45 protein-coding genes and 1 CRISPR repeat array (1 of these 46 cut by a window edge) are annotated in these 45628 nt (G+C 65.3%); of the genes, 30 read left to right on the top strand and 15 right to left on the bottom strand.

Annotated elements, in window-relative coordinates:
- Positions 1-58: 58 nt before the first annotated feature.
- The 8 genes from DRB17_RS14315 to DRB17_RS14285 all read right to left on the bottom strand — a co-directional run bounded on the left by DRB17_RS14315 (position 59) and on the right by DRB17_RS14285 (position 7578).
- A complete protein-coding gene (locus DRB17_RS14315) occupies positions 59-1525 on the bottom strand; it encodes a recombinase family protein (protein WP_161958834.1) in 1467 nt (488 codons plus the stop codon).
- Between the two features lie 152 nt (positions 1526-1677).
- Positions 1678-2217, bottom strand: a complete 540-nt coding sequence (locus DRB17_RS19990; RefSeq protein ID WP_147274917.1) for a hypothetical protein — start codon at positions 2215-2217, stop codon at positions 1678-1680.
- 112 nt (positions 2218-2329) lie between these two features.
- Entirely contained in the window at positions 2330-3412 is a 1083-nt protein-coding gene (locus DRB17_RS14310; RefSeq protein ID WP_114582897.1) for a site-specific integrase, read from the bottom strand.
- The gene (locus DRB17_RS14305; RefSeq protein ID WP_114582896.1) at positions 3405-5102 is read right to left on the bottom strand and encodes a tyrosine-type recombinase/integrase; all 1698 of its coding nucleotides are present in this window, start codon (positions 5100-5102) and stop codon (positions 3405-3407) included. The genes DRB17_RS14310 and DRB17_RS14305 overlap by 8 nt, the downstream gene beginning before the upstream one ends.
- Before the next feature lie 151 nt (positions 5103-5253).
- The gene (locus DRB17_RS14300) at positions 5254-5478 is read right to left on the bottom strand and encodes a helix-turn-helix domain-containing protein (protein ID WP_114582895.1); all 225 of its coding nucleotides are present in this window, start codon (positions 5476-5478) and stop codon (positions 5254-5256) included.
- Complete coding sequence (locus tag DRB17_RS14295; protein WP_114582894.1) at positions 5462-5647, bottom strand: hypothetical protein; 186 nt, start codon at positions 5645-5647, stop codon at positions 5462-5464. Before DRB17_RS14295 ends, DRB17_RS14300 begins: the two co-directional genes overlap by 17 nt.
- 126 nt (positions 5648-5773) lie before the next feature.
- Entirely contained in the window at positions 5774-7000 is a 1227-nt protein-coding gene (locus DRB17_RS14290) for a reverse transcriptase domain-containing protein (RefSeq protein WP_161958833.1), read from the bottom strand.
- A 272-nt stretch (positions 7001-7272) separates the two neighbouring features.
- Positions 7273-7578 (bottom strand): hypothetical protein, encoded by a 306-nt coding sequence (locus DRB17_RS14285; RefSeq protein ID WP_114582892.1) that lies wholly within the window; start codon positions 7576-7578, stop codon positions 7273-7275.
- A gap of 86 nt (positions 7579-7664) precedes the next feature.
- Positions 7665-10766: direct repeats of the CRISPR family, unit length 32 nt; unit sequence GTTCCAATCCACGCACCCGCGCGGGGTGCGAC.
- 301 nt (positions 10767-11067) lie between these two features.
- Between DRB17_RS14285 and cas3 the strand changes: the two genes are divergently transcribed.
- Genes cas3 through cas2 form a run of 7 tightly spaced genes read left to right on the top strand, consistent with a single transcriptional unit; the run spans position 11068 to position 18831 of the window.
- Positions 11068-13251: a CRISPR-associated helicase Cas3' gene (gene cas3 / locus DRB17_RS14280; protein ID WP_114582891.1), complete on the top strand. Its 2184-nt coding sequence runs from the start codon at positions 11068-11070 to the stop codon at positions 13249-13251.
- A gap of 22 nt (positions 13252-13273) precedes the next feature.
- Complete coding sequence (cas5c, locus tag DRB17_RS14275; RefSeq protein ID WP_114582890.1) at positions 13274-13942, top strand: type I-C CRISPR-associated protein Cas5c; 669 nt, start codon at positions 13274-13276, stop codon at positions 13940-13942.
- Between the two features lie 13 nt (positions 13943-13955).
- On the top strand, positions 13956-15926 hold the full coding sequence (gene cas8c / locus DRB17_RS14270) for a type I-C CRISPR-associated protein Cas8c/Csd1 (protein ID WP_114582889.1): 1971 nt from the start codon (positions 13956-13958) through the stop codon (positions 15924-15926).
- Positions 15926-16813, top strand: a complete 888-nt coding sequence (gene cas7c, locus DRB17_RS14265) for a type I-C CRISPR-associated protein Cas7/Csd2 (protein WP_114582888.1) — start codon at positions 15926-15928, stop codon at positions 16811-16813. The genes cas8c and cas7c overlap by 1 nt, the downstream gene beginning before the upstream one ends.
- 5 nt (positions 16814-16818) lie before the next feature.
- Positions 16819-17496 carry a CRISPR-associated protein Cas4 gene (cas4, locus tag DRB17_RS14260; RefSeq protein WP_114582887.1) on the top strand — a complete coding sequence of 226 codons (678 nt, stop codon included), beginning with the start codon at positions 16819-16821 and terminating at the stop codon, positions 17494-17496.
- A complete protein-coding gene (cas1c, locus tag DRB17_RS14255) occupies positions 17493-18524 on the top strand; it encodes a type I-C CRISPR-associated endonuclease Cas1c (protein ID WP_114582886.1) in 1032 nt (343 codons plus the stop codon). Before cas4 ends, cas1c begins: the two co-directional genes overlap by 4 nt.
- A 16-nt stretch (positions 18525-18540) precedes the next feature.
- Entirely contained in the window at positions 18541-18831 is a 291-nt protein-coding gene (gene cas2 / locus DRB17_RS14250; protein WP_114582885.1) for a CRISPR-associated endonuclease Cas2, read from the top strand.
- Positions 18832-19074: 243 nt separating this feature from the next.
- Here the strand turns inward: cas2 and DRB17_RS19985 are convergent, their stop codons facing one another.
- Positions 19075-19452, bottom strand: a complete 378-nt coding sequence (locus tag DRB17_RS19985) for a hypothetical protein (protein WP_147274916.1) — start codon at positions 19450-19452, stop codon at positions 19075-19077.
- 3 nt (positions 19453-19455) lie between these two features.
- On the opposite strand from DRB17_RS19985, the gene DRB17_RS20490 reads away from it, so the two are divergent.
- From DRB17_RS20490 to DRB17_RS14230, 5 genes are all read left to right on the top strand, one after another.
- Positions 19456-19683, top strand: a complete 228-nt coding sequence (locus DRB17_RS20490; RefSeq protein ID WP_193725741.1) for a hypothetical protein — start codon at positions 19456-19458, stop codon at positions 19681-19683.
- 90 nt (positions 19684-19773) lie between these two features.
- Complete coding sequence (locus tag DRB17_RS20485) at positions 19774-20349, top strand: site-specific integrase (RefSeq protein WP_193725740.1); 576 nt, start codon at positions 19774-19776, stop codon at positions 20347-20349.
- 309 nt (positions 20350-20658) lie between these two features.
- Complete coding sequence (locus DRB17_RS14240) at positions 20659-21387, top strand: pentapeptide repeat-containing protein (RefSeq protein ID WP_114582884.1); 729 nt, start codon at positions 20659-20661, stop codon at positions 21385-21387.
- Positions 21388-21944: 557 nt separating this feature from the next.
- Positions 21945-22292 carry a hypothetical protein gene (locus DRB17_RS14235; protein WP_114582883.1) on the top strand — a complete coding sequence of 116 codons (348 nt, stop codon included), beginning with the start codon at positions 21945-21947 and terminating at the stop codon, positions 22290-22292.
- Between the two features lie 945 nt (positions 22293-23237).
- Positions 23238-24341, top strand: coding sequence for a relaxase/mobilization nuclease domain-containing protein (locus DRB17_RS14230; protein ID WP_161958832.1), 1104 nt, complete (start codon positions 23238-23240; stop codon positions 24339-24341).
- Positions 24342-24819: 478 nt separating this feature from the next.
- On the opposite strand, the gene DRB17_RS20735 is transcribed toward DRB17_RS14230, so the two are convergent.
- Complete coding sequence (locus DRB17_RS20735; protein ID WP_114582905.1) at positions 24820-25020, bottom strand: hypothetical protein; 201 nt, start codon at positions 25018-25020, stop codon at positions 24820-24822.
- Positions 25021-25194: 174 nt separating this feature from the next.
- On the opposite strand from DRB17_RS20735, the gene cutA reads away from it, so the two are divergent.
- Together cutA and DRB17_RS14215 are read left to right on the top strand one after the other, a co-directional pair.
- Positions 25195-25539 carry a divalent-cation tolerance protein CutA gene (gene cutA / locus DRB17_RS14220; protein WP_114582882.1) on the top strand — a complete coding sequence of 115 codons (345 nt, stop codon included), beginning with the start codon at positions 25195-25197 and terminating at the stop codon, positions 25537-25539.
- Between the two features lie 117 nt (positions 25540-25656).
- Positions 25657-26865, top strand: coding sequence for an MFS transporter (locus DRB17_RS14215; protein ID WP_161958831.1), 1209 nt, complete (start codon positions 25657-25659; stop codon positions 26863-26865).
- Positions 26866-26868: 3 nt separating this feature from the next.
- Here DRB17_RS14215 and DRB17_RS14210 read toward each other — a convergent pair whose 3' ends face one another.
- The 3 genes from DRB17_RS14210 to DRB17_RS14200 are packed head-to-tail and all read right to left on the bottom strand — an operon-like array spanning position 26869 to position 29566.
- Positions 26869-28203 carry an O-acetylhomoserine aminocarboxypropyltransferase gene (locus tag DRB17_RS14210; protein WP_206607902.1) on the bottom strand — a complete coding sequence of 445 codons (1335 nt, stop codon included), beginning with the start codon at positions 28201-28203 and terminating at the stop codon, positions 26869-26871.
- A gap of 29 nt (positions 28204-28232) precedes the next feature.
- Entirely contained in the window at positions 28233-28763 is a 531-nt protein-coding gene (locus DRB17_RS14205) for a CoA-binding protein (protein ID WP_338322698.1), read from the bottom strand.
- Positions 28760-29566 carry an enoyl-CoA hydratase gene (locus tag DRB17_RS14200; RefSeq protein ID WP_114582902.1) on the bottom strand — a complete coding sequence of 269 codons (807 nt, stop codon included), beginning with the start codon at positions 29564-29566 and terminating at the stop codon, positions 28760-28762. Before DRB17_RS14200 ends, DRB17_RS14205 begins: the two co-directional genes overlap by 4 nt.
- Before the next feature lie 95 nt (positions 29567-29661).
- On the opposite strand from DRB17_RS14200, the gene DRB17_RS14195 reads away from it, so the two are divergent.
- From DRB17_RS14195 to DRB17_RS14170, 6 genes are all read left to right on the top strand, one after another.
- Positions 29662-30093, top strand: coding sequence for a PaaI family thioesterase (locus DRB17_RS14195; RefSeq protein ID WP_241503842.1), 432 nt, complete (start codon positions 29662-29664; stop codon positions 30091-30093).
- 185 nt (positions 30094-30278) lie between these two features.
- Complete coding sequence (rplM, locus tag DRB17_RS14190) at positions 30279-30743, top strand: 50S ribosomal protein L13 (protein ID WP_114582879.1); 465 nt, start codon at positions 30279-30281, stop codon at positions 30741-30743.
- A 4-nt stretch (positions 30744-30747) separates the two neighbouring features.
- Positions 30748-31239 (top strand): 30S ribosomal protein S9, encoded by a 492-nt coding sequence (gene rpsI, locus DRB17_RS14185; protein ID WP_114582878.1) that lies wholly within the window; start codon positions 30748-30750, stop codon positions 31237-31239.
- 159 nt (positions 31240-31398) lie between these two features.
- On the top strand, positions 31399-31962 hold the full coding sequence (locus DRB17_RS14180) for a gamma carbonic anhydrase family protein (protein WP_114582877.1): 564 nt from the start codon (positions 31399-31401) through the stop codon (positions 31960-31962).
- Positions 31962-32156 (top strand): hypothetical protein, encoded by a 195-nt coding sequence (locus DRB17_RS14175; RefSeq protein WP_114582876.1) that lies wholly within the window; start codon positions 31962-31964, stop codon positions 32154-32156. The genes DRB17_RS14180 and DRB17_RS14175 overlap by 1 nt, the downstream gene beginning before the upstream one ends.
- Before the next feature lie 331 nt (positions 32157-32487).
- Positions 32488-33258 carry a Crp/Fnr family transcriptional regulator gene (locus DRB17_RS14170; RefSeq protein ID WP_114582875.1) on the top strand — a complete coding sequence of 257 codons (771 nt, stop codon included), beginning with the start codon at positions 32488-32490 and terminating at the stop codon, positions 33256-33258.
- Between the two features lie 25 nt (positions 33259-33283).
- Here DRB17_RS14170 and DRB17_RS14165 read toward each other — a convergent pair whose 3' ends face one another.
- On the bottom strand, positions 33284-34207 hold the full coding sequence (locus DRB17_RS14165) for a LysR family transcriptional regulator (protein WP_206607901.1): 924 nt from the start codon (positions 34205-34207) through the stop codon (positions 33284-33286).
- Between the two features lie 129 nt (positions 34208-34336).
- Here DRB17_RS14165 and DRB17_RS14160 point away from each other — a divergent pair, with 129 nt between their 5' ends.
- The 9 genes from DRB17_RS14160 to DRB17_RS14120 all read left to right on the top strand — a co-directional run bounded on the left by DRB17_RS14160 (position 34337) and on the right by DRB17_RS14120 (position 43341).
- The gene (locus DRB17_RS14160; protein WP_114582873.1) at positions 34337-35041 is read left to right on the top strand and encodes an isochorismatase family protein; all 705 of its coding nucleotides are present in this window, start codon (positions 34337-34339) and stop codon (positions 35039-35041) included.
- An 81-nt stretch (positions 35042-35122) separates the two neighbouring features.
- Positions 35123-36175 carry a TRAP transporter substrate-binding protein gene (locus DRB17_RS14155; RefSeq protein ID WP_206607900.1) on the top strand — a complete coding sequence of 351 codons (1053 nt, stop codon included), beginning with the start codon at positions 35123-35125 and terminating at the stop codon, positions 36173-36175.
- A 76-nt stretch (positions 36176-36251) separates the two neighbouring features.
- Complete coding sequence (locus DRB17_RS14150) at positions 36252-36809, top strand: TRAP transporter small permease (protein ID WP_114582872.1); 558 nt, start codon at positions 36252-36254, stop codon at positions 36807-36809.
- Complete coding sequence (locus DRB17_RS14145) at positions 36806-38092, top strand: TRAP transporter large permease (protein WP_114582871.1); 1287 nt, start codon at positions 36806-36808, stop codon at positions 38090-38092. Before DRB17_RS14150 ends, DRB17_RS14145 begins: the two co-directional genes overlap by 4 nt.
- A 17-nt stretch (positions 38093-38109) precedes the next feature.
- Positions 38110-39087: a dipeptidase gene (locus tag DRB17_RS14140; protein WP_114582870.1), complete on the top strand. Its 978-nt coding sequence runs from the start codon at positions 38110-38112 to the stop codon at positions 39085-39087.
- A 51-nt stretch (positions 39088-39138) separates the two neighbouring features.
- Positions 39139-40179 carry a GlxA family transcriptional regulator gene (locus tag DRB17_RS14135; RefSeq protein WP_114582869.1) on the top strand — a complete coding sequence of 347 codons (1041 nt, stop codon included), beginning with the start codon at positions 39139-39141 and terminating at the stop codon, positions 40177-40179.
- A gap of 207 nt (positions 40180-40386) precedes the next feature.
- Positions 40387-41415, top strand: coding sequence for a TRAP transporter substrate-binding protein DctP (gene dctP / locus DRB17_RS14130; protein WP_114582868.1), 1029 nt, complete (start codon positions 40387-40389; stop codon positions 41413-41415).
- 106 nt (positions 41416-41521) lie between these two features.
- The gene (locus DRB17_RS14125) at positions 41522-42034 is read left to right on the top strand and encodes a TRAP transporter small permease subunit (protein ID WP_114582867.1); all 513 of its coding nucleotides are present in this window, start codon (positions 41522-41524) and stop codon (positions 42032-42034) included.
- A complete protein-coding gene (locus DRB17_RS14120; RefSeq protein WP_114582866.1) occupies positions 42031-43341 on the top strand; it encodes a TRAP transporter large permease in 1311 nt (436 codons plus the stop codon). The genes DRB17_RS14125 and DRB17_RS14120 overlap by 4 nt, the downstream gene beginning before the upstream one ends.
- 5 nt (positions 43342-43346) lie before the next feature.
- On the opposite strand, the gene DRB17_RS14115 is transcribed toward DRB17_RS14120, so the two are convergent.
- Positions 43347-44117, bottom strand: a complete 771-nt coding sequence (locus DRB17_RS14115) for an IclR family transcriptional regulator (RefSeq protein ID WP_114582865.1) — start codon at positions 44115-44117, stop codon at positions 43347-43349.
- Between the two features lie 155 nt (positions 44118-44272).
- Here DRB17_RS14115 and DRB17_RS14110 point away from each other — a divergent pair, with 155 nt between their 5' ends.
- A protein-coding gene (locus DRB17_RS14110; RefSeq protein WP_206607899.1) for a hydantoinase/oxoprolinase family protein crosses the window boundary here: on the top strand, positions 44273-45628 show its 5' portion. Its footprint extends 708 nt past the window's final position; only the first 1356 of its 2064 coding nucleotides appear in the window; it begins with the start codon at positions 44273-44275; the stop codon falls past the right edge of the window.

Here is a 45628-nt window from a genome sequence, read left to right as displayed (position 1 = left end):
CCTGCCGCATCCAGCCGCTCCCGCCTTGCTCACGTCAGTAACAACGTCGCTACCAACGTCAGCCTAAGCGGCGAACGTCAGATGCCAAGGCGGCCCTGACCGGCCGGTTACGATCCTCCAGCGCGGACTGCAGGTCCTCGGCCTTGCGCCGGTACGCCTGGGCGGCGTTGGGATGCAGCTCCACCGCCTCGGGCTCGGGCATCCTCTCCAGTTCGCCGTCGATCTGCGCCAGACGCGTCTCCAGCTCGTTCAGACGGCTGGCTAGGGTACGGGCCTCGGGGTTGGCCTCGATGGCCTGAAGGATGTTGTCGATCTTGCCCTGGATCTCGGCGCGCTCCGCCTCGAGGCGCTCGCGGTCCGCGTCGGCGGCGCATTGAGCGTGCTTAAGCTCATCCTGATAGGCCTGCATGAAGGTCTCGACCATGTCCGGGGCGAGGAGGCGGTCCTTGAGGCCGTCCAGCACCCGCCGCTCGATCTCCTGGCGGGTGATGGTGCGGTTGTTCTGGCAGGTGCCCTGGCTGCGGCGGGTGGCGCAGCCGTAGCGGTCGACGCCGATGATCGTGTAGCGCCCGCCGCAGTGGCCGCACACCAGCAGCCCCGACAGCAGGAAGCGGCGCCGGTGCGCGCGGTTCAGGGCATTGCCGCTGTCATCGCGCTGCACGGTGAAGTGCAGGGCGTTCTGGCGTTCCTTGACGCGGTTCCAGAGCGCGTCGTCGACGATCCGCAGCGCCGGCACCTGGACGACCTCGTGCTGGTCGGGCGGGTTCGGCCGGGCGACGCGCCGACCGGTGCGCGGGTTCTTGACGTAGGAGCAACGGTTCCAGACCACGCGACCGACGTAGAGGTCGTTGTTGAGGATGCCGGTGCCGCGGTCGACCTGGCCGCGGATCGTGGTGTCGCGCCAACGCCCGCCGCGCGGGCCCGGGACGCCCTCGGCGTTGAGGTCGTGGGCGATCCGGCGGGGGCTGTGGCCGGCGGCATAGGCCTCGAAGATCCGCCGGACGACCGCGGCCTCGGCCGGGTTGATCTGGCGGGCGCCGCCGTCGCCGTCGTCGCTCTCCACGATATCATAGCCGTAGGCGCGGCCGGCGGGGATCCGGCCGGCCTGTACGCGGCCGCGCTGGCCGCGCCGGGTCTTGTCGCGCAGGTCGGCCAGGTACATCTGCGCCATCGTCCCCAGCATGCCGATATGCATGGGCGTGATCTCACCGGCGTTGGCGGCGTGGACCTTGATGCCGAGGTAGCTGAGCTGGTCGTGCAGCGCCGCGACGTCGGCCAGGCGCCGGCCGAGGCGGTCCAGGGCCTCGCAGACCACGACGTCGAACTTCCCGGCCTCGGCGTCGGCAAGCAGTTGCTGGTAGCCGGGCCGCGAGGCCGACGCGCCGGAGATCGCGCGGTCCTCGTAGGTGCCGATCTCCTGCCAGCCCGTCCGCGCGATCACGCGGCGGCAGGTGTCGACCTGGTCGGCGATGGAGGCCTCGCGCTGGTTGTCGCTCGAATAGCGGGCGTAGATGGCGGCGCGCATGTCGAACCTCATGATCGTTCGATCAGCAATGTCTGGGATTGCCCGTAGCGATCTGCAAAGATGGACGCAAGGGTATTAGGTTGTTGAGGTAGACGAAATCCCAGAGCCCCCTAAAGCGGTATGCAGCCTGATTTAATGTCGTCGTGCGACATTTAAATATTAGAAATAATACGCTGCTTTTGGCCAAACCAAACCAAGCGAACTGGTAAGGAACATCCAGGATAGTCAATTAGGTCTGGCCAAGACGAATGCGGTCGTCGACGCCTTGGGTTATCGTAATCACACTTCCACCACCTGTTAAGGACAGTGGCGCTACGATATGGCAGCCCTTTTCTTTTTTTATTGTTCAATGGTAGTTCTAAAAACCGCGCGTGCAGCCACTCGGTCATGTCGAGAGTCTGGCGGGTTACTTTTAACTTCCGTCCAGATGGCTCGGCAGTGGCAATCTCCCCTAACCAGAACTCGACCTCCCGCTCCACGTCACTTAATTTGTGGTGGTTAATTGATAATCGTGTAAATAGGCGCTCGCTTAACCCGATATACTGTAATCGCCTCTTTCTCTCATGAGCGCGTTTTCCGATGCAAATGTAAAGACCGTCATCATAGTCATTACGCGCATTTTCTTTGGCATCTGAAATATTAATATACGGTCCATACCAATCCACAGCAATCATCAGATGTTTGTCCGGCACGCCTTTCTCCAACACTGGTTAGAAACATATGACGAAAGGGGTCAAGCATATATATGCCTATGCTATAGGCATTTATTAAGATAAATTAGTAGCGCAGTCAACCCGGGATTTTTCAGTACTCATCCTTTACTGCGCTTTTTTGCCGCCGTAGTTCATCGAACGTCCGCGCGAGACACTGCAACGCCTTGTGCCGCTGCGCCTGGTTGTAGTGGTCCTCGGTCATCTTGGGATCGCTGTGGTCGAGCATCGCCCCGGCCAGGGTGACGTGCTCGGGGAGGTCCACGGCCCAGGCTGTGGCCAGACAATCCCGGAAGCGATGCGGCGGGATGGCGACGCCCAGGGCTTCGCGGGTGCGGGTCTTCGCCATCACGTTGATCGCCATCGGGCTCAGCCGGTCGCCGAACTCGGTGAGCCACAGGGCGTCGGCTGGCTCGGGTTCGTGAGGCCCGTTCGCCAGCACCGCCCGATGATGGTCGAGATAACGGTCGATGCGCGGTGTCAGGTCGGCCGGGAGCCGGTGCTCGCTGGCCCGCTTTTGCTTTGTCTCCGCGCCCGAGAAGACGAGCCAGTAATGCCCGCCCGCGCACGTCACGTTGACGTTGATCCGCATGCCGGCGAGGTTCTTTCGCCGCGGCGCCCGGGCGGCCAGGATCGCGATGATGAGGCCGTCGCGGTAAAGCACCGCGCGCTTGCGCGCCAGCAGGCCGTCCGCGGTTTCGCCGTCCTGCATCAGGTCAACGCCGAGCTTGTACAGTTGGCCGGGCGAGGTGAGCGCCTCGGGCTTGCTCTTGGTGGCCTTCTCGGCCCGCCGCAGGCGCGCCTTCAGCTGGGCCAGCCACCCCCAGTCCCGCTCGGGTTCAAAGAGCTGCATCGCTGTGTACAGCCGCCGCACCCGGTTGGCGAGCGACGCCGGGGCCAGCATGGGCTGCAGGTCGGCAATGTAGGCGGCCACCGCGTCCTCGGTGACGCGCTCGCCCGGCCGGCTGTCGGGCGCGAGCCGGCCGCTGGTGGCGAGCCAGCCCAGCCACAGGCCGTAGTCGTTCTCGAAGTTGGCGACGGTCTGCGGCCGCCAGTTGGCGGCACCGCCGCCGGGCTCGAAGATGTCGCCGGGGGTACGGGCCACCGCCCACGCCTGCCGGTCCGCCGCCGGCCAGTGCTCGGGGCGCAGGCTTTTGCGGGCACCTAGCTTAGCCATGATCTGCCCCCTTGTCGCCGGCGGCGCCAACGAGGTCCTCGCGCAGCGCCAGGATCTGCTTGTCGTACATCTCCACCGCCTGATGGCTGTCGAACTCGGCGTAGGTGTCCACCGTGGTTTTGAGGCGCTTGTGGCCAAGCACATGGCGGACGACCTCGAACTGCCCGGGGTTGGCCCGCAGGTAGAGCTTGGCGGCGATGTGGCGGAACAGATGCGGATGCACCGCGAGGCCGGTTTCGCGGCGGATCACGTTCTTCAGGTAGGTGCCGAAGGCCGCGATATGCTGGTGCCCGCCCTTTTGTCCGGGAAACAGCCAGTCGCCGTTGTCGCGCACCAGGAGCGGGCGGTAGTGCGTGAGGTAGAGGTCCAGCAGCTGCGCGGTGCGCGTCGGCAGCTCGACCTGGAGGGTTTCGCCATTCTTCACCTCGAGGCCCGGGATGTGGATGAAGGTGCGGCCCTTGCCGTTCGCCTGGGTGCGGTGGATGTTCGCGTCGATGCGCAGCTGGACGAGGTTGCGGATGCGCAGCGGCAGCACCAGCAGGATCTCGATCGCCAGCGCCGAGCGCACCCTGTAGGCGTCGCGCACCGTGACGTGCTTGCGGTTGCGCTGCGCGACCAGGCGGTCGGGCAGGTGCAGGAGCTTGGCGACGTTTTCTGGATCGGCGAAGGGGCGCAGGCGCTCGCGGTTGCGCTCGGCCATGCCGTGCGGTCGGTACTCCACCGCCTTGTAGGCACCATGCACGGCGTCGAAGGTGGCCTGATCGATGTCGCCGCGCTGGACGAGGTAGCGGGCGACGCCGAGCACGGCGTTAGCGATCTGGGTCAGCTGGCTCGAGAACTGCTGGCCGTTGCGCTCATAGAAGAAGCGCAGGCCGGCCTTGACCCGGCCGGGCTGGACGAGATCCGGAAGATCCTGCAGCTCATTGCAGCTGGCGGCGCCGCGGAGGACGACTGCTGAAGCGAACTGCCGGAGCTGGAAACGCTGACCTTGTATGGAGGGCGGGGCGAGCGGCCTCAGACTGGCATCCACGAAGGGATCCGTCCCGCTGCGGGCCTTGAAGTAGGCGTCGACTGCCTGCCGGAGACCAGCGGGAAAGTCCTCCCAGCCGTAGGTGTAGCCGTCGTCCCGGCACGGGATCGTGATCTCTGTCTGGGGCCAGCCCGGCACCTCGCGGACCGCCTTGTTCCAGTTCACGCAGGCCCGCCGGTAGGTGCGCGCCGGGTTGCGGGCGATCGACCGGTTCTCCAGGACGTCAAGGAAGGCCTCGAAGTAGCTGTCGTCGATCTCCTGCGGCGCCCATTGGTTATCGCTGGCGAAATGGGCAAAGCGAGAAAGCCCGTGCCGCAGCCACTGTTCGTCGATACAGGCGAGGAGATCCTGCCACGCTGGTGCAAGCTCGCCCTTGTGGCGGCCGGGCTCGATGTAGCAGCCGGTCACGTGCAGGGACTTGCGCAATCGCGAGCGGGCATTTGCCCAGCTGTTGCGGGAAATGCCGGCGGCGGCCGGCGCCACGGCGTTCAAGCGGTTGTTCAGAATCGGCGGGCTGGCCGGGATGTCGGCTAGGTTGCGGGCGAGGGCCCGGCCGACGTGGCGGATCGCCCAGGCCATGTCCTGGCGCGCCCGCGGCGTCAGCTGGGTGTCGGTCTGGACCCTGTCCAGCACGTCGGCCAGGGTGTTCGGTGCGTCCATCAGGCGCCTCCTTTCGGTCTCGTGACGCTCATTTGCCTGCCAGCGCAGGACTCGTCATGACTCCGATTGCCATGGTGTCGAATTTGTCAAAACGGATACTAACAAAACAAACCCGATTACTATGATCTGTTCTCACGAATGTTCATATCGACTAGGACTCGTCGAGACAGGGAATGCCAGTGCCGGCCATGGAGCCGTGGGCCTTGAGAAAGCGGCGCACCTCCGCCGGCGCGATCCGCACCCGGTTGCCGAGCTTGTAGGCGGCGAGATCCTCGGAGCTGATCCACCGGCGGACCTGGCGCGGCGAGACAGCCAGCAGCTCCGCGACCTCGGCCACGGTGAGCAGGCGCTCGGGGGTGTTATTCGTCCGACGCATCGTCGTCGTCCACCGTGTCGGCTTGATGCTGGACAGCGTCACGCGCGGCCTGGCGTGCGAGCAGGCGCACGAGTGCGATCATGCTTTGTTCCGTCTCAGCGGAACGTGTCACGGACGATGAATGTGTTTGCTCATGCTGCTCGCCGGTGTCGCGTTCGGGCTGTGCCATCGCTCCTCCGCTCGCTACGGCTTGTGCCTCTCAAGCGGCCCGTAGCAGCGACAACGAGGTCGTCAATGCGGGTGGGATAGCTGGACAACCGAGACGTGGGCCGGTGCAGGGGCCGCGTTCGACGCCTCACCCGGCCAGCTGGAGGAGATCCACGTAGTGGGCACCCCCGTGTGTGGGGAGGTCCTTCGGCGGCGTGGCAAGGTGGAACGCAACCATGGCTGCGACATCGACGGCCTTGAGATGCGGGTTACAGATGTTGACGAGCGCGGTGATACCGTATTCGTCGAGATCCCATTCCCGGAAGGCCGACAGCCATCCCCGGAGAATGTCGCGGGCAACCGTGCGGCGGTCCTTGCCGCCGCCGGCATCACAAGCGATGAGCTTCTGATCGAGGTCTTCGAGTTTTGCATCGGTCGGGCGGGCACGAGCCCCGTGAACGTCCGACCAGATCCAGTACCCGAGGAACCGGAACCCGTCGTGGGCCTGCCTGACGTAGCCGTATTTCAGGTGCAGAGGGCCGGCCTGGTGCCCCTGGAGGGCACCACGCAGGGCATTGTAAGCCGATACCGCGTCCCCGTAGCTCTGGCAGAAGAGCGCAATGTCATCGACATAACCGAGCGCAGCGATGCACGCCGGCAGCTCACCGTATACCGGCGCGAGCATCGCCGCTGCGGCAACGGGGGACGCGGCCGAACCCTGCGGCAGCCGACCCGTGACCACCTCCTTCTTCTTCCCTGCCTTACCTTCATTGTCATGAGGAATGACAATGTGGTCCCCGGAGGGCGGCAGGAGGATATGCCTGAACTGATGAGGCAGGTTCAGGCGGTGAGCAACTTCGTGGGCGTCCAGGCTGCCGAAGCAGTTCTTCACGTCAGCCGAGACGACCCAGCTGTAACCAGCGTCGATGTAGTCCTTGGCCTTGCGGATGGCCTCGTTGCGGCCTTTGCCCGGCACCCCGTGCTGGCCGGGATGGAGATCGTGTTCCGCGTGGATAGCGTGTGCCAGGAGGCGCTGGAGCGCCGTGCGCCGGAGGTCGAAGCGGAAAATCGGCCGGTATGACTGGTCGGATTTCACCTTCCACGTGAGGCGCACCGTCTCCTGGGGTTCGATCCGGGGGTCCAGCGTACTTGCCAGCTTCTCGGCCTCGGCGCAGGTGAGCTTGATGTCCTTCTTGCGGGCGGCCTCGGCCACCGCGACGGCCCGGGCGGAGAAGCTGTTGAGGAACGCCTTGCGGGTCTCGCGTGTCCGCGCCACGTCGCCGCATGCAGCTGCCTGGCCCAGGCGACCATGGAGCTTGGCCGCCTTCTGGCGGTGCTTGGCGCTCACCTTCGCGTTGCCGAACTTCCCGGGCATAGCCTGACGCGTCCTTCCTGGTGCAGGTGTCGGAATCGTCCTCCTCGCGCCTTTAAGCGTGATGGCACGCTTGTCAAGCGCAGGCATGCCGAGGGAGGCGCAGTCTAGGCTTGTCTAATCTTTTGAATGCCAGAGGCGTGAAATCGATTGCACAGGAAGATGGTTATTCTGAAGCCAGAGAACAGACTGTTAGAAATCTGCTGTTATCTTCAGCGGCAGTCAGATGTGCAATCGATTGCACAGGCCTGTCCTTTACCCCCGGACGGGCAAGCTTATGTATCGAGGGATATCTCGCCCTGCTTCAGCTTTTGATATAGCTCGGCTTGGAGTTTGCGGGCTGCCGGGCGCTTGTCCTGCTTTTCGTTCGCGTCCACGTTCAGGCCGTAATGGCTGGTCAGGGCGTCCAGGACGACGGCACGCAGCGTGGTGTTCTTGTCCGCTGCCAGCTGCTTCAGATCTTGAACAACGTGGAGGGGAAGGCGGACCGATAACTGTTTCTCGTAAACTTGTGCACTTCCCGAGTACGGTGCGGACTTGGTTTTGTCGCTGGATGAGCCTTTTTTGAATTTCACCGCCATGAATGCCCCTTGATTGTCTACAGCAGTAATCTGGTACGGGGTAGCCTGTTCGAGCAAGGCGGGACAAAGCAAGAGGCAAGCTTAGCTTTGCAGGCGACGCACCTGCGCGGGGTGCGACGCCCGAGCCGCTTGTCACCCACCACGAGCGAGAGGTTCCAATCCACGCACCCGCGCGGGGTGCGACCCCTGCGCCTGCAAGGCTGGGAGCAGCCGCACCTGTTCCAATCCACGCACCCGCGCGGGGTGCGACCGGCTCGCCTTCAAGGCGGTGACCGCTTCTTACGTTCCAATCCACGCACCCGCGCGGGGTGCGACGGCTGCGCCGGCACCCAGTTCAGCACCCGGTTGTGGTTCCAATCCACGCACCCGCGCGGGGTGCGACGGCGTGGCTCCAGCATCTCTACACCTGCTTCACCGTTCCAATCCACGCACCCGCGCGGGGTGCGACACATAGCCCGGCATCAGCTCGACGAGGTCGTGCAGGTTCCAATCCACGCACCCGCGCGGGGTGCGACCGACCGCAAGGTGACGTTGCTTGTGGACGAATTGTTCCAATCCACGCACCCGCGCGGGGTGCGACACAGGACGTGGTGCGGCGGACAACAGGGCATCCGTTCCAATCCACGCACCCGCGCGGGGTGCGACGAGTTTCTTGGCTGGCGCACGGCGCAACTCATGGAGTTCCAATCCACGCACCCGCGCGGGGTGCGACCCCTCGATCATCTGCCGCAGGCCGCCCAAGCGCCAGTTCCAATCCGCGCACCCGCGCGGGGTGCGACATGGAAATTTGCGCCGTGTTCCGAGGCCGCCAAGAGTTCCAATCCACGCACCCGCGCGGGGTGCGACCAAGTCCTGGGGTGGTCAGACAATGGCGTCGACGTGTTCCAATCCACGCACCCGCGCGGGGTGCGACCCGACGACCTCGACTGGCACAGGATCGCTGCAGACGTTCCAATCCACGCACCCGCGCGGGGTGCGACTTAGGGCGATCCTGCCATACGCCGAGAGCCGCGCTGTTCCAATCCACGCACCCGCGCGGGGTGCGACCCCCGAACAGTACCGCACCCAAACCCTGTTGTGGATGTTCCAATCCACGCACCCGCGCGGGGTGCGACGTCGTTGACCCCTTCAAGGGAGTTCGCCTTGGCGATGTTCCAATCCACGCACCCGCGCGGGGTGCGACGCAGGGTGTCGTCGCCGCGCACCTCCTGAACATGTTCCAATCCACGCACCCGCGCGGGGTGCGACGCTGAAGCGCGCACGCAAGGCCGAGCAGGCGAAGGCGTTCCAATCCACGCACCCGCGCGGGGTGCGACCATGCGCCACGAGTACCGGACTCTGAGCGAAGCCGAGTTCCAATCCACGCACCCGCGCGGGGTGCGACACCGACGACATTGGTGTCGTCGACGTGTCTCAGGTCGTTCCAATCCACGCACCCGCGCGGGGTGCGACTTAGGGCGATCCTGCCATACGCCGAGAGCCGCGCTGTTCCAATCCACGCACCCGCGCGGGGTGCGACCAGTAGTGAGGCTCGACGCACGCCCCGGACCTATCGTTCCAATCCACGCACCCGCGCGGGGTGCGACAGATTGCCAATCCTGCTGGTAGCGGTGTGGTGATGTTCCAATCCACGCACCCGCGCGGGGTGCGACGCGTTCGATGGTGTCTTTGTCTAGCCCCTTCCACAGTTCCAATCCACGCACCCGCGCGGGGTGCGACGAGGTGGCTGGTGCGACCTATTCGAACGCCAACACGTTCCAATCCACGCACCCGCGCGGGGTGCGACGCGAACTGGTTCTACAAGCTGGCGCGCAAGGCGGAGTTCCAATCCACGCACCCGCGCGGGGTGCGACCCACATGCCCCGATGGGCTTCCCGCCTGACGCTCGTTCCAATCCACGCACCCGCGCGGGGTGCGACTCGCGACCGGATGTGGCCGTTCACCTCGCGATGGAGTTCCAATCCACGCACCCGCGCGGGGTGCGACCCCCGGACGATGACGCCGATGTCGGGGACGCGCGAGTTCCAATCCACGCACCCGCGCGGGGTGCGACGAGCGTAGCTTCGACAACAAGCGTCCACAGCGAGTGTTCCAATCCACGCACCCGCGCGGGGTGCGACGTTGGGCCGACGTGTTCGACGCCGAGGTGTCAGACGTTCCAATCCACGCACCCGCGCGGGGTGCGACGCCGACCAGACGAACGACCAAGCGAACGAGACAGTTCCAATCCACGCACCCGCGCGGGGTGCGACCGCGCCGCCGGCGCCAGCACCGGAGCCCGCGGACGTTCCAATCCACGCACCCGCGCGGGGTGCGACGCTTCACTTCCGAGACAACGCGCAGGTTCTGGAGTTCCAATCCACGCACCCGCGCGGGGTGCGACGCGTAGATCGCCGCGGTGGTCTTGCCGTAGCCGCTGTTCCAATCCACGCACCCGCGCGGGGTGCGACCCGTGGCGGACATGGCGGCTCCGGCAAGATCAAGTTCCAATCCACGCACCCGCGCGGGGTGCGACTTCGCGATTGACCGCGCGGCCGATGTCCAGACCGCGTTCCAATCCACGCACCCGCGCGGGGTGCGACACGTGGCTCAAGCGCCTGCGGCGCAAGCTGGGTAAGTTCCAATCCACGCACCCGCGCGGGGTGCGACCTACAACGTGGACAAGGACGAGCACCCCAACGAGCGGTTCCAATCCACGCACCCGCGCGGGGTGCGACTGTTGCGAGATCGCTTCGGACGGCTTCGAGCCGCCGTTCCAATCCACGCACCCGCGCGGGGTGCGACTGGCCTATGCCGGGATCGAGATCAAGGATCTGATCGACGTTCCAATCCACGCACCCGCGCGGGGTGCGACCACCGCCAGATCGCCCGACTCCCAACCTTGCCCAAGGTTCCAATCCACGCACCCGCGCGGGGTGCGACGGATCGCGCTTTCGACGTCGTCGGCGAGATCCTTGTTCCAATCCACGCACCCGCGCGGGGTGCGACGTGTTTAGATAGATAAGGTCACGGACCACGGCGGCGTTCCAATCCACGCACCCGCGCGGGGTGCGACATGCCGGTGCCGCAGCGGAGGCGCCCGCAACGTTGTTCCAATCCACGCACCCGCGCGGGGTGCGACGCGTCGCACCCGTCCCCGCGCTGCCGCCGTCCGGGGTTCCAATCCACGCACCCGCGCGGGGTGCGACTCCCTGAGCGTAACCGGTTGAGTGGGCGGGGAAAATGCGGGGTTTTGCGCGAACCTCCTGCCGGGGCGGTGTCGTGGGGGCTCGGGTGCTGTGGCGACAGCAGGGAAAATCCGTTATTTCAGTGGCTTAGCCTCCGCGCGAACCTGCCGGGGATTGCGTGCGTGCTTGGGGTCCGCGCGGCGGCTGCCGGCGTGGCAAGTTGCCGCGTCGAATGTGTGCGAGGGCGGTTGCGCGACTGGAAGTTGACCGGCAGAATAGCGACTGTTCGAGTCAGAAGCAAACCGGACGGGTCCATCCGCGCATGCCGCCTTATGCCCACTCGCTCGACGACCGGCCAGAGGCCGAGTGGGAGCCGCTGGCCGAGCATCTGGAGGCGGTGGGCGCGCTGGCGGCCGAGAAGGGCGCGGCCTGCGGGTTGGGCGAGTGGGCGCGGCTGGCCGGGCTGCTGCACGACCTGGGCAAGACCAGCGAGGCTTTCCAGGCCCGGCTGCGCGGCGACAGCTCGCGGGTGGACCATTCCACCGCCGGCGCGCGGGAGGCCGTGCGCCGCTGGGGGTTGGCGGGGCGCGTGCTGGCCTATGCCGTCGCGGGCCACCATGCCGGCCTGCCCGACAGTGCGGACCTGCACGAGCGCTGTGCCAGGGCCGACCTGCCGCTGTACGACGTGGATTTCCTGACGCTGCCGGACACGCCGCCGGATTTCCCCTTCGCCCCGGCGGACAAGGATCTGGGGCTCAGCCTGTTCATCCGCATGATCTTCTCCTGCCTGGTCGATGCCGACTACCTGGCGACCGAGCGGCTTTACGAGCCGGAGAAGGGCGCGCGGCGGGGGCGCGCGGTCACGCTGGATGCGCTGCGCGAACGGCTTGAGGCGTACCTGACGGAACTGGCTTCAAGCAGGAAGGAAAGCCGGCTGAACCCCGACCGGCGGGCGATCCAGGACGCCTGCCGCCGGGCGGGCGGACGCCGGCCGGGGCTGTTCTCGCTGACGGTGCCGACCGGCGGCGGTAAGACCCTGGCCTCGCTGTTGTTCGCGCTGCACCACGCCCGGGCGCACGGCCTGCGCCGGGTCATCTACGCCATCCCCTACACCAGCATCATTGAGCAGACGGCGGCGGAATTCCGCAAGGTTCTGGGCGACGACGCGGTGCTGGAGCACCACAGCAACCACCCCTATCCGGACAAGGAAGACGACGAGGGGCGGCGGGCACACGACAAGATGAAGCTGGACGCGCAGAACTGGGACGCGCCGGTGGTGGTGACCACCAACGTGCAGTTCTTCGAGTCGCTCTTCGCCGACCGGCCCTCGCGCTGCCGCAAGTTACAGGCCATCGCCGGGTCCGTGGTGGTGCTGGACGAGGCGCAGATGCTGCCGGTCGACTATCTGCGCCCCTGCATGGCGGTGCTGCGGGAGTTGACGGCGAACTACCGGGTCAGCGCTGTGCTCTGCACCGCGACGCAGCCGGCGCTGACGTATTCCAAGGACTGGATGCCGCATGGCTTCGAAGGGGTGACGGAGATCGCGCCGGACCCCGACGCCCTGCACGAGCGCTTTCGCCGCGTGGACGTGCGCGAGATCGGCAAGCTGGACGACGACGCCCTGGCCGACGAACTGGCGGCGCGGATGCAGGTGCTGTGCATCGTCGATACGCGCCGGCAGGCGGCGGCGCTGTTCCAGGCGTTGCGGGACCGGGCGCCGGACGACGGCACCTTCCACCTCAGCGCGCGGATGTGCCCGGTGCACCGCCGCGAGCGCCTGGCGCAAATCCGCCAGCGGCTGGATGACGGCGTGCCCTGCCGGGTGGTCAGCACGCAGCTTGTCGAGGCCGGGGTGGACGTAGACTTCCCCGAGGTGTTCCGCGCCCTGGCCGGGCTGGACTCCCTGGCGCAGGCCGCCGGCCGCTGCAACCGCGAGGCGCGGGAGGCGCGCGGCACGCTGCATGTCTTTACGTCCGGGCGGGAGAGCAACCTGCCGGACTGGCAGCGCCGCATCGCCTGCGCCCGCGCCATCCTGGACCGCGGCGACGACCCGATGTCGCCCGCCGCCCAGCGCACCTTCTTTCAGCGGCTCTACGCGCTGGAACGCGAGCGCCTGGATGCCAAGAGAATCCTGAACCTGCTGGGCGAGCATCCGCGCAAGGTCAGCGTCCGCTTCCGCGAGGCGGCGGAGAAGTTCAAGTTCATCGAGAACCCGATGGAGCCGGCGATCGTGCCCTATGACGAGACGGCGCGAGAGCGGATCGACGCGCTGAAGTGGAGCGAAACGCCGGGCGCGCTGGCCCGCGGCCTGGACCCCTACGTGGTCCAGCTTCACCCGCGCGAGATCAACGCCCTCGCCGCCGCCGGCGCGCTGGAGGTGCTGCACGCGGACGCGAAAGGAAACGCCGGCTATCGCGTGCTGGCGAACCGCGACCTCTACAAGGACGACCTCGGGCTGTGCCCGGAGGACCCGACGTATCTCAGTATCGACAGCATGATGAATTAAGCGACAGGCAGAGGGGGAAAACATGGCGCAAGGCGTGCGCCTCCGCATCTGGGGCGAGCAGGCGTGCTTTACCCGTCCCGAGATGGCGGCCGAACGTGTGAGTTACGACGTCATCACGCCCTCGGCGGCGCGGGGGATTCTGGAGGCGATTCACTGGAAGCCGGCCATTCGTTGGACGGTGGAGCGCATCCGGGTGCTGAAACCGATCCAGACCGAAAGCATCCGCCGCAACGAGGTCAGTATGAAGCCCAGCCCGCGCGACCTGGCCCGCCGGATCAACGCGGGGGAGACGCCGGCGCTGTTCGTCGACGAGCACCGGGCGCAGCGTGCGGCCATCGTCCTGCGCGACGTCGACTACGTGATCGAGGCGCGCTTCGAGATGACCGACAAGGCCGGGCCGGAGGACAACGCCGGCAAGCACGCCGAGATGTTCCGCCGCCGGGCGCGCAACGGTCAGTGCTTCAAGCAGCCGGTGATGGGCGTGCGCGAGTTCCCCGCGCACTTCGAACTGCTGGAGGACGACGCCGATCTGCCCAAGTTGGCCCCGGCGCTGGCGGGGGAGCATCGCCTGGGCTGGATGCTGCACGATCTGGATTTCGCGAACGGCGCCACGCCGCGCTTCTTCAACGCGGTGATGCACGACGGCGTGATCGAGGTGCCGGCCTTCCACGGCCCCGAAACGGTTGCGTGAGGGGGAACGACACATGATCTTGCAGGCCCTCACCGACTACTACGACCGCCGCCGGCGGCAGGAGGACGGCGACCGGCCACCGCCGTTCGGCTATGCCAGCGAGCGTGTCGGCTTCGTCCTGGTTTTGGACGAACAGGGGCAAGTTTTACAGCCGATCCCCCTGGGCGACACCGACGACAAGGGCCAGCGGCAGCCGCGAGTCCTGGAGGTGCCGCGGCCGCTGGGCGGGCGGACATCCGGCATCCGCGCCTACTTCCTTTGCGACAAGACGCAGTACGTCCTGGGGGCCGGCGGCGACAAGCCGGCGCGCGACCGCGAGGCGTTCGAGGCCAGCAAGGACAAGCACCTGCGCTATCTGGCCGACAGCGACGATCCGGGCGCGGTTGCGGTGCGCAGGTTTTTCGAGACCTGGGACCCCACGCAGGCCGAGACGCTGGAATATTGGCCGGAGATGGCCGGCGCGAATCTGGTGTTCAGGTTGGATGGCCAGCCCGGCTACATCCACGAGAGTCCGGCCCTGCAAGCGATCTGGCAGGACCGTTTCGCCGAGGAGAACGAGGCCGAAGAGCGGCAGTGCCTTGTCACCGGCGAGGACGGCCCGGCGGCGATGCTGCACCCGCCGGTCAAGGGCGTGCGCGGCGCGCAGAGCAGCGGCGCCTTCCTGGTGTCCTTCAATGCCGAGGCGTTCTGTTCCTATGGCCAGGGGGTCGCGGGCAAGGGCCTGAACGCCCCGGTCTCGCAGCGCGCGGCCTTCGCCTACACCACTGCGTTGAACGAGCTGTTGCGCTGGGACAGCCCGCGCAAGCTGCGACTTGGCGAGACCAGTGTGGTGTTCTGGGCGGTGAGGGACGCGTCCGAAGAGAACGATAAGTCCAAAGAGACTTACAAATTTGAGAAAGCGTTGCCCGCCATGCTTAGCGGGCGCAGGGATGATAGCCACTTGGACCCCGACACCGCCGGCCGGGTCGGAAGGATCATGGAAGCCATCCGCGAGGGCCGAAAGCCTGCCGACGTTCTGGAAGAACTTGACCCTTCGGTGACCTTCTACGTCCTGGGCCTCGCCGCACCCAGCCAGGCGCGGCTGACAGTGCGGTTCTGGATGGTCGCCACCCTCGACCACCTGCTCGCAGGCATCCAGCAGCACTATGAGGATATGAAACTCCAAACCCGCTATGCCAACGAGCGGGACATGCCGTCGTTGTGGCGGCTGTTGGCGGAGAGGACGCGCGATAGGGACTTAGACAACGAGTCCAATAGCTATCTTTCCCGATTGTATGAGAAGCTGCTTTTTGCCGTCCTCACCCAACAGCGTTATCCGCGTGCCTTGCTGACTGGCGTGCTAGGTCGTATCCGCGCGGAAATCGGCAAGGCCAGTCGTCTCGATTATGAGCCGGTGAGCCATCCACGCGTCGCGCTTATCAAGGCGATCCTTCGCCGTGACGCATGTCGCTCAAATCGCCCTATTCCCCCGGAGGTAAATTCGATGGCACTGAACGAAGATACCAAAGATGTACCCTACCGATTGGGCCGACTATTCGCTGTCTTGGAAAAGACGCAGCAGGATGCACACGGCATTGATCGTATAGGCGAAACAGATAATGCAATGACCGCCGACGGAAGCCGCCAGGGTTCCAAGGGGAAGCTCAAACGCACTATTCGTGATTCCTATTTTACGACAGCCTCTATGGCTCCCCAAGCTGTATTTACTCGACTCATTCAGAATAGCAAAAATCACATTTCAAAAATCCGTCAGTATAGAGAAGGTTATGCAGTTCATATAGATAAGAAAATTTCTGAAATAATAGATCCCATAGATATTGAGAAAAATCCGATACCCACTCACATGAACCTTGAAGAACAAGGGAAATTCGTTCTCGGCTACTATCACCAACGCAATGTGCTTTACCCTGGGCGCGACCGCAAAGAACCTGCGCCGGCGGATGGCCCCGACAACACCCCCGCCCTTGAGGAGGAAACCGCCTGATGTCCGAGCCGATCCAGAATCGCTATGAGTTCGTGTTCTACTTCGACGTCGAGAACGGCAACCCCAACGGCGACCCCGACGCCGGCAACATGCCGCGCATCGATTTCGAGACCAACCACGGCCTCGTCACCGACGTTTGCCTGAAACGGAAGGTCCGCAACTTCGTCGAGTTGGCCGGCGGCGGCGCGGGGCGCGAGATCTACGTGCGCGAGAAGGCGGTGCTGAACCAGCAGCACCAGAAGGCCTACGACGCGAACGGCCTGAAGCACGAGAAGAGCAAGCTGCCCAAGGACGGCGACAAGGCGAAAGCGGTCACCGACTGGATGTGCGAGAATTTCTACGACGTCCGCGCCTTCGGCGCCGTGATGACGACCGAAGTCAACGCCGGCCAGGTCCGTGGCCCCGTCCAGTTCGCCTTCGCCCGCAGCGTCGACCCCATCATGCCGCAGGAGATCAGCGTCACCCGCATGGCGGTCACCAACGAGAAGGACTTGGAGAAAGAGCGCACCATGGGCCGCAAGTCCATCGTGCCCTATGCGCTCTACCGGGCCGAGGGTTTCATCTCCGCGCCGCTGGCGGAAAAGACCGGCTTCTCCGAGGACGACCTGGAGCTGTTCTGGTCGGCGCTGGCGCAGATGTTCGACCACGACCGCTCCGCCGCCCGCGGCAAGATGGCCGCGCGCGACCTGATCGTCTTCAAGCACGACAGCAAGCTGGGTAAGGCACCGGCGCACAAGCTGCTGGACCGTGTGACGGCGGATCGACAAAAGGATGAGAATGGTAACGAGCCCAAGGACGCACCGCGCCACTTCGAGGACTACGTCATCGCCGTGAATAAAGAGGACCTGCCGGCGGGCGTCGAGGTCCTGCGGCCGTTCGAGGCGTAACCGTCATGGCCGGCGCGGCGGACGATTCGCTGCGGGACGAGGCAGAACTGATCCCGCTGTCGGCCTTGCAGCACTACGTCGTCTGCCCGCGCCAGGTCGCCCTGATCCACACCGAGCAGCAGTGGGAGGAGAGCGCGGAGACCGCCGACGGCCGCATCCAGCACGCCCGCGTGGACCAGCCCGCCAGCCGGCGCCGCGACGTCGTCCGCCGGGCGACCGGGCTGACTGTCCGCTCCTTCGCGCTGGGTGTGATCGGCCGCGCGGACGTGGTGGAGTTCCACCGCCGCAAGGGCGCGGCCGACACTGTCTTCCCGGTCGAGCACAAGCGGGGCCGGCCGAAGCGGCATGACGGCGACAGGGTCCAACTCTGCGCCCAGGCGCTGTGCCTGGAGGAGATGCTCGGCGTGACGGTGGCGGCCGGGGCGCTGTTCTACGGCCAGCAGCGGCGCCGCATCGACGTCGCCTTCGACGACGCCCTGCGCGAGCGCACCCGGCAGGTGGCCGCCGAGGTCCGCGAGCTGCTGGCCTCGGGCCGCACGCCGCAGCCGGTGCCGTGCCCCGCCTGTCCGAAATGCTCGCTGAAGCCGCGCTGTCGGCCGGACCAGCTTGGCGCGGGCGGCGGCCGGGTCGCCGCCTACCTGCGCCGCCGGCTGGCCGCGGACGCGGGGGAGAGCGAGGCTTGAAGCGGCATCTCAACACGCTGTTCGTCACCACGCCGGGCACCTATCTCGCCAAGGACGGCGAATGCGTACAGGTGCGGGTGGAGGGCGAGAACAAGACCCGTATCCCCATCCTGGCGCTGGACGGCGTCGTGTGTTTCGGCCAGGTGTCCTACAGCCCCTACCTGCTGGCGCACTGCGCCGAGAACGGCGTCACCGTCACCCATTTGAGCGAGAACGGCCGCTTCCTGGCGCGCATCCAAGGGCCGACCAGCGGCAACGTCCTGCTGCGCCGCATGCAGTACCGCTGGGCCGACGACCCCGGACAAAGCGCCGCGCTGGCGCGGGTGTTCGTGCTGGCCAAGCTGCACAACGCCCGCATCGTCTATCAGCGGGGTCAGCGCGAGGCCGGCGAGGGCGAACGCAAGACCGCGCTCGCCGCCGGGGCGGACCGGCTGGCGGGCCTGATCGGCCGGGTCGAGACGGCGGCGGACCTCGACGCCGTGCGCGGTGTCGAGGGCGAGGGCGCCATGACATACTGGCGCGACTTCCAGGCGCTGGTGACGCGCGGCGGCGACGGCTTCGTCTTCGACGGCCGCACCCGCAGGCCGCCCCTGGACCGGGTGAACTGCCTGCTGTCGTTCCTGTACACCGTGCTGGCGCACGACATCCGCTCGGCGTTGGAGACCGCCGGGCTCGACCCCTATGTCGGCTATCTGCACCGCGACCGGCCGGGCCGGGCCAGCCTGGCGCTGGACATGATGGAGGAGTTCCGGCCCTGGCTTGTCGACCGTCTTGTCCTGTCGCTGATCAACCGGGGACAGGTGACCGCCGGCGGTTTCACGCGGGAGGACACTGGCGGCTATCTGATGGACGACGACACCCGGCGTCAGGTCCTGACCGCCTGGCAGGAGCGCAAGCAGGACGTCGTCACCCATCCCTTCCTGAACGAGAAAATGCCGATAGGTCTGCTGTGGCACACCCAGGCCCTGCTGCTCGCGCGGCACCTGCGCGGCGACCTGGACGGCTATCCGCCGGTGCTGTGGCGGTAGGCGGCGGGGGACGGCGATGCTCGTGCTGGTCAGCTATGACGTCAATACCCAGGACGGCGCCGGGCGCAAGCGCCTGCGCCGGATCGCCCGGCTGTGCCAGAACCACGGCACGCGGGTGCAGTTCTCGGTGTTCGAGTGCGAGTTGACGCCGGCGCAGTGGACGGCGCTGCGCCAGAGCCTGATGGACACGATGAACGCCGAGAAGGACAGCCTGCGTTTCTATTTTCTGGGCGCGCGCGGCCGCGAGAAGATCGAACACCACGGCAGCCGCACACCGCTCGACCTGGACGGGCCGCTGATTCTCTAGGGATGCATCATATGCTATGGCCTGCGGCAACTCCGGGGATTCTCGATTCACAGGAATAACCAGTTCAATTCGCCCCAGCGAACACGCGTTTCCAAAGGTTTGCTAGGGCTTGTCTGCCATGCTGGATGAGTACAGGTATTAAGGACAGGCCTGATGGACGGATCACACTTCGACGGTCCAAATAAACCGTCGGTGGTTGCAGGCCCCCGCAACCAGCATTATCAAGGGCTTAGCCAAACACGGCTAAGCCCTTTTTGCGTTGTGGGCACATGCTGGGCACACTCGAAGCCGGCACATTGACGTATCTCGACCTATCTCGCCGGGCGCAACCGCCGCACCAGCACCAAGCAGGAAAGCCTCCAGCTCGCGAAGGAATTCGCCGAGGACTGGTATCTGACCCTGCGCGACAGGAACCGCCAGGGCGAACTGGTCAGCGAGACGACCTTCAAACAGGCGGCCGCCGCCTTCGAGCGCGAGTACGAGATTATCACTGAAGGCCAGCGCAGCCTGCGGTGGGTCGAGGGCCACAAGGCGCGGCTGCGCCTGCACCTGATCCCGTTCTTCGGCAATCTCGGCGTCTCGCAGATCACCGGCGGCACGGTGCAGGAATACCGGATGCACCGGATGAGCCCGGCCGAAGAGCCCAACCCGCATTCGAAGAGCAACCGCCCGCACACGGGCAAGCCGCCCTCACGCAGCACGCTCCATGACGAGATTGTCACGCTGCGGCAGGTGCTCAAAACGGCGATGCGCCATGGCTGGCTGTCGGCGCTGCCTGACCTGTCGCCGCCCTACAATACGGCGGCCAAGGTCTCGCACCGGGCCTGGTTCAGCCAGAAAGAGTACAAGTAGCTCTATACCGCCACCCGCAAGCGGGCGCGGAAGCCGAAACATCCGGCCTACAAGTGGCACGCCGAGCAGCTTCACGATTACGTGCTGTTCATGGCCAACACCGGCCTGCGGCCGGACGAGGCGAAGAACCTTGAGCACCGGGACGTGGAGATCGTCACCGACGACTGGAGCGGCGAGAATGTCCTGGAGATCGAGGTTCGCGGCAAGCGCGGCGTCGGCTACTGCATGAGCACGCCGGGCGCGGTGCGGCCCTACGAGCGGCTGCGCGATCGCCCGAAACCCCGCGAAGACGGCGCCGACGAGGATGCGCCGGCGGTCTATCCGGAGCCGACCGATCCCGTCTTCCCCGGCAACCACATCAAGATGTTCAACAACGTCCTGGCCGAAGAGAAGCTGAAGTTCGATCGGGATGGCAACCGGCGCACGGCCTACAGCCTGCGGCACACCTATATCTGTTTCCGGCTCATGGAAGGCGCGGACATTTACCAGATCGCCAAGAACTGCCGCACATCCGTCGAGATGATCGAAAAACACTACGCCGCGCACATCAAGACGGCGCTAGATACCGCCGCGATCAACGTGCGGCGCGAGCGCCCGCGGCCGGCGAAGGAGCAGGGCACGGGCGACGGTCACAGTTCACACGAGGGCGCGCCGCAGCGTTCATGAGCGCTATCACCGAGCCAGTGTTATGGACGGCACCGTCAAGCCACACCGCGCCCGCCAAGGCTGCGATCGATGTCAGGATTGCGATGCCCAGCGGACCTCTCTTCGCTTAGGCGAGTAGGCAGGGATGGGCCAAGAGCCGACAACCCGCGACCAAATTGACTGACAAACTGTGACAACTACTTGGAAATCTCTTCGAAGGGGTTCCAACGAACCCCATCTGCCCCGAATAGAGTCAACAGAGAAGTTCGGGACTCGGTGCCCGTCACGGGCTCCGCTTCGCCATTTTCTACGAAAGGTGAGCAAACACTAATGTTCCGCTCAATTGTCAAATCTAATGCACACCCGTTGCAGCCAGAGGCTGCAACTGGGTCAGCTGTGCGCGCTCGTTGTATCGACCCTTCCGGTATCGCTGTGCTGGGCGTAATTGTCGCGGTCGCTGTGATCTTCACCTGTTCGGCCTTAGTGAGGTCCGCTAGCGCCGATGCGCCATGCGAGATCAAGGCTTATGCGGCGTGTGCCGGAGCCGATCTTGCCGGCGCAGATCTGTCGCACGCCGACCTTTCGGCTGCAGATTTGCGAAGGGCCGATCTCACCGGAGCGAAGCTGACAGAAGCCGATCTGCAAGGGGCGGACCTGACCGCAGCGACCCTGAAAAAGGCCGACCTTAGCGACGCCGACCTCGCTGGCGCCCAGTTGGAACGAGCCGATCTGGCCTCAACCACATTATCGCGCGCAAATTTCCCGGACTCGGTACTGGACCGGGCCGATTTGCGCTATGCAGATGCCCGCAGCGCCACGTTCGAGGGGGCACGACTGCGTAAGGTCGATCTGCGTGGCGCCGATCTGCGCAACGCGACCTTCGTTGAGGCGGATCTCGTGGGTGCCAATTTCGAAGGCGCAAACATTCAAGGGGCAAACTTCGATGGTGGCGCGTGGCAACCGGGCGCGGATCTTTCAGGTGCCATCTGGACGACCGGCAGGGTGTGCGCGCAAGGCTCGGTCGGAGAATGCTTGAGGAAGTCGCCGAGCACTCAGTAGGAGTTCTCCCGCCGGCGCAATCGACCTGACGACGGCTGCCGTCCTACGCGGTGCACAACCTTAGGCCGCGGTGGAAAAGGCGGAAATGCAGGCGAGAGCCATTGGGCGATCCCTGAATGAGCACCAGCGTCAGGAGAATGACCACTGAGGTGCTGCTCGGGGCGGTGTCGCGCTTCACTGCCGATCAGCCCCGTACAGGCGGCTACCCAACCACTGCGATCGACAGCTGCTTCGGGTCACGAGCCGCCTATCCCCGTCGGAAGCGGCGGGGCCGGTGTTCGATTAGCAGGAGGCTACCAGACCGGGATGGGCCAACAGCCGCCATGTTGTCTCATATGCAACCGGGCAAACGCTCGATAATGACCTCCTAACTCTCAAACTCGATCCGGTTAAGGGGGGCAGGCCACGACTTATCAGATAGACTGGTCACAAAGGGCGGCTGCAGAACGCGGCGGCGTTGCAGCTTGCCCGAGTCGGGGCCATCTTCAGGCAACCGGGAAAGCTTCATATGGCAAGTCCCGGATAAGGCCTCAAAACTGAAAGTGGGAGATGTCGCAATGACGGTCCCTGAATGGGTAAAGCCCGCAATATGGGGCGCGATCGGCGGTGCGATCGCCACAATCGTGATCGGTTTCGCCTGGGGTGGCTGGGTAATGGGCGGTACGCTCGAAAGGATGGAGGCCGCAAGTGCGGAGGCAGCCATCGTCCAAGCACTTACGCCAAACTGCGTTGCCAAGGCAGAGCAGGAACCGGAACAGCGGGCGCTCTTGAAGGAGGAACACAGCTATAAGCGCGACGAGGTTGTCATCGAGGCTGGCTGGGTCGATAGCGTGAGCGAAAAATATCGCTCCGCCGTCGCAGAGGCATGCGCGTCGACAGTGGTGGAAGGCATGAAAGCAGATTAATATCGATCGGTGACTTGGTGAAACGTATTCTCGCTAATTCGGAATACACTTAAATACCCGTCTAAGTGGGTCCGCTTCGGGTCATACCCCGTCGACCCTCCAAGCTATAGGGTCGTCCGCTGTCCAGTGGACCCCGGTCGGGCGCTCATGGGTGCATGTCGCCGCGGCCTGTCGTTGGTAGCGACCTCACATGATCATCCTTGAAAATCATAAAAAACAATAATCCTACTCACAAAAAATGTTACCCCATAATACAGATATGTTATTCGGATAAATATAAATAACGTGTACTTAAGCATATCCTTAGATACTAATATATCTGCGAAGTATGCTAATGTGACAACTTAATCGTGTCTGTGCTATTCTGAAATAATAGTATACTTTTTGTCGGATGATGAAAGGCAAGGTGTGCGTGGATACTACCACGCGCACCTTGCAGGGGGATTTCCCATACCCCGTTGGCACCCCTAGGGAATCCCTAAGCCATAAACGGGTTTGTGGCCCGTTTTTGCCAAGAGATTGTTCAGCCGTCAGGGGCTCCCTTTCGCCCGCAGCGGCGGCGCCGCGTGGGCGAACAGGTCCGCGCCGCGTTGCGGCGTCGGACCCACGGGAACCCGCTTCCGGCTGAAGGCAACGTTTCGCCGTTGCATCGCGACCGGGGAGATGGCGGTTCTCCCCGGACCCATCGCGCAAAGGGCTAATTCGCAGCCCCTTGCAACCCGCGGCCGGGACTTTCGCGTCCCGGCCCACGACCGGTGTTTCGGCACCGGCGTCGACCCAAGGCGAGATTTCGCTCTTCCTTGGGGAACCCATCGGCCAGGGGACGCCCCTGGACCCCGCAGCGGCGGTGGCGACTGTCGCATGCGGCGTGAGGGGGGACCGGCATGACAACAACAAAAAGGATGACGGCCCATGCCGGACCGCAAAGACACAAGCCGGTCGCCGGTGTCCGCCGGGCAAAGGCGGACACGGCCGGCACCCATCTCATTCGGCCCGCCTCAGGGCCGGGAGGCGGAGTTCCGCGCCCGCGTCGCCGCGTCCGGTCAGGAACTCGCCACCCATCGGCTCAATGCGCACGAGAACGAGTGCATCGAGGTGGCGGGCGTCCGCGACCTGCACGGCGCCTTCCCCGAATGGGCGACCGTGGCCAAGGCCGTCACGCGCTGCCGCAAATATCTCTACAGCCTGTCCGTGAAGCCCGATCCCGCCCAGGAGCCGCTCACCCGGGCGCAATACGCGGACTATATTGCGCGGGTGGAGGACCGGCTTGGCCTGACCGGCCAGCCGCGCGCCGTCGTCATTCACGTCAAGCATGGCCGCGCGCATTGCCATGTGATTTGGTCGCGTAACGTTGTCCGGCAGCGCAAGGCCGTGTACCTCGCCTTCGACCGCGAGGCGCTCATGACGGTGACGCGGGAATTCGCCCGGGATCACGGCCTGTGTCTGCCCACCGGCTATGAACGCGCGCCGGGCGATCCCCCGGAGTCTGCTCAACTCTCGCTCTACGAAAAGGTCCAGCAGGACCGCACCGGCTTAAGCAAGGAAGAGCGCATCGACGAGATCACCGCCGCCTGGCAGTACAGCGACAGCCCGAAGACCTTCGTGCAGGCGCTCGCGGCGCTTGGCTACATCCTGGCCACCGGCAAGCGTCCCTATGTGCTGGTCGATCGCGACGGCGAAATGAACGCCTTGCCCAAACTGATTTCCGCGTCGCGGGACGGTGCACGCGTGCGCAGCAAGGACGTGTGCGCCTTTCAGGACGAGACGGCCGCATCCGGCAGAATCGGGGCGCCCATCGCCCGACAGGGCTGGCGGCCTTTTCTCGGCCGCGTCACCGGCACGGCCTATCTCATCCGCAAGCGCCATGAACGGCAGGACCGCCGCCGCGCACGGGGCCATGAGGACCAGAAGGCGGCGCTGTCCCGCCGGCACAACGGCGCCATCTGCTCCCCGTCCAGCAACCTCGCCACGAAACGAACGCGCTCATCCATCGGGCTACACTCCTTCCATGTCATCTCCGGATCCCCCCGAAAATGCCCAATTGTGTAACCCATGTGTCCGGTAGGAACTGTCACCTATGTCTCGGGAAGAGCATCTAGATTGTCATTCGGTCTAGGGCGGGCTGCTGTCGGTGGTGGCTCGATCGCAGATCGCATGACGGCTGATTTCGTCGGCCCCTGCGCGACCTCATAAACATACGTTGAGCAGCCTGTTCGCACCCCTCGACGGGACATTTTCCCGTATGACGGGAGAGAAATTACAACAAATGACGCGGGCAGTGAATATTCGTCAGCAAAACTTGATGCGAATCAATGCGCGCGACGCGGGTTGACCATATCCTCATTACAGTACGGAGCGGGACATTGGATGGTCGCGCTTCGTCGTGAGCCCAAGCGTTGGATGCAGTTCAGGTTAGGTCCCTGACCTGAAGGAGTTCAACGGGTTACGGGCTCGCTCCCCCTCAAGCCCTACCCTCGATCGCCCCGCCGACTTGTTCGGCGGGGCTTTTTTTTGCGCCGCCCCGGTCCTATCCACCGTCGCGCCCGAAAAGCGCGCGGCCAGTAGGGGTTAGTTTGCAAACGAGCCAATCGGGCTTGATCGGATTGTCGAACCATGGCGTGGCCCAGCCCTGGTCGATGCAGCTTCGGATCGTGCGCGCGCTGTAGCGCTGGCCGTTCTCGTCGAACAGCGGTAGCTTGCCGCCCGGCTGATCGAGGCCGCGCCGCAGGTAGGCCTTCTACGCCGGTGTCGGACGCCCGCCGGCACTGCGCATGGAATTGCTGTTGGCCGCCGCCGGATTGTTCTCCATCGCGCCGCCCCCGGCTGACCCTCTCGCGCCTACAGGCTACACTGCCGGGCCAACCGATGCCACCCGACCGGACGAAAGCGAGAAGGAGCCCCCATGAGCCACAGCCTGATCTACATCACCGCCGCCAACGCCGACGAGGCGAAGGATATCGGCCGCGCTCTGGTCGAGGCGCGCCTGGCGGCCTGCGCGAACGTCTTTCCGCAGATGATCCCGATCTTCTGGTGGGAAGGGAAGGTACAGGAGGATTCGGAAGCCGTTCTGATCGCCAAGACCCGCGACGATCTGGTGGATACTGTAATCGACTTCGTCAAGCGCCAGCATTCCTACGAATGCCCCGCCGTGCTGGCGATACCGGTGCGTGCCGGCAATCCGCAGTTCATGGACTGGATCGACGCGGAGACGGAGGGCGCGACCTTCGACGGTCCGCGTGCGCAGTAAGGCCGCGCACCTCGCCTTGCGAAGACCAGCCATGCGCCGCGGCGACTTGTCGCGGCGTGTTGCGGCTGCAATCATCAAAGAGTTTCATTCTCTCGACGTATGCATGAGGCAAGTCCCGTGTCCCGCCGTTCCGCCCGCCTGTCCCTGATCTTCTCCGCCCTCGGGCACGGCTACATGCATCTTTTCGCCGCATTCTACTTCGTCATCGTGCTGGCGCTGGAAGCCGACTGGGGCTTGCCGTATCACGAGCTGGTGGAACTCTGGACGCTAGGGGCGCTGCTGATCGGCCTTGTCGCGGTGCCCGCGGGTTGGCTGGGTGACCGCTGGTCCACGACGGGCATGATGATCGTATTTTTCCTGGGCATGGGGCTGGCGGGCATCGTCTGCGGGCTGGTGGACGGGCCGACGGCGATGATGCTGGGACTGGCTGCCATCGGGGTCTTCGCGGCGATCTACCATCCGGTGGGTATTCCCTGGGTGGTGAAGAACGCGACCGCCAAGGGCAAGGCGCTGGGCATCAACGGGATCTTCGGCGCGGTGGGCATCGCCGGCGCCGGCATCGTCGCGGGAACGCTGATCGACCTCGCGTCGTGGCGCGCCGCCTTTATCGTGCCGGGCATCGTGTCGGTGGTCACGGGACTCGCGCTGCTGGCATGCCGTCTTCTGGGCTGGATCGAGGAACCGCGCGTCGAGAAGGCGTCGGAAGAAGCGCATGGACGCGGCGACATGCTTCGCGCGTTCACGATCCTGCTGGTGACGATGTTCATGATGGGCTTGGTGTTCCAGGCGACGCAGGCGGCGCTGCCCAAGGTTTTCGACCTGCGCCTGCGCGATCTGGCGGGCGAGGGGGCGTTCGGCATCGGCGCTATTGTCGCCGCCGTCTACACCGTCGGCGGCGTGATGCAGGTGCTGGGTGGGCACATGGCCGACCGCCTGCCGCTGAAAGCGGTCTACCTTGGCGCATTCCTGCTGCAGGTGCCGATCCTGGCGCTGCTGGCGGCGCTGGGGGGCGTGCCACTGATCGTGGTGGCGATGGTGACGGTGTTGCTGTCCACCGGCGCGCTGCCGGCGGAGAACATGATGCTGGCGCGCTACACCCCGGACCGGCACCGCAGCCTCGCGTTCGGCGTGAAGTTCGTGCTGGCCTTCGGGGCCGCTCCGGTGGCGATGCAGATCGTCGGCTTCATCCAGGGCCGGACGGGCGAGTTCGTCTGGCTCTTCCTCTTCCTGGCGCTCTGCGCGGGGATCGCTGCCCTGGCCGCCGCGATCCTGCCCGGCGGACTGCGCGGCAGCGCGCCGCAAGAGAGTGTACAGCCGGCGGAGTAGCGGCTACTCCGCCGCCCGGTCGACTTCGCCTGCGGCTTTGTGCAGCGCCTGATCCAGGTCCGCGATCAAGTCGTCCACCGTTTCCAGCCCGATGGAGACGCGCACCACCTCGTCCCCGGCGCCGGCGGCTTGGCGCTGCTCGTCGGTGAGCTGACGGTGCGTGGTCGATGCCGGGTGCAGGATCAGCGAGCGCACGTCGCCGATGTTGGCGAGGTGAGAGAACAGGTCGACGCTCTCCACGACACGAAGGCCCGCTTCGTAGCCGCCCTTCACGCCGAAGGTGAACACCGCGCCGGCGCCCTTCGGCAGGTACTTCTCCTGTAGGCCCTTATACGGATTGTCGGGCAGGCCTGCATAGAACACCCAGTCCACCATCGGGTGTTGCGACAGCCATTCGGCCACGCGCTGAGTGTTGTCGCAGTGGCGTTGCATGCGAAGCGCCAGCGTCTCGATGCCGTTCATGGTGAGGAAGGCGTTCATCGGCGCCAGCGTTGGCCCCAGATCGCGCAGGCCGACGGCATGGCTGTGCATGGTGTAGGCCATGTCGCCAAAGGTCTCGACGAAGCGCAGGCCGTGGTACGCCGGCTCCGGCTCGCTGAGGCTGGGGAACTTGTCGTTCCGCGTCCAGTCGAAGGCGCCGCTGTCCACCACCGCGCCGCCGACCGAGGTGCCGTTGCCCGAGAGGAACTTGGTCATCGAGTAGACGACGATGTCCGCGCCCCACTCGATCGGCCGGCACAGATAGGGCGTGGCCAAAGTGTTATCGACGATCAGCGGAACGCCCGCCTCGTCCGCGATTTCCGCCAGCGCCTCGATGTCCGAGATCACCCCACCTGGATTTGCCAGGCTTTCGCAGAAGATCGCCTTGCACTTCGGCGTGATCGCCTTGCGCACGTTCTCCGGATCGTCGAAGTCCGCGAAGATTGCCTGCCAGCCGAACTTCTTGAAGGTCTTGCCGAACTGCGTGATCGAGCCACCGTAGAGCCGTGTCGAGGCGACCACCTCGTCGCCAGGCTCCATCAGCGGGAACAAGGCCAGGATCTGTGCGGAGTGACCGGAGGCGCAGCAGGTGGCGCCGCGCCCGCCCTCTAGGTTGGCTACGCGCTCTTCCAGCGCCGCCACGGTCGGGTTGGTCAGGCGGGAGTAAATGAAGCCGAAGGTTTGCAGGTTGAACAGCGAGGCCGCGTGGTCGGTGTCATGGAAGACGTAGGAGGTCGTCTGGTAGATCGGCGTGTTGCGGGCGCCCGTCACCGGCTCTGGCTGCGCGCCGGCGTGTATCATCCGCGTCTCGAAGCCGAAGCCGCCCGAGGGCTCCTCGGGCACGTGCTTTCGCGCCATAGCCTTGTCTCCCTCAGCGCCGGTGCGGCTTACGACAGGCTGACCCGCCGCCGCTTGGACGAAATCACCTTGGAATTGAAGCCGCCCCACGACAGCTCGGCGTTCAGGCGGCCGAACTCGATCTTCGGGCAGCGGTTCATCACCACCTGCAGGCCCGCGTCTTCGGCACGCCGCGCCGCGGCGTCGTCGCGCACGCCAAGCTGCATCCAAATGACCCGGATACCTTTGTCCCCGGCGATCCCGATCGCCTCGTCGACGATCCCACCGGCCGCGTCGGAAGCGCGGAAGATGTCCACCATGTCAAAGCGATCGGGGATATCCTTCAACGAGGCATAGCAGGGCTCGCCCAGGATCTCCGTGCCGGCGGCGCGGGGGTTTACCGGAATCACGCGATACCCCTTCGCCTGCAGGTACTTCATCGCGAAGTAGCTGGGCCGATTCCAGTTCGGCGACGCACCGACCATGGCGATGGTGCGCACGCCGTTCAGGATGCCCAGCAGGTAGGCATTGGGATAATCGTCGTGCCTCGTCTCGGCGGCGGCCTCGGGCATGGCGGTCATGCTCCCTGCCATGTCGGCTCGCGCTTCTCCAGGAAGGCGTCGATGCCCTCGGCGGCGTCGCGGGCCAGCATGTTCTCGGTCATCACCTCGCTTGTCTGGCGATAGGCCTCGGACAGCCCGACGTCGAGCTGTTCATAGAACGCGCGCTTGCCGATCTTGAGCACGTGCGGCGACTTGCTGGCCACCGCGCGGGCAAAGCCCATGACGGCGTCCTCCAGCTCGTCTTCGGGCACGGCCTTGTTGACGAGGCCCCACTCGGCGGCCGTCGGCGCCTCGATCATCTCGCCCGTCAGCAGCATCTGCATGGCCCGCTTGCGCGGCACGTTGCGCGACAGCGCGACCATCGGGGTGGAGCAGAACAGGCCGATGTTGACGCCGGGCGTGGCGAATCGCGCCGTCTCCTCCGTCACGGCCAGGTCGCAGGTGGCGACGAGCTGGCAACCGGCGGCGGTAGCGATCCCGTGAACCTTTGCGATCACCGGCTGCGGCAGGTTGGTCACCGCCATCATCATGGCGCAGCAGGTGTCGAAGACCTGTTTGTAGAAGTCGCGGCTGACCTCGCCGCGCAGTTCGCGGAGGTCGTGGCCGGCGCAGAAGCCGCGGCCGGCACCCTCGATAATAACGGCCTTGATCGAGGCGTCTTCCCCGATACGCTCCAATTCGCGCCGTACGGCCTGCATCATGGCAAGCGACAGGGCGTTGTACTGCTTCGGCCGGTTCAGGGTCAGCCGCGCGATGCCTTCACTGTCTTCGCGCAGGACCAGGTCTTCGGATTGCTCGGCCGCGACGGTCTCGACGGACATGGCTACCTCCTCATGGTAGCTGTACATGTAAGGACTTCGGGCGCCCCGACGCAATGGGTAGCAGCACGGGGCCGCGACCGCGAGGGGAGGAATGCGTGAGTCGGATTACCAAGGAAGAAGTGGCGGAGCTGACGCAGCGCGAGCTGCCGTGGGCCATCTGGATGGGCGTGGCCGTCGAGGAGATCGGCAATGGGCACTGCCGCGTGCACATGCCGCACAAGGAAGAGAACCTGCGCCCTGGCGGAACCGTCAGTGGGCCGGCGATGATGGGGCTGGCCGACTATTCCCTCTACGTCGCCGTGCTGTCGTCCATCGGGCGGGTGGAGCTCGCGGTCACCAGCCAGCTTTCCATCAACTTCCTGCGCAAGCCCCGGCCGGGGGACATCATCGCCGACTGCCGCATGATCAAGGTCGGCCGTCGCCTGGCCTATGGAGAGGTCTTCCTCTATTCCGAGGGCCGGGAGGCGGACGGTCCGGTAGCCCATGTGACCGGCACCTATGCGATCCCCGAAGATCGTGGGGTATAATAATACCGCGCTTCTAACATCCTACAAGCGCTGCATTTTTCGGGATAAGTGGTGTTGACAGCCTACGGGCGATGGACTAGAACCGCGCTCGGCAACGGGGATGGCGCGCGCCGTCCCCTGTTTTTCGTCCGCGCCCCGGCGCGGGCGGTTTGGAACACACGCTTTAAGCACCGGACGGTTCGACAATGAAAACCTATTCCGCGAAGCCGGCCGACATCGAGAAGAAATGGCTCGTGGTCGATGCCGAGGACGTGGTGCTGGGTCGTCTGGCGGCGCAGGTGGCGACTATCCTGCGCGGCAAGAACAAGCCGACCTTCACGCCCCACATGGATTGCGGCGACAACGTCATCGTGGTCAACGCCGACAAGATCCGGATGACCGGCAACAAGCGCTCGGACAAGGTCTACTACTGGCACACCGGGCACCCCGGCGGCATCAAGGACCGCACGGCCGAGCAGATTCTCTCCGGCCGTCACCCGGAGCGGGTGGTCTACAAGGCGGTGGAGCGCATGCTGCCAAAGGGTCCGCTGGGCCGTCAGCAGCTGAAGAACCTGCGCGTCTACGCCGGCGCGGACCATAAACACGAGGCCCAGCAGCCCGAGGCGCTGGACATCGGCGCGATGAACCCGAAGAACCGCAGGAGCGCTTGAAGCCATGGCGCAGGACGAACAGACGCTGACCGACCTCTCCGAGCTGGGCGAGGCCGCCGGCACGCAGGCGCCGGCCGAGGAGCAGGTGCGCGAGCCGCAGATCGACAGCTTCGGCCGCGCTTACGCCACCGGCAAGCGCAAGGACGCCATCGCCCGCGTCTGGATCAAGCCTGGCACCGGCAAGGTGCAGGTAAACGGCAAGGAACTGGCAGGTTACTTCGTGCGCCCGGTGCTGCGCATGATCGTCAACCAGCCCTTCGCGGCGGCCAACCGTGACGGCCAGTTCGACGCCTATGTCACCGTGACCGGCGGCGGCCTCTCGGGTCAGGCCGGCGCGGTGCGCCACGGCATCTCCCGCGCGCTGAGCCGGTTCGAGCCGGCGCTGCGTCCGGTGCTGAAGGAAGGCGGCTTCCTCACCCGCGACCCGCGCGTGGTGGAGCGCAAGAAGTACGGCCGCCGCAAGGCCCGCCGCAGCTTCCAGTTCTCCAAGCGGTAAACCGCTACCGGCATACGGCGGCAACGCCGAACCGCCAGGGCGCCCCGAGCAATCGGGGCGCCTTTTTGTTGCGGAGGATCGCTCGCCTTTGCCGCGCGCGCCAGGAGCGTGCTAAGAACCTTTCCATCCGAGCAACCACATACGGGGGAAACCGCCGCCATGTCCGGCACCATCCTGCCATTCAATGGTATCTGGCCGAAAATCGCCGATGACGCCTTTATCGCCGAGACGGCGGTGGTGATCGGGGATGTGGAGATCGGGCCGGAGTCGTCGATCTGGTATGGCTGCGTGGTGCGCGGCGACGTGAATCCCATACGCATCGGTGCGCGCACGAACATCCAGGACGGCACTATCATCCACGTCAATCACGACCCGGCGGGCGATTACCGCGAGACGGGCGGCGGCATGCCCACGCACATCGGCGACGACATCACCGTCGGACACATGGCGTTGCTGCACGCCTGTACGGTGGAGAGCGGCGGCTTCATCGGCATGCGTTCGGTGGTGATGGACGGCGCCGTTGTCGAGGGCAATGCGATGGTTGCCGCCGGCGCCCTGGTCACGCCCGGCAAGCGCGTCCGCTCGGGCGAACTCTGGGGCGGCAGCCCGGCAAGGCGGATGCGCGAGCTGACTAGCTCGGAGATCGAGTACATCCCATATTCCGCGCGCAACTACGCGAAGCTGGGCGCGGCGCACCGTACCGGAACCAAGGCCGGGGCGTGATGCACGGGCGCAAGCGCCACAAGCATCGCAAGGAAACGCCGGGCAAGAACTCTCGTAACGGCGCGCCGGAGGAGGGGCGGGTCAAGCCGCGCAATCCCCTGGTTCCGCTCGTCCGAAGGCTCGGCCACAAGCGGCAACCTGACAAGCACGCTTACCGCCGCCATCCCAAGCACAAAAAACACGGCCTCGATTAGACGAACCCGAGCACTACCGATCGATGCTCGGAAAGATGTTGAATATTAACATTAGCCTCCCTCTTAAGAGTATAAGTTTGCATGATTTATATCATTTGATCATGAGAATTTTTTCACTACATTAATGTGTGTCAGCAAGCTGGACGGCGTCGGGGCAGCGGGAAGCTCCGCGCGACCGGCGGTAGTGGGGCCAGCGGCCTCGGGACGGGCCCGAAGAGGCAAATGCGGACGTGGCAAAGCCGAGTCAGCGCGATGCGGTAACAGGGTGTACCGAGAAAGCGATCGACAATAAACGATTCCGGCATGGACCCCGCGCGGGAGGGCCAGCGCAATGAACCTTGTGGATGGTGGCCTGCTGGCACGGCGGCTTGCCGCCGTGGTCGACCTTTCGCAAGAAGACCGTGAACTGCTTGCAGCCCTGGAGACCCAGCCCACCCTGACGAAGCGCGGCCACGTCATGATCGCGCAGGGCCGCGAATACGCCGATATCGGCGTGCTGCTGAGCGGTTGGGGCCTCAGCACGAAGGACCTGCCTAACGGCCGCCGGCAAGTCATCGATTTCCTGCTACCAGGCTCGGTTCTGGGCTGGCAGGGCACGGCGTTCCGGGTTGCCGACCACGGGGTCGTGGCCCTTACCGATGTGATTGCCTCTTGGTTCTCGCCCCAGCGGCTGGTCGACGTCGCGCGAAGCTCACCCACGCTTGGCATGGTGTTCAACTGGCTGGTCCTGCGCGAGCACGCCGTCGTGGTGGAACGGGTCACCAGCCTGGGCCAGCGTTCGGCCCGCGAGCGGCTTGTGCATCTGTTGCTGGAGTTGTGGCGGCGCTTGCGCAGCGTGGGCCTGCTGGCCGAAGCCGAGGCTGGCATGCCGGTTTCCCAGGCGATTCTGGCGGAAGCGACCGGCCTCAGCCCGGTACACGTGAATCGCTCGCTGCAAGACCTGGTCCGCCAGGGGCTGATCGCCGTGCGCCGGCAAGCAATTACGCTTCTGGATTTGCCGGGGCTGGAGCGGGTGGCCCTCTACGACGATACCTATCTTCATGAGTCGCCCTTCGCCTTGAGCCCGTGCATGCCGGAGAAAAAGGATGACGAGACGGTGTGAGGTCGCGCCGTCGTGCAGCGCCGGCTCAGCGCTCGCCGGTGCCCGCAGCGGGCGTCGCATATCCAGGCTCGCACCATGCCCCCAGGAAATCGGCGAATCGGGCGAGGCTTTTGGTCTTCGGCGCCCGGTCCCAGACGGCGAAGGTGGGAATGGTGTCCTCGATGTCGATAAGCGGGCGGATGACGAGGCCTCGACGCTGGATGTTGCGGGCGCAGCTTGCATAAACGGAGACGCCGACGCCGGCGGCGGCGAGGCCGAAGATGCCCTCGCTGGTGGAGGCTTCCTGGACGATGTGGGGGAAGAAACCGGCCTCGTGGCAAAGCAGGAACAGCCGCTCGCGGAACGCGCTCCAGCCCCTGTCGCCAAGAACGAAGGGCTCGTCCGCCAGGTCGCTCAGCCGCAGGGTCTTGGCGTTTGCAAGCGGGTGGTGGAGGGGCAGGAGGACCACGTACTGGTTGACGTCGAACGGCCGGTTCTCAAGGTGGGGGTTCTCGAACGCACCGATCATGAAGCCAACGTCGATCTTGTGCTCCAAGAGGGCTTGGCGCTGCCACGCGGTGGTCATGTAGGTCAGGCTCAAGCGGATCGAGGGATGCGCCTCAACGAAGGCGCGCAGCATCTCGGGCAAGCGGCCGTTGATCGCGAAGTCCATGTAGGCGATGCGCAGTTCGCCGGTGACGCCCTGGGCCGTGCTGCGCGCTACCTCGACCGCGCGGTCCATGTGACCCAGGCCAAGCCGGCATTCCGCTAGAAAGGCCTTGCCGGCCTCGGTCAATTCGACCTTGCGCGTGGTGCGGTGGAGGAGGCTGACGCCCACCGCCTCTTCCAGGTTCTGGATAGTGCGGCTGAGCGACGGTTGCGTGACGTGAAGCCGCTCCGCCGCGCGGTTGAAGTGAAGCTCCTCGGCGACGACGCAGAAGGCGTTTATCTGGCGGAAATCATAGCGCATTGAGAGATCCATGCATACAGTGGCATTAATTTCATAGAAATTGATATTTGTTTCAAGATCAGTTTCGCCGCAGGTTCCCCGGTCAGCGCGGCAACGCGCCCTTCTATCGGCTCATAGGGGAACGTATCAATGCGTGCAGACCTGAACGCGGTTTTGGAAGAGGCCTTTGCCGAGGCCAGCAATATCTACCGTGAGCGCGGGTTCCAGCGAAAGGTCGGCTTCGGCGCCAAGCCGGCGCTGATCAGCGTCGATCTTGCCAACGCCTGGACGCGCCCCGGCAACCCCTTCACCTGCGAGGGCATGGACGACCGGATCATCCCGGCGATGCAGGACCTTCTCGCGGCTTTCCGGCGCAACAAGCTTCCGGTCGTGCACGTGACCACCTGCTATCAGGTCACGGACAGGGCGAACCCGGACACCGACATGGGACTGTGGCACAACAAGATCCCGGTCGAGGCCGTGCCGGAGAACCGAAAGGACCTGTGGGCCATCGATTCCCGCATCGAGCCGATCGAGGGCGAGCAGTTGCTGGTGAAGAAGCGCGCCAGCTCGTTCCACGGAACCTACCTTGCGGGCTTCCTGCGCGCCGCCGGGGTGGACACGATCCTGGTCACAGGCGTCACCGCCTCGGCCTGCGTGCGCACCACGGTATGCGACGGCCTTGCCGAGGGTTTTCGCACCATCGCGGTGAAAGAGGCGATCGGCGACCGCGTGCCCGGTGCCGTGGCCTGGAACCTTTTCGACATCGACGCGAAGTTCGGCGACGTCGAGACGGTCGAAAGCTGCGTCGAATACCTCGACGGGATCGGCGCATCGCGTAGCGCCGCGCAGTAACGCGGCGATTTCCCGCACCCCGCGTCGCCGACGCGGTCCTTCCACTCCAAAAAACAACACGGCATCGGAGGATAGAGACGTATGGAACGCTACATCCGTAAGCTCCCGAAGGCCCTGTGCACGATGCTTGGCGGCGGTGCGTTGGCGCTTGCCGCGACGACGATGCACGGCGCGCCGGCCCACGCGGAGACGACGCTGAAGATGCACAGCCAGATCGTCGAATCGCGCCCGGAGGCCCAGTGGCTGAACAAGTTCGCCGAGCGCGTGGCGGAGAAGTCCGACGGCGAACTGAAGATCAACGTCTATCACGCTGGCTCTCTCGGCCTGAAGGACCCGGACCTTCTGCGCATCCTGAAGGCGGGCGCCGTCGACATGGCGATGCTTTACGGCGGCTACTACACCCGTGACGCACCCGGGCTTGCCGCGGTCTACGTCCAGGGCGCGATCCGCGAGCCGGAGCAGCATATGGAGTTGCTGCCGACCGTCCGCGAGATCTACGAGGAGGCCTACGGGGATTGGAACATCAACACCGTCGGCGGCGTCGTGAGCCCGGTCTTCGACGTGGGCATCCACTGCAAGAGCCCGGTCAACACCCTGGAGGAGCTGAAGGGTAAGAAGCTCCGTGTATGGGCTGCTCACCTGGTGGACACCTTCACCCGCCTCGACGTCGCGGCGCAGGTGATCCCCCAGAACGACATGTATCTCGCCCTCCAGACCGGCGTGGTGGACTGCGCCTATTACCTGTCCACAGTCGCGCCGACCGTGTCGCTGCACGAGGTCACCGAGTACGAGGCCTATCTGCACCCCTGGGCGGCCGTGCCGTGGATGTTCGGCGTCAGCCAGAAGGCCTGGGCGGGTCTGAGCGATGAGCAGCGCGATATCCTGCGCGAGGCCGGCGAGGAGATCTGGCAGGAGACCCGTGAGGCCGCGGTCGACCCCGAGCGCGAGGCGAAGGCCCGGGCGGAGCGCGAGGAGCTTGGCGTCACCATGCTGGAGCCGTTCTCCGAGGAGGATGTCTCGAAGTTCGTGGCGGCGTCGAAGAAGGCCTGGCGCGAGCTGGCCGAGAAGGCTGGCCCCAAGGGTATCGAGTACTATGAGCGGATGCAGGACGCGATCAGCGAACTGCCCGAGTAGTCCGGACGAGGCGATGCCGGCCGTGCTTCCCGCGCGGCCGGCGGCCCGTTTCACGGGGTGAATACGGAGGAAACCCATGGGAGACGTCGCAGCGGACAAGGCGCGAATGCCGCTTCCCGTGCGTTTGCTTGCCCTGTTGGTGCGTGCGATGAATGCGCTGGCCGCTATCGCCGGGATCGTCATGACCGTGCTAGTGTTCTCCGGCGCCGTCATGCGCTACTTCCTCGGCTCGCCGCTTAAATTCTCCGACGAGCTTGTCGGACTGCTGTTCCTCTCGCTTTCCTTCCTCGCCATTCCCCTGGGCCTGCTGCAGCGCAGCCACATCAGCGTCGATCTGGTGAGCCGCAAGCTGCGCGGCGTCTGGGCACGGGTCGCGGAAATCTCCGCGTCGCTGATCTTCATCGCCTTCGCCACTGTCTTCGTCTCCCAGGCTTACGAGTTCGCGTCCTTCTCGCGGATGATCGACTCCCGGTCCGAACTGGGCTCGCTGGTACTGTGGCCCTGGATGGGGTTGATGGCCGCAGCCTTCTTCATCGCCCTGCTGGTGGCGCTGATCCAGCTTTGGGACTGCCTGCGCCGGATGGCAGGGCGGACGTCCTGGCTGGAACCCGAAGAGCGGGAGATCTCACCATGACGTGGGGCATCCTGGCGGCAAGCCTTGTGGTCCTGCTGTCGACCGGAGCCGTCCTGGGGGCGGGCCTCGGCCTCGTCGGCTTCGCGCTGCTCCACTTCGAGGCGGGCGGCGCAAGCCAGCTTGCCGTCATGAAGGTGTGGAACGTCTTCACCGACTTCACGCTGAGCGCAGTGCCGATCTTCATCTTCCTGGGCGATATCCTGCTGGCCAGCGGCATCAGCGATCGCGTGTACAACGGCCTGAGCCCGCTGTTTCACCGCGTTCCGGGCAAGCTGCTGCACACCAACATCGCGGTGTGTACCATCTTTGGCGCCGTAAGCGGCTCCAGCACCTCGACCGCCGCTGCCATCGGCTCGGTCGGCTATCCTGAGCTTTCCAAGCGCGGCTACGACGGGCCGACGATCATCGGCAGCCTGGCGGCCGGCGGCACCCTGGGCCTGTTGATTCCGCCCAGCCTCGCGCTGCTGATCTATGGCGCGACGCAGAACGTCTCCATCGGCAAGCTGTTCCTCGCGGGCATCGTCCCCGGCGTGATGATCGCCGGGCTGTTCAGTCTTTACATCATGGCGCTTTCCAAGGCGCGGCCGGACATCACGCCGGACGAGGCGGAGAAGCCGACGACGGCCGATATGCTGAGAGGGCTGTCGAACATCTGGCCGCTGCCGATCCTTATCTTTTTCGTCCTGGGGACGATCTATCTGGGGCTTGCGACGGCGACCGAGGCGGCGGCGCTGGGCGTCGCGGCGGCTATCGTCCTCGGCTTCACCTGGGGCAACCTGACGCCGCGCAAGCTGTGGGGCTCGTTTCTGGGCGCCAGCGTCGTCTTCGGCGCCATCGCCATGGTGATGCTGGGAACGCTGATCCTGGCGCAGGCGATCAGCATCCTGGGCATGCCACAGTCGATTGTCGCCTGGGCGGCGAGCCTGGGCCTGTCGCGGTACGCGGTCCTGGGGATGATCGTCCTGCTCTACCTGGTTCTCGGGTGCTTCTTCGACGGCATCTCGCTGCTGCTGATGACGCTGCCGATTGCCTTCCCGGTGATCACGGCCGTCGGCTTCGACCCCGTCTGGTTCGGCGTCATCGTGACGCTGCTGATGGAAATCGGGATGATCACGCCGCCGGTCGGGCTGAACCTGTTCGTTCTGGTGACGATGTCCGGGCAGCGGGTGAACCTGGCGCAGGCCGCCTGGGCCACCATGCCGTACTGGCTGATCATGCTGGGAGCCATCGTGCTGCTCACTCTGCTGCCGGGCATCGTCCTCTTCCTGCCCAGTTTCTACTAACGCTTTCGGAGCTGTTCATGACGCAAGACCTTCACGGCAAACTTACGGTCGTCGACGGCCTGATCGTCGCCAACTGGAGCCGTTCGCTTTTCCAGGCCATGCACGACGGCGGTCTCACCGCCGCCAACTGTACCGCCTGTGTCTGGGAGGACTTTCCGACCGCGATGAAGGCGGTGGCGGATTGGAAGAGCTGGATCCGGGAGAACAGCGACCTGCTGCTGCAGGTCTACACGACCGAGGACATCCGTCGCGCCAAGGCCGAGGGCAAGGTCGGCATCATTCTTGGCTGGCAGAACACCAGTGGCTTCGGTGACTATCTGCCGCTGGTCCAGGTTTACAAGGAACTCGGTCTCGGCATCGTCCAGCTGACATACAACACGGCGAACTCCGTGGGTTGCGGCTGTTACGAGAGCCGCGACGGCGGGCTGACCGACTTCGGCCGCGAACTGATTGACGAGTTGAACCGCGTCGGCATCCTTGTCGATCTGAGCCACGTCGGCGCGGACACCGCGCGCGATGCCATCCGCTATTCCAAGCAGCCGGTGGCGTTCTCCCATTGCCTGCCGGCGGCCATGAAACCGCATCCGCGCAACAAGACCGACGAGGACCTGCGGCTGATCGCGGAGCATGGCGGTTTCGTCGGCGTGACCGCGTTTCCGCCGTTCCTGAAGAAGGGGAACGACTCCTCCGTGGACGACGTGGTGGACGCGGTGTCCCATGTCCTCAACCTCGTTGGCGAAGCCCAGGTCGGAATCGGCACCGACTTCACCCAGGATCACGGCCGGGATTTCTTCGACTATATTACGCAGGACAAGGGCCACGCGCGACAATTGACGGAGTTCGGCGATATCGTCATGCCCGACGGGTTTCGCCGCATCGAGGATTTCCCGAACCTGACGGCCGCGATGGAGCGCAAGGGCTGGCCTGAAAGGCTGATCGCCAAGGTCATGGGAGAGAACTGGGCCGGGCATCTGCACACGGTATGGGGAGCGTAAGGCTTCCCGCACCCGGCGTGGGCGCAATGCCCGGCCAACGGTGGGCCGGATATGAAAGACCTTGCCACTGAGCCCGACGCGATTGCCGGCGATGGACCGCCCGGCGGCCCCCGGCTGCGGGTGGCCGTCTACCTGCTGCCGGAGTTCACGCTGACGCCGGTGGCGACCTTCCTGGACACGCTGCGTCTGGCGGCGGACGAGGGCGACCGCAGCCGGCCACTGCAGTGTAGCTGGCAGTTGCTCTCGGACGATCCGGGGCGGGTGCGCTCAAGCTGCGGCCTGTCGCTAGGGCCCAGCGAGCGGCCGTGCCGGGCGGAGCCGTTCGATTGTCTGGTGGTAGCGGGCGGACGCACCCCCTTGGATTTCAACTGGCCGCCCGGCGGGGCCGATCTCGTACGCACGGCGCTGGGGCGGAACCGGACGGTGATCGGGCTGTGCCGGGCCAGCTATGCCCTGGCCGGGCTCGGCGTGCTGGCGGGGCGCAGGGCCTGCGTCCACTGGCTGCATCGCGGCGAGTTCCTGGATGCCTTTCCCGATGTGGCGCCGGTGAGCGACGCGGTCTACGTGCGCGACGGGAACTTCATCACCTGCGCCGGCGGGCTGGGCGCGGTGCGTGTGGCGAACTGGCTGGTGGAGCACCGCGTGGGCCTGGACACGGCCGTGAAGGCGGCGCGGATCATGCTGTTCGACCGCCTGGTCGATCACGGCGAGGCGCAGCCGGCGGCGCCGCTGTTCGGCCCCGCCAGGCACCGCGCGCTGCGCACCGCGCTGGCGCATATCGAGGCGCATTTCAGCGAAGCCCTCGACGTCGACGACCTGGCCGCGCGCGGCGGCGTCTCCCGCCGACAGCTGGAACGGCTTTTCCGGCGCGAACTCGGCATCACGGTGGCGCAGGCGCTGCGCTCCTACCGGCTGGCGGTGGCACGCAACCTGATCGCGCACTCCGACGCCCGCATCCTCGACATCGCCATCGAATGCGGCTTCGCCTCGGAGCCCCACTTCGCCACGCTGTTCCGGCAGCACTATGGCCACACGCCGCGGGGTTACCGGGCGGTGTGTGGGGCGGCAGTCGGAGACGATCCTTCAATCTAAAAAACGGTCCACCGGAGGTCCGCGGTAATCCACCGCTTGCACCGGGCTTGGCGGCTCGCGTCCGCGAGCGATTTCACGCTTGCGGTTTGCCTTCCGCTTGACAGGGCGGCGCAGTGCGTGACACGTTTTCGTAAATCAAGAAAAGATTTCGAAAATCGAAACACTCACTCAAGGCTTATTCCCACGGAGAGGAGGGAGGCCCGGAAGATGCAACTGCTTTCAACAACAATAAAATCGGTCGCTGTCGCGGCTGTCGTGTCGGTCGCCGCCGCCGGTCCGGTGGCCAGTGAGGAAAGCTATCACTGGCAGATCCAGAGCAATCTGAATGCCGGTGAGCCCGGCTATGTCGCGGTCGAGAAGAAGTTCGTCGAGCTTGCCGAGGAGATGTCCGGGGGGCGGATCACCTTCGATCTTCATCCGGTCGGCGCGCTGTTCCCGATCAGCGAGGGACTGGAGGCCGTTTCCACCGGCCTCGCGCAGATGGCGGTGCTCACCGGCGGCTATTACTCCGGCAAGATGGGGCCGATCGCCAACCTTGAGATGGGCGTTCCCGGCTCGCTGCGCACGCCGATGGAGCGCTACAACTTCTTCTACAAGAAGGGTTTCATCGACCTGGCGCGCGAGGCTTATGCCGAGCAGGGCGTGTTCTACCTCGGCCCGCAGTTCTCCCCGCCTTGGGACATGATGTCGAAGAAGCCCATCACCGGCATGGAGGACTTCGAGGGCCTGAAGGTCCGCGCATTCGGCATCGAGGCGAAGTGGTACGAGAAGATGGGTGCCAGCGCCACCTTCCTCGACGGCGGCGAGATCTACAGCGCGCTTGCCACCGGCGTGGTGGACGCCGCGCGCTGGGCCAGCCCCTCGGGGAACATGAACAACTCCTTCCACGAGGTTGCGAAGTACTACATGCAGCCGTCGCCGATGCCGGTGCCGAACAACTTCTTCGCCGTGAACATGTCGGCCTGGAAGGAACTGCCGGACGATCTCAAGGCGATCCTGGAAGAAGCGGCGATTGCCGCGTCCTTCGAGTACCTGGCGATCAGCGCGCTGGAGGACGCGAAGGCCATGCAGGACATGCAGGCCGCGGGCGTCGAGGTGAGCCGCATCCCGCCCGAGGAGTGGCGCAAGATGGAGGCCATCGCCCGCGACCTCTGGCAGGACTATGCCGAGGCGGACGCGTACGCCAAGCGCGGCGTCGAGATGCTGAACGCCTATCTTGAAGAGCTTGGCCGCTAGACTTGCGGCCACGGCGGCGCGCCGGGGGCGGCGCGCCGCCGCTTTTCTTTTTTCTCTTCTATGGTTCCCTTGAACGTCGTTTGAACCCTGGGCCTGGGGAGGCGTGATGCTCGACCTGACCTTTCGCTGGATCGACCGGGTCATTGCCGGGATCGGCCGGGCGGCCGCCCTGCTGGTTCTCGTGGTGATCGCCCTGGTCGTCTACGAGATCATCGCGCGCGGCGCCTTCAACATGCCATCGTCGTGGGCGCACGAACTCAGCACGTGGCTGATCACGGCGCTGATCTTCCTGGGCGGGCCGTACGCATTGGCGAAGGATCATTTCGTCCGCGTCGACATCTTCTACGGGCAGATGGGGTCGCGGACCCGGGCCATCGTGGATACCACCGTCAGCACGGCTCTCTTCCTCATCTTCGTCGGCGTCCTGCTGTGGCTGGGCGGTGAGCTTGCATTGCGTTCGATCGCCATCGACGAGCGCTCGGCGACCGGGGCTTGGGGCGGGCCGGTCTGGGCGGCGAAGAGCCTGCTGCCCATAGGCGCCGTGCTGCTTGTCCTGGCATGGCTGTCGCGCCTTTACAGGTTGTGGGCCGGCGACGAGCGGGACGGAGGCTCGGCATGAGCGATCCGGTCCTGGTCACGACCTTGCTTTTCGGCGGCCTCGTCGTTTTCCTGGCCATCGGCGTACCCATCGCTTTTGCGCTGGGCGGGCTCAGCGCCGTGCTGATCGCCACCATGTGGAACGTCGATGGCCTGAACCTACTGCCGATGCGGGCGTTCCAGAACACCTCCAGCTTTCAGTTCCTGGCGATACCACTGTTCATTTTCATGGCCTCGGTGCTGCAGCGTTCCGGTATCGCCGAAACGCTGTACAACACCATGCAGAGTTTCGCCGGCACCCTGCGCGGCGGGCTGGCCGTCGGCACCATCGTCATCTGCACGCTGTTCGCCGCGATGGCCGGAATCAGCGGCGCGGCCACCATTGCCATGGGGCTTCTGGCGGTCCCGGCGATGCTGGAGCGTGGTTACGCCAAGGGCATCGCGCTTGGTTCCGTCGCCGCGGGCGGGTCGTTGGGTATCCTTATCCCGCCCAGCGTGACGATGATCGTGTACGGGCTGATCTCCGGCACCTCCATCGGCAAGCTGTATGCGGGCGGCGTTCTCCCGGGCCTGTTGATCGCAGGGCTTTTCATCGCCTACCTGCTGCTGCGCGGGTGGCTACAGCCGGAGATGGCGGGCGGCACGGAGACGCGGCGCTATTCGTGGCGTGAGAAGCTGGTCAGCCTGAAGGGCCTTATCGTTCCGCTGGGTCTCGTCGTTGCGGTGCTCGGCTCGATCCTGGGCGGCCTGGCCAGCGTGACCGAGGCCGCCGCCGTGGGCGCGGCAGGGGCGTTGCTGGCCGCCGGCGTCCAGCGGCGGCTGGGATGGGGCTTGATCCAGGAGGTCTGCAACGAGACGCTGCTGCTGAGCTGCATGATCTTCTGGATCATCATCGGCGCCTCGGCGCTTTCCACCTTCTACACGGCGGCCGGCGCCTCGCGCCTGATCGAGAGCCTTGTGCTGGGCCTGGAGGTGGACCGCTACGTCATCCTGATCGGTATTCTGGGACTCCTGCTGGCACTCGGCATGGTTCTGGACACCGTCGGTATCATCATGATCACGGCGCCTATCGTCGTGCCGATCGTCACGAAGCTGGGCTTCGATCCCGTCTGGTTCGGCATCCTGTTCATCGTGAACATGGAGATCGGCTTCCTGACGCCGCCGTTCGGGTACAACCTGTTCTACCTGCGCGGCGTGTCGCCGCCGTCGGTGACGATGGGCGATATCTACAAGTCCGTGCTGCCCTTCGTGATGCTGATGCTGCTGGCGACCGGCATCATGCTGGTGTTCCACGACATCATCCTGTTCCTGCCGGACAGGCTGTTCTGAGCCGTCTATCCGGCAACTGCCCCCAGCATGTCGGCAAAGCGCGAGGCCCCCTGCTTCAAGGCCGCCACCAGTTCCTCCGTGGGGATCTGGCGCAGGCGGCTGCACGGCCCTGTTACTCCCAGGCTGTAGAGAACCCCGGCGCCGGCAAGATGGATGGGACAGGCATAGGCCATGACGTTGTCGTCGATCTCGCGGTCGCAGATCGCATAGCCGGTTTCGCGCACGCGGGCGAGGTCGACTTCCAGATCGGCGCGGCTGGTGATGGTGTGTTCGGTCAGCGCCGGCAGTGGGTCGGGCAGCAGCCGGTCCAGGGTTTCTCCGTCCTGGTACGCCAGGATCGCCTTGGCCGAAGAGGCCGCGTGCGGGGGCAGCTCGGCGCCCGGCAGCACGTGCAGGCGGTGCCCCTGGTCGGGCGCGGAGCGGGCGATGGCGCGAACGTGCCGCTGGCCCAGCCGGACCATGTAGCAGGTTTCCTTGAACTCCTTCGCCAAGTCGTCGCAGACGATCTGCGCATAGCCGGCCACCTTGTCCCGGTCGAGGCCCAGGTAGAGGATCCGCCACAGCCGCCGGCCGACGGTGAAGCTTTTGTAGTGCGCACCGTCCGCTTCCAGGATGCCGGTATCGACGAGCGCGTTGATCAGCCGATGAACAGTCGGCTTCGGCAGCCCCGTCAGCACCGCGATCTCGGTCAGTCCGACACTCTGGTGAGAGGCGGCCACCACCTCAGCGACCCTCATGTAGCGTTCCAGGGGAAGGGTCTTCTGTCTCTCGCTCATCCCGTACTCCGCTTGCGCCGCCGATGCCGTTCCATGGGAACCCAGGCGGTTGACAACGTCCGCTCAGTCGTTTCTAGTATCATAAATCAGAACAAAGTTTCAATAAACGAAACAACCTTACGCCTTAGAGTCGCGTTATGCGTCAGGAGGACAACGTGTCGCAAATCAGCGTCGGCGTCGATGTCGGTGGCACCTTCACCGATTTCATCCTGCTCGACGGCGAGAGCGGGACATGGCGAACCGCCAAGGTGCCGACGACGGTCGGCGATCTCTCCGACGGCTTCCTTCAGGGGCTGAGGGAACTGGACGTTGCGCCGTCGGCCATCGACTGGCTGGTGCACGGCACGACGGCGGGCACCAATGCGGTCCTGGAGCGCAAGGGCGCGGTCTGCGGCCTGATCACGACGGCGGGGTTCCGCGACGTCCTGGAACTGGGCCGGCGCACGCGGCCGCACAACTACGGCCTGTCGGGCAGCTTCGAGCCGCTGATCCCCCGCAACCTCCGCCTTGAGGTGCCCGAGCGGATCGACGCGCACGGCAGGATCGTGCAGCCGCTGGACGAAGCGGCGGTGCGCGCGGCGGTCGAGCGGCTGCGCGAAATGGGGGCCGAATCGGTCGTCGTTCACTTCCTGCACGCCTACGCCAACCCCGCGCACGAGCAGCGCTGCGCCGAGATCGTGCGGGAGATCTGGCCAAACGGCCACGTCGTCGCCGGGCATGAGATCATCCGCGAGATGCGCGAGTTCGAGCGGGGCAGCACTGCGGCCATCCACGCGGCGATCCGGCCGATCGTGACGAGCTACATCGACCGCGTGGCCGAGCGGCTGAAGGATTCGGGTTATGCCCGCCAGCTTCTGGTGATGCAGGCAAACGGCGGCATGATGGATGCTTCGGTCGTGGGCGAGAACGCGGCGCACACGGTGATGTCCGGCCCGGCCGCTGGCGTGCTGGCCGCCGCCGAGATCGCCCGCGCCGCCGGGGTCGGGAATGTCATCACAGGCGATATGGGGGGCACCAGCTATGACGTGGCCGTGGTGGTGGACGGCGAGCCGGTCATCACGGCGGAGAAGGACCTGGCCTACGCCGTGCCGCTGCGCATCCCGATGATCGATATCCACACCATCGGGGCCGGCGGCGGCAGCATCGCCCGCGTGGACAGTGCCGGGATGCTTCGCGTCGGCCCGGATAGCGCGGGCTCTTATCCGGGTCCCATCGGCTATGGCCGGGGCGGTAAGGAGCCGACGATTACCGACGCGAACCTCCTTCTCGGCCGCATCAACCCGGACGCCGTCACCGGCTCCGGCGGGCACGCTCCCTTGCAGGAAATCGAGGCCGCCATCGACGCGAAGATTGGACGGCCGCTCAGTATGGACACCGTGAAGGCAGCGAAGGCCGTAATCGACGTTGCGGTCAACGAGCTTGCCGCCGCGATCCGGCTGATTTCCATCGAGAAAGGCCACGATCCTCGTGACTTCGCGCTGATGCCCTACGGCGGGGCGGGGCCGCTGCAC

Source organism: Ferruginivarius sediminum, assembly GCF_003344765.1.
Lineage (GTDB): Bacteria > Pseudomonadota > Alphaproteobacteria > Kiloniellales > Rhodovibrionaceae > Ferruginivarius > Ferruginivarius sediminum.
This window is presented reverse-complemented; position numbering and strand designations above follow the sequence as displayed.

Excerpts from the sequence above, each read along its gene's own strand:
- cas7c (WP_114582888.1), top strand. The coding sequence starts at position 15,926 with ATGTCCGAGCCGATCCAGAATCGCTATGAGTTCGTGTTCTACTTCGAC.
- DRB17_RS14180 (WP_114582877.1), top strand. The coding sequence starts at position 31,399 with ATGTCCGGCACCATCCTGCCATTCAATGGTATCTGGCCGAAAATCGCC.
- DRB17_RS14125 (WP_114582867.1), top strand. The coding sequence starts at position 41,522 with ATGCTCGACCTGACCTTTCGCTGGATCGACCGGGTCATTGCCGGGATC.
- DRB17_RS14295 (WP_114582894.1), bottom strand. The coding sequence starts at position 5,647 with ATGGCACAGCCCGAACGCGACACCGGCGAGCAGCATGAGCAAACACAT.
- DRB17_RS14140 (WP_114582870.1), top strand. The coding sequence starts at position 38,110 with ATGACGCAAGACCTTCACGGCAAACTTACGGTCGTCGACGGCCTGATC.
- DRB17_RS14235 (WP_114582883.1), top strand. The coding sequence starts at position 21,945 with ATGACGGTCCCTGAATGGGTAAAGCCCGCAATATGGGGCGCGATCGGC.
- DRB17_RS14135 (WP_114582869.1), top strand. The coding sequence starts at position 39,139 with ATGAAAGACCTTGCCACTGAGCCCGACGCGATTGCCGGCGATGGACCG.
- DRB17_RS14290 (WP_161958833.1), bottom strand. The coding sequence starts at position 7,000 with ATGCCCGGGAAGTTCGGCAACGCGAAGGTGAGCGCCAAGCACCGCCAG.
- DRB17_RS14315 (WP_161958834.1), bottom strand. The coding sequence starts at position 1,525 with ATGCGCGCCGCCATCTACGCCCGCTATTCGAGCGACAACCAGCGCGAG.
- DRB17_RS14285 (WP_114582892.1), bottom strand. The coding sequence starts at position 7,578 with ATGGCGGTGAAATTCAAAAAAGGCTCATCCAGCGACAAAACCAAGTCC.
- DRB17_RS14145 (WP_114582871.1), top strand. The coding sequence starts at position 36,806 with ATGACGTGGGGCATCCTGGCGGCAAGCCTTGTGGTCCTGCTGTCGACC.
- cas5c (WP_114582890.1), top strand. The coding sequence starts at position 13,274 with ATGGCGCAAGGCGTGCGCCTCCGCATCTGGGGCGAGCAGGCGTGCTTT.
- DRB17_RS14160 (WP_114582873.1), top strand. The coding sequence starts at position 34,337 with ATGCGTGCAGACCTGAACGCGGTTTTGGAAGAGGCCTTTGCCGAGGCC.
- DRB17_RS14170 (WP_114582875.1), top strand. The coding sequence starts at position 32,488 with ATGAACCTTGTGGATGGTGGCCTGCTGGCACGGCGGCTTGCCGCCGTG.
- DRB17_RS14305 (WP_114582896.1), bottom strand. The coding sequence starts at position 5,102 with ATGGACGCACCGAACACCCTGGCCGACGTGCTGGACAGGGTCCAGACC.
- rplM (WP_114582879.1), top strand. The coding sequence starts at position 30,279 with ATGAAAACCTATTCCGCGAAGCCGGCCGACATCGAGAAGAAATGGCTC.
- DRB17_RS14310 (WP_114582897.1), bottom strand. The coding sequence starts at position 3,412 with ATGGCTAAGCTAGGTGCCCGCAAAAGCCTGCGCCCCGAGCACTGGCCG.
- DRB17_RS20485 (WP_193725740.1), top strand. The coding sequence starts at position 19,774 with ATGGCCAACACCGGCCTGCGGCCGGACGAGGCGAAGAACCTTGAGCAC.
- rpsI (WP_114582878.1), top strand. The coding sequence starts at position 30,748 with ATGGCGCAGGACGAACAGACGCTGACCGACCTCTCCGAGCTGGGCGAG.
- DRB17_RS14210 (WP_206607902.1), bottom strand. The coding sequence starts at position 28,203 with ATGGCGCGAAAGCACGTGCCCGAGGAGCCCTCGGGCGGCTTCGGCTTC.
- DRB17_RS14175 (WP_114582876.1), top strand. The coding sequence starts at position 31,962 with ATGCACGGGCGCAAGCGCCACAAGCATCGCAAGGAAACGCCGGGCAAG.
- cas8c (WP_114582889.1), top strand. The coding sequence starts at position 13,956 with ATGATCTTGCAGGCCCTCACCGACTACTACGACCGCCGCCGGCGGCAG.
- DRB17_RS14120 (WP_114582866.1), top strand. The coding sequence starts at position 42,031 with ATGAGCGATCCGGTCCTGGTCACGACCTTGCTTTTCGGCGGCCTCGTC.
- DRB17_RS20490 (WP_193725741.1), top strand. The coding sequence starts at position 19,456 with ATGAGCCCGGCCGAAGAGCCCAACCCGCATTCGAAGAGCAACCGCCCG.
- cas4 (WP_114582887.1), top strand. The coding sequence starts at position 16,819 with ATGGCCGGCGCGGCGGACGATTCGCTGCGGGACGAGGCAGAACTGATC.
- DRB17_RS14205 (WP_338322698.1), bottom strand. The coding sequence starts at position 28,763 with ATGACCGCCATGCCCGAGGCCGCCGCCGAGACGAGGCACGACGATTAT.
- DRB17_RS14300 (WP_114582895.1), bottom strand. The coding sequence starts at position 5,478 with ATGCGTCGGACGAATAACACCCCCGAGCGCCTGCTCACCGTGGCCGAG.
- DRB17_RS14240 (WP_114582884.1), top strand. The coding sequence starts at position 20,659 with ATGTTCCGCTCAATTGTCAAATCTAATGCACACCCGTTGCAGCCAGAG.
- DRB17_RS14150 (WP_114582872.1), top strand. The coding sequence starts at position 36,252 with ATGGGAGACGTCGCAGCGGACAAGGCGCGAATGCCGCTTCCCGTGCGT.
- cas3 (WP_114582891.1), top strand. The coding sequence starts at position 11,068 with ATGCCGCCTTATGCCCACTCGCTCGACGACCGGCCAGAGGCCGAGTGG.
- DRB17_RS14200 (WP_114582902.1), bottom strand. The coding sequence starts at position 29,566 with ATGTCCGTCGAGACCGTCGCGGCCGAGCAATCCGAAGACCTGGTCCTG.
- DRB17_RS14115 (WP_114582865.1), bottom strand. The coding sequence starts at position 44,117 with ATGAGCGAGAGACAGAAGACCCTTCCCCTGGAACGCTACATGAGGGTC.
- dctP (WP_114582868.1), top strand. The coding sequence starts at position 40,387 with ATGCAACTGCTTTCAACAACAATAAAATCGGTCGCTGTCGCGGCTGTC.
- cas2 (WP_114582885.1), top strand. The coding sequence starts at position 18,541 with ATGCTCGTGCTGGTCAGCTATGACGTCAATACCCAGGACGGCGCCGGG.
- cutA (WP_114582882.1), top strand. The coding sequence starts at position 25,195 with ATGAGCCACAGCCTGATCTACATCACCGCCGCCAACGCCGACGAGGCG.
- DRB17_RS14165 (WP_206607901.1), bottom strand. The coding sequence starts at position 34,207 with ATGCGCTATGATTTCCGCCAGATAAACGCCTTCTGCGTCGTCGCCGAG.
- DRB17_RS14155 (WP_206607900.1), top strand. The coding sequence starts at position 35,123 with ATGGAACGCTACATCCGTAAGCTCCCGAAGGCCCTGTGCACGATGCTT.